We start from the raw sequence: 57,671 nt of genomic DNA, 5'->3' as shown, positions 1-57,671 counted from the left end.
CCTGGCCGACAACGACCCCGCCTTCTGCCACCGCGCGCTCCGCCACTACTACGACCACCTGGACCGGCACGGCTCGCTCGTCCCCCGGCTCTGCGCCACCGCCCTGCCCGCCTGGGTCGTCCGCGGTGAGGCCGACGACATCGGCCTCACCGACGGCGAACGCCGCGACCTGGACGCCTGCCCCAGCATCACCCTGGTCCCCGTGCCACGGGCCGGCCACGGCGTGCTCGTCGAACAGCCCGCCCGCGTCGCCGCGATCATCGCCGAGGCCGCGGCCCGCCTCGGCTGACGGCCGAACGCCGTGCGCTCCGCGGGGACCGGGGGTGCGATCGTTCCGCGCGGGTCCGCGGTGGCCGGTCGCGCAGTTCCCCGCGCCCCTTCGGGGCCCGGATCCGCACCGGGGTCCGGCTGATCCGCGAAGCGGCCGGGGAGCTGGGACACCCCGGAGAACTGGCGGACCTGGTGCGGTGGGCGGGGGAACTCGACGAGATCGAGCACGGGCGGGAGCCGTCACCGTACACACGGGACGCCGTCCACAGCGGCATCGTGCGGGACGCCGCCCGGCTGCTCGCGGGATGATCGGTCACCCGCCGGTTGCCCGCGCGTCGTTCGGCGGTCACCCGATGATGCGATCGTGCGGTAGTGACTCGCACCATGGCCCTCGGACTTGCCGGGACGGTCGCGTTGGCTGTCGGCGGAAGGGCCGCGGGGGCGCTGCCCGTCCGGGACGAATTCGCCCTGCCCCGAGGGGAGGCGGCGATCGGGCTGCTGGTGGCCTACTTCGGACTCGGGCTGCTGATCGCCGCGTGGTGGCAGCTCGGCCGGCTGGTGCGCGGTCCGCAGCCGCCGACGATACGGAGCCTGCTGACCACCTTCGCCGTCTGGGCCGCACCCCTGCTGCTCGCGCCCCCGCTGTTCAGCAGGGACGTCTACAGCTACCTGGCGCAGGGCGCGATGGTCAGCAAGGGCATCGACGCCTACACGTACGGACCGAGCGTGCTCGGCGGTGCGGCGGCGGCCGAGGTGCCGGCGATCTGGCGCGACACCCCGGCACCGTACGGTCCCGCCTTCCTCGCCCTCGCGCGGCTGAGCGCGCACGCCGGGATCACCGGGATGCGGGCGCTGGCGCTGCTCGGAGTGGCCCTGCTCGCCACGCAGTTGCCGCGGCTGGCCCGGCGCTGCGGCGCGGACCCCGCGCAGGCGGTGTGGCTGGGGGCGCTCAACCCCCTGGTGCTGCTGCACCTCGTGGCGGGCGCCCACAACGACGCGGTGATGCTGGGCCTGCTGGGCGCCGGCCTCGGTGCCGCGCTCGCGCGGCGGCAGGTGATCGCGACGGTGCTGGTGACGCTGGCCGCCCTGGTCAAGGCGCCGGCCGCGCTGGGACTGCTGGTCGTGGCCACCTTGTGGGCCGAACACATGGAAGGACGTTGGCGGTTGGCCCGCGCGGGCGGCACCACGGCGGTGGTCGCCGGGGCGACGACGGTCGGCATCACGGCGGTGACCGGCGTGGGGTACGGCTGGATAGGCGCCCTGAGCACGCCCGCCTCCGCCTCCAACTGGTCGCTGGTCAACACCATGGCCCGCTTCATCGGCACCCCGCACACCTGGCGGATGCTGAGCCTGGTCGCCGTCGCGGTGGCGATCGGCGCGGTGTGGCTGTTCCGCAGGCGGCTCGGCCCCGTCTACGCCCTCGGCCTGAGCCTGCTCGCGGTCGCGCTGCTCGGCCCCGCGATACGCCCCTGGTACCTGCTGTGGGGGCTCGTGCCGCTCGCCGTGGCCGCTCCCGACGGGCGGGTGCGCCGGGTGGCCGCCGTGGGCAGCGCGGTGCTGGCCCTGGCGGTGCTCCCGAACGGCTTCCCCGCCACCGTGCACCAAGTGGCCCTGGCGACCGCGGGCGCCGCCGCCGCCCTGCTGCCGATCGTCGTGCTCCATCTCGTGCGGCTGGTACGGCCGGCCCGCCCGGCCCCCGCCTCATGAACGTCAGGACCTTCATGCGCAGTGCTCTCCGTGCTCTCGAGTCCCTCAGATCCCTCGGGGCCCCCGGGTCTCTTCGGGCTCCCGCCACGCAACGCGTGGTGAGCGCGGTCGTGGCGGTGACCGCGACCTTCGTCTTCCTCGCGACGGTGCCGCTGCACCGGCACTGGTTCGACGTGGCCGTCTACCACGGCGCGATCAACTCCTGGGTGCACGACGGCGGCGCGCTCTACGACTACCTGCGGCCCGGCACGGTGTACGGCTTCACCTACCCGCCGTTCGCCGCGCTGTGCATGCTGCCGATGGCCTGGGTGGACTGGCCGACCACCGTGGTGCTGGCCGCCACCCTCAACATCGGCGCCGGTCTGCTGGTGCTCCAGTGGACGGCCGGGCCGGTGATCCGCCGCCAGGGCTGGCCCCAGTGGTACGCGATGGTGCTGGCCGGCTGCCTGATGTCGCTGCTCGAACCGGTCCGGGACACCTTCACCTTCGGGCAGGTGAACCTCGCGCTGCTCGCGCTGGTGCTGCTCGACGCCGAACTCCTGCGCCGCGGCAGCCGCTGGGCCGGGTACGCGACGGGCCTGGCCGCCGCGGTCAAGCTGACCCCCGCCCTGTTCATCGGGTGGCTGCTGATCGCCGGGCACCGCAGGGCCGGGCTCACGGCGGCGGCCACCGCCGCCGGGGCGACCCTGCTCGCCGTCCTGGCCGCGCCGGGCGCGTCCCGGACGTTCTGGACGCAGGCGATGTGGGACACCGACCGCGTCGGCTCGCTCTCGTACGCCGGCAACCAGTCGCTGCGCGGCACCCTCGCCCGGCTCGACGCGCCGGAGTGGGTGTGGGCGGTCGCGGTGGTGGCCGTGCTGGCGGTGTGGGCGTACAAGGTGCGGCGCGCCGACGTCACCAACGGCGTGGCGTTCACCGGTGTCGCGGCCTGCCTGATCAGCCCGGTGACCTGGGTGCACCACCTGGTGTGGATGATCCCGGCGCTGGCCGTGCTGGCCGGTGAGGCGCTGCGGGTGCGGACCCGCGCCCGGGTGGCGATCGCGGTGGGCGCGTACGTGGTGCTGTGCAGCAGCATCGTGTGGCTGTGGCTGGACGAACCGGGCCAGGGCGGCCCCGGCTCGCTCATCGGCGGCAGCGCGTACGTCTGGATCGCCTTGGGGCTGCTGCTGGGGCCCCGGCACGGATGGCGTAGCCGGGCGCGCACCGGGGCGATCTTGGCTGACAGGGTGGGAGAGCGGGCCGGCTGACGGTCCGACGGCTCACGCGGCCCCTGTCGACCGAGGAGTTCACGCATGCGTGTGTCCCTGCGCCGGACGTTGACCATGACCGCCGCGTGTGTGAGCGCCGTCTGCGCCGTGTGCGTCCTGCCCATGGCGGCCGCCGCGCCCGCGCGGACGCCGGCCCCGCTGCCCGCCCTCGCCCCGCTGCTGGGGGCGAGCGCGCCGAACGCCATCCCCGGCGAGTACATCGTGACCCTGACTCCCGGCAGCGACCCCGCGCGCGTGGCGCACGACGCCGGCGTCACCCCGCACCACCTCTACCAGGACGCGATGCTCGGCTTCTCCGCCCCGCTGACCGAGCCCCAGTTGGCGCAGGTGCGCGCGCTGCCGCAGGTCCGCAAGGTGGAGCAGGACACCAAGGTCGCCCTCCCCCCGCAGGACCGCGTCCCCTCGCCGCCCCGGCGGCTGCTGCCGCGCCCGGGCGCGGCCCCGGGCCACGACGGCGGACACGGCACGGACGGGCGGACGGGCCCCGCCGCCACGGACGCCGAGCTCTCCGCGCCCGGCATCTTCTGGGGGCTGGAGCGCATCTCCCACCGCACGCCCCACACGCACGGCTTCACCGTGAAGGCCACCGGCTCCAAGGTGACCGCGTACATCATCGACAGCGGCATCGACTTCGCGCACGACGAGTTCGGCGGCCGTGCCACGCCCGGCATCGACGAGATCGGCGACGGCCTCGACGGCGAGGACTGCGCCGGGCACGGCACGCACGTCGCGGGCACGGTCGGCGGCGCGCACGCCGGGATCGCCCGCGAGGTCCGCCTCGTCTCCGTCCGGGTCCTGGACTGCGATGCCGCGGGCCCCAACTCGGGGATCATCGCGGGCATCAACTGGCTGGCCCGGAACGCGGTCAAGCCCGCCGTCGCGAACGTGTCGCTGGGCGGCATGTACTCGCCCGCGATGAACGACGCCCTGGACGGCCTGGCCCGCGCCGGCGTCTTCCCGGTCGTCGCGGCGGGCAACGACGACATCAACTCCTGCGTCATCTCGCCCGCCAGCGCGACCGAGGCGTTCACGGTGGCGGCCACCGACCAGGCCGACCACCTGGCGTCGTTCAGCAACTTCGGCAGCTGCGTCAACCTCACCGCGCCCGGTGTGGACATCGCCTCCGCGTGGCCCGACGGTTCGTACGCCATGATGAGCGGAACGTCGATGGCCGCGCCCCATGTGACGGGGATCGCCGCGCTCTACAAGGACACGTACGGGGACGCCCCCTTCGACGTGGTGAAGAAGTGGCTCATCGCCCAGGCCACCCCGAACGCCTCGGCGGGCGCCCCCTGGGGGACGCCGACGCTGCTGGCCTTCACCGGCGATCTTTGAGGGGTGCCGTTCCCCGGGATCCGGAATCCTGGATTCCGTATGTCCGTGATAACGGGATCTGGACATGTAGCATCGAGAACATGAGGATGAACGAGGGCGTGGAGTGGGCACTCCACTGCTGCCTCAACCTGGCCTGGGCCGGTCCCGAGAGGGCCGTCACGGCGGCCCGGCTGGCCGCCTTCTACGAGCTGCCCACGGCCTACCTCAACAAACAGCTCCAAGCGCTGGCCCGCGAGGGCATCGTCTCCTCCACCCCCGGACCGCGCGGCGGCTTCCGGCTCGCCCGGCAGCCCGAGGAGATCACCGTCCTGGACGTCGTCACGGCCATCGAGGGGCGGGACCCGGCGTTCCAGTGCACCCACATCCGCAAGCGGACCCCCAACAACGGCACGCTGCTCGACGACGACTTCCGCCAGCCGTGCCTGGTGCACCAGGCCATGGCCCGCGCGGACCTCGCATGGCGCAAGGAACTGGCCGGTCAGACGCTCGCGGACCTGAAGGCGTCCATCGAGGGGGTGGCGCCGGGGGCGGCGGAGGGGACGCGGGGGTGGCTCCTGGGGACCGGGGGCTGAGGGCGCTGCGTTCGCTGTACCGGGTTTTTTCCCCGCCCTCCCGCCCTCCCCCAACCTTCGGCCGGGGGTGCCCCCAGCCGCAGGAAGTCCGGGCGACCCGACGCGCGTTGTTGGGGGCCGGGTTCGGGGCCTCCGGGGCTGCCATTCCGGACAGCACATTTAGGTGCCTCAGGTACCCGCCTTGATCGCTCCGGGTCATGCACCCAAATATGCTCCAGTGTCCAGAACGCCACCCTCCCCCAGCTACCGCTGGGAGGTGCCCCCACCTCCCCCGCCCCCTCCGTCTCGTATCGCGCCTGATCCCCGGTGGGTGGTCTGAAGCGGCACCGTGCTCGCGCAGCCGTTGGCGCCGCGCAGCACGGTGAGGCGGTCAGGAGAGGTCGCGGGTGAAGTGCAGGGCTGTGATGGCCATGCGGCAGGTGTGGTGGAAGCGGTGCGCGCCGTGGTTGGTGACACCGGAGTCCAGCTCGACGCGTTCACAGCCCGCCTTGCGCGCTCTGATCTCCAGTTCGTCCATCAGCCGGGCGCCCACCCCGGCGCGGCGTGCGTCGAGCGCCGTGACCAGGTCGTCCACGAAGAGGGTGCGGCCCCGGCTGGTGGCGAGCACCCGGTGCGTCGCGACGGCCAGGTAGCGTCCCTGGTTGTCGCGTGCGGCGGTGAAGACGAGGCCCTGCGCGTGTGCCTCGCCGGCGAAGGCGGCGAACCCGTCGGCGGTCAGGGCGGGCCTCAACGTGCGTATGAGGGGACCCACTTCCGCCGTCATGTCCGGTTCACCGGGCCGTACATCCACGAATGTCAGCTCCATGCGGAGATCTTAAGAGGGGCTGACGGGCACCCGGCGGGGCACAAACTTCTGTGCTAGGGCGTGTTTCGAAAGTAGCGCCGGCCGCCCGGAGGGCGGGTCCCGCGGCTCCCCCAGCTACCGCTGGGGGTACCCCCAGGTGCGGTGCATCGCAAGGCGGAGAGTCGTCCTCGTAGTGGGCTACTCGGACGGTTCGACAACGCAGCGAGGTGCCGTGCAAGGCGTCGTGGGACAGACGGGACTTTCGAAACACGCCCTAATGGCCGCGACTCGGCGGGGGCCGGGTCGCGGCGGGTTCAGCGGGCCTCGACGAGCATGGGGAGGCGGTCGGGGTGGGGCACGGCGGCGGCCACCTCGCGGGCGAAGTGGGCAGTGGGGCGCAGCCGCCGGTGGGACAGGAGCGTGGCCAGCGAGACGACCATCTGCATCCAGGCGAAGGAGTCGCCGATGCACTTGCGGGTGCCGCTGCCGAACGGGACGAACGCGCCTCGCGGCCGGTCCGCGCTGCGCTCGGGCAGCCATCGGTCCGGGTCGAAGCGCTCCGGGTCAGGGAACGAACGCGGGTCGCGGTGCAGCGCGTAGAGGCTGAAGGCGATCTCCGTGCCGGCGGGCAGCATCACCCCGCCGAGCTCCACCGGTTCCACGGAGCGGCGCATGAGCAGGGTGACGCCGTGCAGCCGGACGACCTCGTTGATCACCCGGGTCAGGTACTCGTACTTGGGGATGTCGTCCATGGTCACGGGGGCGCCGCCGGAGACGCGGGCGATCTCCTCCAGGAGGCGCTCCTCCACCTCGGGGTGGTGCGCGATCTCGTGGAAGGCCCAGGTCAGCGTGGTCGCGGTGTTCTCCGCACCGGCGAAGAGGATGGTGCTGAGCTCGTCCCGGACCTCCACGTCCGTGAGCGACTCCCCGGTGTCCGCGTCCCGCGCGGCGAGCAGCGTCGACAGCAGGTCGGGCCGGTCGGTGTCGTCGGCCGTGCGTGCTGCGGCCACGACGTCGTCGATGACCCGCAGCAGCTCGCCCGCCGCCGCGTCGAACCGCCGGTTGGCGGGGATCGGCACCCGGTCGAGGAACTTGGGCGAAGCGGTACGCAGCAGCAGGGTGTTGACGATGACCGGCAGGTACTGGCGGATCGCGTCGACGGCGGGCTTGCCGATGTCGGTGGAGAACATGGTCCCCGCAAGGGTGTTGGCCACGAGCGCGGCCATCTCCCGCTCGACCGCGACGGTCTCGCCCGGCCGCCACGACTCCGCGAGTGCCAGCGCCTGGGCGTTCATGACCTCGGCGTAGCCGGCGATCCGGGACCGGTGGAACATCGGCTGCATCAGCTTGCGGTGCCTGCGGTGCGTCTCGCTCCCCGCGGTGACGAGGCCGTCGCCCACCAGGATCTTCAGGCGGTCGAAGAACCGGCCCTTCTCGAAGCTGCGCCCCTTGGTGACCAGGAGTTCGTTGACCAGCCCGGGGCTGTTGACGAAGTACACCGACATGGTGCCGACGTCGACGCGCACCAGGTCACCGGTGTCGCGGAGCGACTTCACAAAGCCGAGCGTGTCGCGCGCCAGCGGCCACACATGGCCGAGCAGGGGTAGCCGCCCGGGGGCGCGCGGGACGGAGCGCAATTCAGCATTCACCCCGAAAACTCCTCTTCTTTCGTGGAATCTATGCCGTGCGCTGTGCGGTCGGGTGTAGGAAAGAGTCGAGCGATGTCGGTGCGATCCCCTGTGACGGACGGGACTCGTCCTGCTCCGGCAGCACGTCCCACCACCAGGCGATCGCCGGGATGTCCAGCGCCTCCGGGCTGTCGTCGCTCGGTGTGTCGCGGAAGGTCGAGGGGAGGTTCGCCGGATCGTCGGGTGTGGTGTAACGAATCGAGCTGACACCCCAGTCCTGGGCCCCGCGGATGAAGTGGCCGAGGCTGTCGAGGAACTGGCGCAGTTGCGGGCTGCCGTAGGTCTGCAGGTATTCCGCGGTGCGGAGGAAGAGGTTCATCACGCGGTCCCGCTGGGCGATGGCCGCCTTCAGCGCCTGGTGCCGCGGGATGTCATGCTCCACTTCCAGCACGCGGACGGCGTTGAGGTAGAAGCCGCCCGCCCGCGCCTCCTTGTGGTGGGAGAAAATGTCGTTGTCCCAGCAGATGATGAAGTACGCCATCTCGGCCGCCGCGCGTACGGCCGTGAGGTCGCGCTCATGGGGCTGGAGTTCGTAACCCTGCCCCATCTCCAGCAGCGGCATCATCACGGACGTGGCGCCGTCGTAGATCCGCATCAGGGTGTAGTCGTTGAGCTCGGGAACGGTGCCGTCGCTCCGGAAGGACGCCTCCCAGACGACCGAGGAGAAGTACTCGCGCAGGGCGTCGATCCAGCGGGCGACCTGTCCCGGTGTGCCGTACAGGTCCATCCGGTAGCGCAGGTCGCGCAGGCCCTGGGCCAGCGGGTCGTCGGCCAGCATGGGGACTTCGGGGTTCTGGGCGATGCGGAGCAGCCGGGAGAGCGCTCCCATGAGCTCGCCCGGGCGGGTGCCGAGCTCCCCCTCCTCGCAGTAGCCGTCGTCGACGCCGAAGAGCCAGATGATGAAGTCCGCCGCGATGGCGACGACTTCCTCCCTGCCCTCGGGAAGGATGCGCGCGGCGAAGGTGCCGATGTCGTGTTTCACGAGCCGGCCGCGCAACTCGTCGGAGCCGATCCGGAACTGCTCGGCCCAGGCCGCCGCCCGTGCGTCGATGGCCGCGTGGCGTGGGTGGATTGCCGGTCCGAGGGGAGAGTAGATCGGTGGAACTACCAGGTCAGGCCCCACTGACGATCACCTCTCAGTTGTCCGCGCACTGACCACCACGAAGATCCGCGCGGCACACTGCCGCACGGAACGCGAGTGGATCAGTTTCAGCGACCATTACCCCGGCATATCGCCATGGCGTCAAGCCGCGAAATCTCGCCATGCGAACGGCAGTTGGCGCACCCCCCGCTTGCGCCGGCCGTGCGCCTCGTGTGCGCCGGGCGCATGACCCCGCCACGACCAGGGGACATGGAGGTGCCGGGAGCGAACAAGCGCACGGCGGGCGCACAGGCGCATTCGCCCGTGCGCCCGCCGTGCGCGGGTCACAGAATGAGACGCCTGCCTAACGCCTCAGCCAGTCCGTGAGGATCTGCCACCACGTCCGCCGGGGCGCCTGGGGCGGAAAAGCCGGCTGCGGCGGAAGCGTCTGCTGCGGTGCCGCGACCGGAGCGGGCTGCGGCAGCGGCTGGGGCACGACGTCCTGCTGCGCCGCCGGCCTGGGAACGGCCGCCTTCTCCTCCTCGCGCTGCGGCCGGCGCGGAGTGAACTCCACGGGGAGCTCCTGCAGATGGCGGGACGTCCAGGACGGAACGCGCACCAGCGCGTCCTCCTCGACCGCCAGGTTCAGGTCCGGCAGCCGGCCCAGCAGGACGTCGATGCCCGTCTCGGCGATGGCACGGCCGATGTCCTGCCCCGGGCACTCGTGCGGACCGCCGCCGAAGGCCAGGTGGGAACGGTTGCCGTGCATGGAGGCGGCGAGGTCCGGGCGGATCGCGGGATCGGTGTTGCCGGCCGCGAGCCCGAGAAGGAGCATGTCCCCCTCCTCGATGTGCTGGCCGCCCAGCTCCATGGGGCCCGTGGCGTACCGGCCCGGCATCACCCACAGCGGAGGCTGGTCCCAGAGCACCTGCTCCAGGCCGTCCGGCAGCGTCATGTGCCCGCCGGAGAGGTTGCCGCGGAAACGGGGGTCGGTGAGCACCAGCTTGATCATGTCGGCGATCAGATTGGCCGTGGTCTCGTTGGCCGCGACGAGCACCAGCCGCAGGTGCTGCACCACCTCGTCGTCGCTGAACTCCGCCTCGTCCTCGATCAGCCAGGAGGCCAGGTCGTAGCCGGGCCTCTCGTGCTTCTCCGCCACGAGCCTGGTCAGCGCCTCCAGGATGTAGCCGTAACTGGCGAGCGAGGTCTCGGTGCCCTTCATCAGGTCACGGCACGCCTCGGCCAGTCGCGGGCCGTCCTGTTCCGGCAGGCCCAGCAGGTTCGTGAGCACGAGGACCGGCAGGAGTTCGGCGAACTGGCCGACCAGGTCCGCCTTGCCCGTCGCGCTGAACTCGTCCGCCAGCAGGTGCGTCACCCGCGTGACATGGCGCCGGATGCCGTGCCGGTTGAACCGGCCCAGGCCCCGGCTGACCGCACCGCGCAACCGCTTCTGGGCGTCGCCGTCGTTGAAGTTGACCAGCGGCTGCCACATGATCGTCGGGGCGATCGGGTGCTCCGGCGGGACCTTGCCCTCCTGGACGGCGTGCCAGCGCCGGGAGTCGGAGGAGAAGCGCGAGGGCGTGCGCAGCACCTCCAGGTTCTCCCGGTAGCCGAGCACCAGCCAGGCGGGCAGGTCCCCATGGACCAGGACCGGGGCGATCGCCCCGTGCTCGGCGCGCAGCTTCTCGTACACGCCCATCGGGTCGGCCTCGGCCTCGGCGCCGTACAGCCGCCGCGCGCCGCCGACGCCGTGCGCGGCGTGGGCCGGGCATTCGGGGGGTGGAGTGGTCACGATGCCTCCGTGGTAGCGGCAAGGGAGTGCAGATATCGCATCAAGGTCATCAGCACATCGCGGCTGGACTCCCGCTTGCGGGCGTCGCAGTCGACGATCGGCACGTGCGGGGGGAGGTCGAGCGCGGACCGCAGGTCCTCGACCGGGTGGCTGGGCGCCTCGGGGAAGGTGTTGATCGCGACGACGAAGGGCACCCCGCGCTCCTCCAGCCGGCCGATCACATCGAAACTGACCTCCAGCCGGCGGGTGTCCACGAGCACCACAGCGCCCAGGGCCCCCTCGAACAGTCCGTTCCACAGGAACCAGAAGCGCTGCTGGCCCGGTGTGCCGAAGAGGTAGAGCACCAGTTCCTGGTTGATGCTGATCCGGCCGAAGTCCATCGCGACGGTGGTCGCCGTCTTGCGTTCGACCCCGGCGATGTCGTCCACGCCGACACCTGCCTGGGTCATGGTCTCCTCGGTGGTCAGCGGACGGATCTCGCTGACCGAGCCGACCAGGGTCGTCTTGCCGACCCCGAAGCCCCCGACGATCACTATCTTGACCGCGGCGGTGGCGGATTCCGGCAGTACGTCCTCGCTGCGCGGTCCGGGGACCGCCAGCGGGTCAGAGCTTCTCAAGTCCATGTATCACCGCCTCGATAAGAGCGACATCGGGAAGTTGCGCGGGGGGAACGGGCGACCGCGCCTCGACCCGCTTCTCGGCCAGGAGGTCGAGCAGGAGCACCGTGACCACGCTCACCGGCAGGCCCAGGTACGCGGAGATCTCCGCGACCGAGAGCGGCGAGCTGCACAACCGCACGATCGCCGCCTGCTCGGGGGGCATCCCCGGCGGTGGTCCGGTCCGTGACCGGACAAGCGTGACCAGGTCGAGGACGGAGCCACCGGACGTCCCACTGCGGCCCCGGGTGATCACGTAGAGCCGTTCGGGGCTCCCTTCCTCCCATCCCTGGTCCGCTTCGCTCATCCTGCCTGCCCGTCATTGCGGGGAGGGCTGCTGAGGTGCTCGCCGATACGGGCGACGAGGTCGCGCATGCGCTGCCCCATCAGCCCGGCGTCGACGCCCTCGTCCGCCAGCACCGCGAGGTAGGCGCCCGCACCGGCGGCCATGAGGTAGAAGAACCCGCCCGACATCTCGATGACGACCAGCCGCATGCGCCCGTCACCGTGCGGGAACTCGGTGGCGACGGCCGCCGCCAGGCTCTGCAGCCCGGCACAGGCGGCGGCCAGCCGGTCCGCCGTGTCCGTGTCCGCCCCCCACTGGGCCATGCGCAAGCCGTCCGCCGAGAGAACCACCACGTGGCGGGTCTGCGGAACGCTGGTCGCCAGGTCCTTGAGCATCCAGTCCATGTTGGCCCGCTGCTGAATCACGGCTACTCACCCTTATCTAACGACTCGTCACTCTTGACGGGAGCGGCAGGCGGCGTCTCACCGGACACGCCGCTCTGGAAAGCGGCCAGCCACATGCCCGGCTGCACCGGCTCGTCGGCCGACGGCTTGGCATGGGAAGCGGTGACGGAACCGGCAGGGGACGCGGACCCCGTACGGGCGACCGGAGTCGGGGGCGTCGCACGCCGACGGCGCTGCGGCAGTCCGTTCGCGGTGCGTTCGTGCACCACGGGGATCTCGTCCGCCATCTCGGGCGACACCGTCCCGGCCGCCAGCGCCTCCGACCGGCGGGGGCCGGTGGCCGGCCGGGACTCCGCCCCGTCGCCGTCCGCGTCGCTCCCGGAACGGGGTGCGGGCACCGGACGGGGACCGGACGCGGCGCCGATGCCGTGGGCCAGGCCCGTCGCGTTGGTCATCGTCGTGATCAGTTCCTGCGGCACGACCAGCACCGCGCGGACACCGCCGTACGCCGAGGAGCGCAGGGAGACCTGGAAGCCGTAGGCCTTCGACAGGCGGCCGACGACCGCGAGGCCGAGCCGCGGGGTCTCCCCCAGGCCGTTGAGGTCGATGCCCGCCTGGGCCTCGGCGAGCATCTGCTCGGCGCGCAGCCGGGCCTCCTCGCTGAGGCTGACGCCGCCGTCCTCGATCTCGATCGCGATGCCGGACTGCACCTCGACCGCGGTGACGTGCACGCGGGTCTGGGGCGGGGAGTAGCGGGTGGCGTTGTCGAGCAGTTCCGCGGCCGCGTGGATCAGCGGCTCGACGGCGGGCCCGATGATCGCCACCTCGGAGACCGAGTGCAGTTCGATCCGCTGGTAGTCGATGATGCGCGACATGGCGCCGCGCAGCACGCTGAACAGCGGTACGGACTTGCTCCACTGGCGGCCGGGCCGGGCGCCGCCGAGGACGGCGATGCTGTCCGCGAGGCGGCCGATGAGCGCGGTGCCGTGGTCGAGCTTGAGCAGGTCGCCGAAGACCTCGGGGCTCTGCCCGTGCCGGTCCTCCATGTTGCGCAGGTCGCTGGCCTGCTGGTGGACGATGGCCTGCACACGGCGGGCGATGTTGACGAACGCGCGCTGCGAGGACTCGCGGATGTCCTCCTCCGCGGAGACCGCGCCGAGCGTGGCGCGGATCAGCGCCTGGTGCGCGCCCAGGAATTCGGGGGTGAGGCCCTCGGGCCGGGTCTCGACGGCCGCCAGCACGTCCTCCATGAACTCGCCGCGCTGCAGGCGGGCCATCGCCGCGGGCACCTGTTCACGGGCGAGCCGCAGGGTCTCGGCCTCCTGCTGGGACAGCCGGTACTGCAACTCGGCGGCTTGACGGGCGGCTTGCTCGCGCAAGTCCTCGTTGAGGGCTCCGCGGCGGGCGACTTCGACCGCCAGCACGGCGACGGCCACGGTGGCGGTCACACCGCACCAGAAGACCGCCTCCCTCGCTCCCGCCGGGACGGTCCAAACGGCGACGGCCGTGACCGCCGCGACTATGACGGCCGGCAATAACCACGCGGACGTGGCGGCAGGCCGGCGGTCTCCGGGGGACGATCCAGCACGAACCATCGGCATCCTCAGGTGAACGCGGGACAGGGACGACAACAGGAGCACGAACACGGATTCGGCGTCGGCGTCGCACACATGCCGGACACATCACCACAAGTGTCGTGACCAGCTGTAATTGCTACAACACGCTGAGCCGCACGTAGCATAGCCAACTTCCGATCGTGGCCGATGCCCCGTCATATTGCCTATGGCACATGCTGTTTGACGTATCGATACCGGCTCGGGCGCCGTCGCGCAAACCCCCCGCGATGATCACGCCACGACCGGTCACCGCCCGCGCCGGTCCCGGCGAGCCGCGGAGGCGGACGTTCCGCCGGGGCGGCGGGGCGGGGTCCCGGAGGGGTCCGGCGCGGGCGGGCGGACGTCCCGGCGGGGCGCGATCGCGCACCGCGCGACAAGCGCTTTCCCACGTCAGGCGCCCTCGGCCGCGACCGCCGGGCACGCGGGCGGACCGCCGTCCGACGGCCGCCCGGACCGTCGCGCCCGCCGCCGGGGAGGACCCCCTGCACGTGGCCGGCCGGGCGCCGCCCCCGCCGCCGGCCCGGCCGGGTCCGGGCGTCCGGGCCCCGTGGACGCCGCTCCTGCCACACCCCCGCGCCGCGACCGGGCGCGCCGCGCGGGCGACCACGTGCTTCATCCGTACGAGTGACGGGGACTTGCGCCCGGCCGAAAACAGTGGGATGCGCGTCCCCGGAGGGCCGGGGGCGACCGTCAACACCACGCGTGATCCTTACCTCGCCCAGGTGAGCCATGGGCACGGCGACCACCCGGCCTACGCCACTCCGCCCGCCCGGACCCCCTTCCGCGACCACTCCGCCGTACGCCTGCCACCGCACGCCGCGGACCCGCCGCCCCGAGGCGGCCCGGCCGGCGCCCTCCGGGGTCCCGGCAGGCCCCGCCCGCCGCGAAGACCTAGCATGAAAGTCACGTTCCCGCAGAAATGGGGCACCTCGATGGTCACCCCCAAGGAAGGTGCGCCGGACCCCTCGATGGCGCCGTTCGACATGGGCTTCGCCGCGTCGATGGTGGTCGACGCCGACGGCACCGTGGTCGCCTGGACGCCCGCGGCGGAGAACCTGCTGGGCTGGACGGCCGCGGAGGTGGTGGGCCGCCCGGCAGAGACGCTGCTGGCCTCCCCCCACCATGCGGCAAGCGCGCGCGACATCGCGGACCAGTGCCGGATCCGCGACGCCTGGGGCGGTCTGGTGGCCGCCCGGCACCGCGACGGACACCGGCTGGAACTGGGCGTACGGATGTCGGCACTGTCCGGCACGGGGGGAGGCGACCGCTGGCTGCTGTCCGGCATCGACCTGGCCCACAGCCCGTCGTGGGCGGTCAGCGGCACCGTGCTGGAGGCCTTCCTGACCCGCTCGCCGATCGGCATGGCCGTCCTCACCCCGGAACTGCGCTACGTGTGGATGAACGAGACCCTGGAGCGCTTCAGCGGCGTCCCCGGCGAGGAGCGCATCGGCGGCCGGATGGGGGACTCCCTGCCCGGCATCGACACCGACCCCATCGAGAAGGTCATGCGCAAGGTGCTGGCCACCGGCCGGCCGGTGGTCGACTACGAGTACCGGGGCTGGACCCTGGCCGCGCCGCACCAGGAGCACGTGTACTCGACCTCGTTCTTCCGCCTGGACGACGGCGACGGCCGCGTGATGGGCGTCTGCTACATGGCCATGGACGTCACCGACCGCTCCAAGGCGCGCGAACGCCTCGCCCTGCTCAATGTGGCCGGCGCCTGCGTCGGCACGACCCTCGACATCCGCCAGACCGCGCAGGAACTGGCGGATGTGGCGGTCCCCCGGCTCGCCGACTTCGTCACCGTCGACCTGCTGGAGGGGGTGCTGCGCGGCGACGAGCCGCCGCGCGGCCGCTCCCTGCGGGCCACCGCACTGCGCCGCGCCGGGCTGAGCTCGGTGCGCAAGGGCGTCCCGGAGGCGGTGGCCCGGGTCGGCGAGCCCATCCGGGCCACCGAGGACTCCCCGTACGTGTGCTGCATGGCCGAGGCCCGCTCCTTCCTGCGCTCCGACTTCGACGTGGACGAGGCGACCTGGCTGTCCGGGGACCCCGCCAGGGATGCAAAGATCCGCGAGTACGGCATGAGCACGGCGATGTGGGTGCCGCTGCGCGCCCGCGGCAATGTGCTGGGCGTGGTCACCTTCGTCCGCGGCGGGCGGCCCGATCCCTACGAACGCGACGACGTGCTGCTGGCCGAGGAACTGGCGTCGCGGGCCGCGGTGTGCGTGGACAACGCCCGCCGCTGGACCCGCGAGCACGAGGCCGCCCTCGCCCTCCAGCGCAGCCTGCTGCCGCACGCGCTGACCGGCGGCATCGCCATGGAGGTCGCCTCCCGCTACCTGCCGACCGACGTCCAGGACGGGGTCGGGGGCGACTGGTTCGACGTCATCCCGCTGTCCGGGGCGCGGGTGGCCCTCGTCGTGGGCGACGTGGTCGGGCACGGCCTCACCGCGGCCGCGACCATGGGGCGGCTGCGCACGGCCGTGCACACCCTCGCCGACATGGACCTGCCGCCCGAGGAACTCCTGGCCCACCTCGACGACCTGGTCATCCGGCTCACCGAGGAGGACGCCGCCGACGGCGCGGTGGCCACCGCCGTGCTCGGCGCGACCTGCCTGTACGCCGTCTACGACCCGGTGACCGCCCGCCTGACGGCCGCGCGCGCCGGCCACCCGCCGCCGGCAATGCTGACGCCCGACGGCACCGTCACCTTCCCCGAACTGCCCCCGGGACCGCCGCTCGGCCTGGGCGCGATGCCCTTCGAGTCGGCGGAGTTCGATCTGCCGGAGGGCACCGTCCTCGCCCTCTACACCAACGGGCTGCTGAAGGCCTTCGGCGAGGACCCCGACATCGGCCTGGACAAGCTCGCCCACGCCCTCGACCGGCCCGGACTGCCGCTGGAGGACCTGTGCGCGGCCATCACCGGCTCGCTGCTCACCGGTCCGCCCGAGGACGACGTGGCCCTGCTCCTCGCCCGGACACAGGCCCTCGGCCCCGGGGCGGTCGCCACCTGGGACCTGCCCTGCGACCCCGAAGTGGTCAGCTGCGCACGAGGCCTGGCGGTGCGTCAGCTCTCCGCGTGGGGGCTGGAGGAGGTCGCGCCGGTCACCGAGCTGGTGGTCAGCGAACTGGTCACCAACGCCATCCGGCATGCGTCCGGGCCGATCCGGCTGCGGCTCATCCGGCACGCGGTGCTGATCTGCGAGGTCTACGACGGCAGCAACACCGTGCCGCGGCTGCGCCACGCGCGCACCACCGACGAGTCCGGCCGCGGACTGTTCCTGGTCGCCCAGTTCACCCGGCGCTGGGGGACCCGCTACACCGGCGACGGCAAACTCATGTGGGCGGAGCAGGAGCTTCCCGGCGCCGCCGCGGGCTGATCCCGCAGGCCGGGGCGGGGCGCGCGACGGGCGGACGGTGCGCGGGGCGGGGCCGGATCCGCCAAGCCCGGGACCACTGTCAGTGGGGTGTGCTGAAGTGGACTCCGTGGGCGGTCCCGGACCGACGGAAGGCGGAGAAGCCCCATGAGCGATCTTGCTGCACCACCCGACGTGGCGTCCGAGCTGGAACGCCACCGCACCGAGCTGACCGGCTACTGCTACCGCATGCTCGGCTCCCTCTTCGAGGCGGAGGACGCGGTCCAGGACACCATGGTGCGGGCCTGGCGCGCGTACGACCGCTTCGAGGGCCGCTCCAGCCTGCGTTCGTGGCTGTACCGGATCGCCACCAACGTGTGCCTGGACGCGCTGGGCGGCGCGGGGCGCCGGGCCCGGCCGATGGACCTGGCCTCCCCCGGCAGCGCCGAGGGACCGCTGCCCGGCGCGCTCCCGGACACCGCCTGGATCTCGCCCGCCCCCGACGGGCGCGTCCTGCCGGAGACCGGCGACCCGGCCGAGGTCGCCGACCGGCGCGAGTCCGTGCGGCTGGCCTTCGTCGCCGCGCTCCAGCACCTCGCCCCGCGGCAGCGGGCCGTGCTCATCCTGCGGGAGGTGCTGGCCTGGAAGGCCGCGGAGGTCGCCGAACTGCTCGACACCACCGTCGCCTCCGTCAACAGCGCCCTCCAGCGCGCCCGCGCCACCCTCGCCGCGGCCGCACCCGCCGCCGGTGACGCGGCCGCGCCCCTCGACGAGGAGCAGCGCGCACTGCTCGCCCGCTACGTGGCCGCCTTCGAGTCCTACGACCTGGACGCGCTCACCTCGCTGCTGCACGAGGACGCCACGCTGTCCATGCCGCCCTACGAGCTGTGGCTGCTCGGCCCGGCGGAGATCCGGGCCTGGATGGCCGGCCACGGCCGCGGCTGCCGCGGATCGCGGCTGCTGCCCGTCTCGGCCAACGGCATGCCGGGCTTCGCGCAGTACCGGCCGAGCGCGGACGGCGGGCACGAGCCGTGGGCCCTCCAGGTCCTCGAGATCTCACAGGGCCGCATCACCGGGCTCAACTCCTTCCTCGACACCCAGCGGCTCTTCCCGCTCTTCGGACTGCCCCCGCATCTGGAGCCCGGCCGGTCCTAGGCCGTGTCGGTCCAGCGTCCCGGCGAGCCCCACCAGGGCGATCAACTCCCGCAGCGGGCGCCCGGCCCCACGCAGAACGACGCGGGCGCCCTGGCGGCGGGCGGTCAACTGCAACCGGGCCAGTGCGTCGATCAGCACGGCGTCCGGCTCGCCGGCCGGGCCGCTCACGTCGCAGACCACCGTGACGGGGGCGGCCGCGGTGGCGGTGTTGCCCCGGTGTTCCGCCAGCAGGCATCGCAGCCGCTCGCACAGCACGGGGACCGCCTCCCGGGTCACCCTCGCGGGCAGCACGAGCACGGGGGACCCGCCGTCGGAGCGGGGCACGGGCTGGACCATGGGCGACCTCCTGCGACGGGCGTTCACCAGTAGGACCGCGCACGCCCGCGGAATCCATCGGCCGCGCCCCCGTCACGGCCGCGGCAGCGCCTCGATCTCCGCCGCCGTCCAGTCGCCGTCCGTGCACGCCGCGAGGTAGGCCGCGATCCCGTGCAGGTCCCACGCCCCGGACTCGAAGAGCCCCTCGGCGATGTGCCGCAGATAGGGCCCCGACGGCCGGACGTGCGCGACGTCCCCGCGCGACCAGGGCGCGGTGAACGTGAGCACCGGAAGCCCGTCGACGTCCCCCGGGTACAGCAGCGTCTCGTACCGTCCGTCGCCCAGGCGGGCCCGGCCGGTGCCCAGCACCGGCGCCAGGTCCAGGTCCCCGCCCGGCGCGCGGTACATCTCCTGCGCCGCGATGTCCGCGAACTGGCCGGCCGTCACCAGGTGGGCCCGCGCCCGGACCACTCCGTCCGGCGCGTCCGCGTCGTAGAAGGCCCGGCCGCCCGACCACACGGGCGACTGCGTCGCGAAGTAGAGCCGCCCCGGCAGTTCCAGCGGCAGCGACCGCAGCGGCGGCCGCGCGTCCCGGCAGCCCGGGTACTCCCGGCCGCCCCCGGGCGGGGAACCGCCCGCAAGATAGCTGTTCAGGCGTGCCATGTGCGTGTTGGAGCCGTACGAGGCGTACCAGACGAGGCCCGGCGGCTCCGTCCGCGTCCCGGAGGCGCGCCGCGCGTCCACACGTCGGGGTTCGGTCACGGCACCATGATGCGACGCCGTCAGGCCGCCGGCACCGTGCCGCGGATCTGCCGCAGGAAGGCGGCGTTGTCGGGCGTCGCGCGCAGCCGGGCGAGCAGTGTCTCGAAGGAGCCGGTGCCGCCCTGCAGCGCCCGGCGCAGCCCGTGGGAGGCGGCCAACTCGGCCGGGGACAGCAGCAGTTCCTCGCGCCGCGTGCCGGACGGATGCACGTCGACCGCGGGGAAGACCCGCCGGTCGGCCAGAGCGCGGTCCAGGCGCAGTTCCATGTTGCCGGTGCCCTTCAGCTCCTCGAAGAAGTAGGCGTCCGCCCGCGAGCCGGTGTCGACCAGTGCCGTCGCCAGGATCGTCAGCGAACCCCCCTCCTCCGCCGAACGCGCCGCCCCGAACAGCCGCTTGGGACCGGTCAGCGCGGCGGCGTCCACGCCCCCGCTCAGGGTCCGCCCGCCCGACGACGCGGCGTTGTTGTGCGCCCGGCACAGCCGGGTCAGCGAGTCCAGCAGCACCACGACGTCCCGGCCCGTCTCGACCAGCCGCTTGGCCCGCTCGACCGCCAGCTCCGCCACCGCGATGTGCTGCCGGGGCGTGCGGTCGAAGGTCGAGGCGATCACCTCGCCCCGCACCGACCGCCGCATCTCGGTGACCTCCTCGGGCCGCTCGTCGAGCAGCACCACCATCAGGTGGCACTCCGGGTGGTTGTCGGCGACCGCGTCCGCGACGGCGCGCAGCAGCATGGTCTTGCCCGTCTTCGGCGGCGCCACGATCAGCCCGCGCTGTCCCTTGCCGACAGGCGCGAGCAGGTCCAGCACCCGCGTCGACAGGCCCCCCTTGGGCGACTCCAGGCGCAGCCGCTCCGACGGGTGAAGCGGCGTCAGGTCCGCGAAGTGCCGCCGCCCGCGCGCCACCTCGGCCGGCAGCCCGCCGACCCGGTCGACCGCGACGAGCGCCCGGCCCCGCCCGTTCCCGGCCGCGGCGCCCTCGACGGCGTCGCCCTTGCGCAGCCCGTACCGCCTGATCCGCTCGGACGGCACGGGAACGTCGTGCGGCCCCGGCGCGTAGCCGCCGACGCGCAGGAACCCCCGCCCTCCTTCGATGTCGATGACACCGGCGACGGGCGTCTGCCGGTCGCCGTCGGACGGCGCCGCCGCCGGGGTGGGTGTGGTGGTGGACGTGGTCATGTGGATTCCTCACGTGGAAGGGATCGCGCACGCGGCGGCACGAACCGCCGCGACAGGCGCGGAAGCAGAAGGGTCCGAAGGGCCCGGGAAGAACAGGAGCGGGAACGCGTACGCGGACGCCGTCGAAGGGCGGTCACGCGATCGTGCGGTCCAGCTGGACCAGCGGAAGAAGCACCGGCGCCGTCGAGGGGCGCACAGCCGTGCCATTCGGAGAGTAGCACTCCCGCCCGGATCCCGGGAGGATCGTTGCGCCGCGGCCCAATCGCTGCCGCGAGACCACGCAACCCGGTCCTGCCCGGATAGAATTCCTGTTCCGCACGTTCAGCTGCCGAACGCCGCGGTCGGCCATGCATTCATGGGGGGATCTGTGGCGGATGTGACAGCAGTGCGCGTCGAGACCGTGGAAATCGATCATTCCGGCACGCGGCAGATCAGCGGCAGGACTCGTCCCACCGTCCCGCTCGCGGAGCACACGCCCCAGGTCCGGGCGGCGATCAGCGCGGCGTCCGAGATCGTCCAGGACTCCCTGGAGAGCATGCGGCCGCGTGCGGGGTGGCAGGTCACCACGCTGGAGGTCACCTTCGGCGTCACGCTCGCAGCCGACACCAGCATCATCGTCTCCAAGGCCTCGGCTGCCGCGTCCTTCGAGGTCAGGCTGACCGTCGAACGCACGGAGTAGCCGGTGGACCCGGAAGAGGACTGGGTCGCGATCTCCCAGCGGGGGCGCCGCCTCGGCGGTGGGGTGCGACTGACCCGGCGTCTCGTCCTCACCGCCTCCCACTGCCTCAACGGCATGCACGAGGACAACGGTGCGGTCCCCGGTCTGACCCTGCTGCCCGCACTCGGCGGCGAAGTGCCGGGCGTGGTGCACCGGCGCCTGCCCGACGCCGATCTCGCCCTGCTGGAGATGCAGTTTCCCGGGACTCCACCGCTGCCTGGGGTTTGTTTCGACAAAGCCGCGATGGGAGACCATTGGGAGGGTACGTACCGGCCGGAGAAGAACGATCCATACCTGAACGGCGTCGTGGACCACCCGTCGCGCCCGTTCGACTCCGCCGCAACCACCGAGATCAGGGTTCTCCAGCTCCGCTGTCACCAGTTGCTCGGCGACTTCTCCGGCTACTCCGGAGGTCCGGTCACCCGGCCCACGCCGACCCGTGCCGTACTCGGCATCCTCACCGTCCAGATGATGGAGCGCATCCAGCAGCTCCTCGAACCGCGGCCCCCCGAGCACAGCACCAACGTCCTGTACGCGACAACGATCGCCGAGGCCATGAAGCGCTTCCCGGAACTCCAACTCGTCCGTCTGCTGGAACGCCTGCGCCCGGACGGCGACCGGTCCGGCGAGGGCCCCTTCGCCATCGAGGAGCGGACCCGCTGGAGCGACCTCGATGATCCCGGCGCGGCACCCGACGTCATGGATCTCCAGTACGTGACGGCCATGGGGCCGTTCCCGGCCGCCAAGGCGTTCCCGTGATCAGGAACCTCGACGAGGCACTGGCGGTGGCAGTGCGCGCGGTCGAGGACGACGGCCGCCACCGTCAGGATCACGAGGCAGCTCTGCTCGCCTACGTCACTCAGCTCCACAGCGGGGACTCCGCGGACGGGGAGACAGACGACGGATCCACCGCCGGCTTCGCGTCCCGGCTCATCCATCTGTCGGCCCTGCTCCGGCGGATCGCCCTGCACGAACCCGCGGTGTCGCTGCTCGACCTGACCCGCGACCGGTTGATGGACGCGGAGGAGCAGGGCGAGGCCGTGCGCTCCGCCGACTGGAACGCCCTGGCCGTCCTGCAGGCCGCCTACGGGCGGCTCGACGACGCGCGCGACAGCCTGGGAGCCGCGCTGGACACCGCACGCACCGGCGAACCGGCCGACGCGCAGGAGGTCAAGGCGCTGGCGAACCTGGCAGCGGTGAGCATGCGCACGGGGGACGTCCGGCAGGCCGCCCGATGGGCCGTCGAGGCCCGGGACGCGGCCGATCTCCAGGGCTCGGCCGAGGAGGCCGCCCAGGTGGAGACCCGCCTGCTGATCGCTTCGGTCATGGTCGGTGCCGCCCGGGCAGTCCGGGGCCCCGACCGGGGGGAGCGGCTGGAGGCGGCCGTGAAGGAGCTGGAACGGTGGACCCGGGTCCTGCTGAACGTCGCCGGCCCCGACCACCGGCGTTCCCTGGAGGCGATGGCCGCGCTGGCCCGCGCCGAGTTCGACGCAGCGTGTGCCGCCCGGGAGACCGCCCGTGCCGAGCGGGCGGTCGAGGTACTGGAGACCGTGACCCAGCGGACCTCGGCCGGTCTCGGAGCGGACCACCCGCAGACCCTCACGGCCCTGGCCAATCTCGCCGCCGCAGAGTTCGAGGCTGCCGGCCTGTCCGCCCCTTCCGGGGAGCGGCGCGCCAGGGCCGAGTCGATCCTGGAGACCGTCGCACAGCAGACCTCGGCCACACTGGGCCACGACCACCCCCAGACACGGGCCGTGCTCTCCAATCTGGCCCGGATGCGGGGGGACTCCACGCCGGTCGTCGAGCTCGTGGAGCGCATCGACGCCACGTACACCCCGCGGAACAACGCGCAACGCAACCAGGCCAAAACGCGGGCGATCGCCAGAGAGAAGCACCTCGTCCGGCTCATCGCCCACGCGGGCGCCTCGTACTTCCTCGAGTCGCCGCAGCGCTTCATGCCCGTGATCGTCCAAGCCCTCGAGAACCGGGTCCACTTCCATGTGATCGTCAGCAGCCCCTGGAACAATCTGGGCGTCTTCATCAAACGCGATGCGGCCTGGGAGAAGCCGACCGCGGAGAACGTCATCGAGCTGATCGAGGCGAGTGACTACTACAAGCACACGTTCCGCAAGGTCATCAAGGAGTACGAGCGACTGCGTACCCTGTACGGCGACCGGATCGAGCTGCGACTCACCCCCATGGACATCCCGGGCACCACGCTACTCACCTCCGACGTCGGCTTCTTCGAGCCGTACATGACGGCCAACCCCGAGGACCGCACGCAGCGGGGCATGGGGGCCTTCGAGATCGAGTTCGGCAAGGTCAGCCGGTACTACGCGCTCAGCGTTGACGCCTTCGAGACCCAGTGGGAACTGGCCAGCACCCTTGAGCAGTTCCGCGCGCACGAGTTCCAGCACAAGCAGCGGCTGCGCATGCTCCTGGGAACCCTCACCGACGACGCCGCCGCCAAGCCCGTCGCCCCGCCCGCGGGCGAGGCCGGCTGAGAAACCCGCGGGCAAGCCGCAGCGGCCGGGTCACGGCACGTGCAGCAGATTCAGCCCGGCAGCGCGCAGGACACCGGCCGAGCCCACGAACAGGGCCTCGGGCAGCGCCTCCAGCGGCCAGAACTCCCAGCGCTCGCAGCGGTGCGGCTCGCACACCATGGGGTCACCGCTGAAGGACATGACCTCCACACCGATCTGCATGTGGTGATTGGCCAGCGGGTCCGGGTCCGTGACGTGCGCGACACGCATCTCCTGCGCCGCGATACCCGTCTCCTCCTTCAATTCCCGCGCGGCAGCGGCGAGGAGCGTCTCACCGATCTCCACGTGACCGCCGGGCAGCCCCCACGTGCCGTGGCCGAAGGTGTTCACGCGCAGTCCCAGCAGGATCGAACCGCCGCGCCGCAGGACCGCCTGCACGCCCACCCGCACCGTCGGTTCCGCGGTTCCGGTCACGTCACGCCTCCGGGCAGGTCCGGGTAGGTCCGGGAGAAGTTGTCCGCGTTGCTGTCGGACGCCACCATGTCACCGATACCCCGTGCGACGGCTTCCCTCTCCTCGAAAAGGTGCCCGATCCGGTATTCCGCCGCGTCCTTGATCACCACGACCTGGCAGTCGGGGTCGATGAAGAGGTAGGTGCCGCTGCGGGTCTTGTTGCGGTACACCTCCAGCGTCACCCCGCGGTACGCGGCGGCCTTCTCGCACCGCGACAGTGCCTCCTCGAACTCCCACTCGGAGACCGAAAGCCAATCGCTGTTGTCGGCGCCGTAGTTGGTCTCGGACATCTGGTAGATCTTCCACACGTCCGGCAGGCAGTCGTCGTCCTGGATCAGTTGCAGCACCTCGGACGCGCCGCCCAGATTGCGCCGCGTGATCACGGTGCCGAGCTTCACCTTCACGGCCTGATGGTGCCTGCGCACCTCCTTCAGGAGGGCGAGCACCCGTTCCCTGTGGGGAGCGACGCCGGTGCGCAGAGCGGCGTGCTCACTCGCGTCAGCGGACTCCAGCGGCAGAGCGATCCACGACAGGTGCGGCAGGACGCGGCGCATGGCGGGCAGGGGCGCCAGCCCGTTGGTGGAGAGCACCACACGTGGCGCGTCCGTGCCCGAAGGATGATTCCTGTCGCCCAGCCCGGCCAGCAGATCCGCCAGGTAGGGCAGCAGCGTCGGTTCACCCCCGGACACCACCACGCCCCGCACGCCTGCCTCCCGGAGCACGTCCACGACGCGGAAGGCGTCCCGCTCGGACATCGTGGGAATCTCGTGGCGCGGCCCGAAGCAGAACGGGCAGCTCAGGTTGCACCTGCCCAAGGGGCGGAAGTCCACGTACGCCGGAAGCCTCAGGGGGGATGCTGGCATGGCTCGGCGCTCTCCTGCCCTCGGCAGACCCGGCCGATCTGCACGCCGGGCAGTGATTTCGCGGCCACTGTAACCGCAGCGGGGAGTCGCGGCGCGGCATTGACAAGGGTGTTACGTGCACTCGCACTCGCCGATACTGGGGCCATGCGCAAGGCATTCGCCCATGAGGCCGTCGTGGTCCTCGCGGCAGGTGGGGACGAGAGGGCGCCCGGGGGCGCGATCACCGTGGAGCTGTGCGGCGGCTGGGAGCACGAGGGGCCGTGCCCGCTCGCGGCACATCACACGGCGGTGTCACCCGGGGCGGACGGAGGCCTGCTGCTGCGGGTGCTGTTCGCGGCGGAGCCGGCGGACGAGGCCGCGGTGCGCGCCCGGATCGACGCGGCACTGGCGGCGGGGGCGCTGGGCAGGGAACCGGCCCCGGACACCCGGTGGGAGCTGCGGGCGAGCGGCCCGAGCCCCGTCCGGGAGGACGAGGCGGGGCACGCGGCGCGGCTCAGCGGCTGAGCCAGTCGGTGTCGCCCATGACGACGACGGGGTGCAGGGCCGGGTCGAGGGTGCGCAGCAGTGCGCGCATGTCGGGGCGGGGCAGGCTCACGCAGGCCTGGGTCGGGCCGCCGTGGTCGACGTGGAACCATATGCCGCCGCCGCGGGAGGCGCCCAGGGGGCGGGTCCAGTCGCGGGGTGTGGTGCCGGGCTGCCGGTTGTAGTTGATGGCGACCACGTAGTCGAACGAGCCGGCCAGCGACTCGCCCTTGAAGCCGGTGCCGGAGATGGAGAAACCCCGTGGCGAGTGGTCGTAGGGGAGCTTGCTGCCGGGGTCGGGGAGCAGTCCGCCGGCGTCGGTGAGTCCGTAGACGCCCACGGGGGAGCGCAGGTCGCCGACGTGGTGGTCGGTGGTCCAGCCGTCGCGGGCGTTGTGGCCGGTCCAGGTGGGGCCGTCGCTCCAGCTGCCGTCGGGCCGGCGCTGGTGGACCACGACGTGGGAGACGGAGGAGTTCTTCCCCTCGCCCGTCACGACGACGACCTGGCGGGCGCCGGCCGGGACGGCCGCGAGGGTGCGCGGTCCGACACCGGGCAGCCGGGTGTCGACCGGCGTGGCCGCCGAGCTCGATGCCGCAGGGGCGGACGCCGCGGCGGGCAGCGCGGCCGGCGAGACCGCGGTGGTCGGCGTCCCGCAGCCGGCGAGCAGTCCGGCTCCGGCCGCCACGGCCGCGAGCAGGGATATCGCGGAGCGGGCACCGCCGCGCGGCACGCGGTTGGGCATGGCAAGGCCTTTCGATGTGAACGATATGAGCGATATGAGCGATGTGCCGGACGACGGGAGCCGGGGCCGTCAGCCCTGGTGGAACTGCGCCGTCTTGAAGGCCTTGGTGACCGCCGTGATGGTGGCCTGCGACGGCTCGCGCAGGCAGACGTTGACGTTGAGCATCAGCGGACGGTCCTTCTTCGTGGTGATGCCGCCCCACGCCTGCATCTCGGCGTCGCCGCCGAGGAGCTGGCAGCCCTTGCCGGGCGCGGACGGTTGCACGACATCGAAACCGGTCTTGCCGTCCCCCTTCGTGTACAGCGTCTTGTAGATGTAGATCAGCGCCGCGCCCTTGCGCAGCCGGTCGACCGGCGGGCAGGCCGAGTACCCCAGGTCGAGCGCGGGCTTGCAGGAGGGGCCCTGGCTCAGGGGCTGCTGCGACACGAAGCCGATCATCATCGCCTTCCCGTCGAGCATGGTGAAGCCCTTCCAGCCGGTCGGCAGTCGCAGCGTCAGGCCGTAGAGGTTCTTCAGTTCGACGGTCGTGGACGTGTCACGGCCAGGGCTGGGCGACCGCATGGACGTGGGTCCGTTCGCGGGCGTGCTCGTGGCCTCGGCCGTGGCCGTGGCGGTCCCCGCGGCGGCTGGGGTCGCGACGTCCTGCCGGTGCGGGTCGGCGCCGCCGGTCAGACCGGCCATCGTGAGCACCCCGGCACCGACGGCCGCCACCGTCGCCGTGGACAGCGCCGCCATCCTGCGCCGCTGGACCCGGCGTCTGATCTGCGCCATCCGGTCGGTGGGGGCGAGGGGCTGCGGCACCGTCCGCTCCAGGAGCACGCTCAGCTCCCACTCGTCCTCGCCGCTCGGTTCGTGCTCGCGATCACGCGAAGTCCCGTTGTGCATGCCGCTCACCCCCTTCCGTCAGGCTGGGCACCGCCGCCAGTTCCTTGCGCAGCATGCCCAGCGCCTTGGCCGCCTGGCTCTTGACCGTGCCGGGCCGGCAGCCCAGCACCGCGGCGGTCTCCTCCACGCTCAGGTCCTCGAAGTAGCGGAGCACCACCACGGCCCGCTGCCGCGGCGGCAGCCGCCGTACGACAGCCGCCAGCGACTGCTCCAGGTCGACGGAGGCGAACGGGTCGCCCTCCGACGCCCCGGCGGGCACCTCGCCGTGCGGCACCTCCCCCCGCCAGCGCCGCTGCCACCACGACGAATGCGTGTTGACCAGCGCCTTGCGCACGTACGCCTCGGGGTTCTCGGAGGCTATCCCGCGCCATTTCGGCCAGACCTTCGCCAGCACCGTCTGCAGCAGGTCCTCCGCGAGGTGGGCGTCCCCCGTCAGCAGCCAGGCGACCCGGAGCAGCCTCGGCCCGCGCGCGGTGACGAACTCCTCGAAGTCCGGCGCCGCGTCCCTCACCGTGCTGTCCTCGCCATCGCATTCCTGTCCCTGAATCCGGCCTCACAACCGCCCAACCGGGTGGGGCGCCCGTTCGGTTGCCCCGGGGACGAAGATCGTTCGTTTTGCCTGGTCATTGCACTGCCCGCGACCAATCGTGGGCACTGCCCGCTTATGCGGTAGACGGTCAGGTATACGCCATGAACAAACCGGACATGTGGGTGGGCCCGCCGGACTCCGCGCCCGGCGGGGCGAGACACGCCGCCGGTTCCTGCCGCCGCCCCGGCGGCACCGGCGGCCCAACTGCCTGCCGTTCCAGGCCGCCGGAACCACCGTCCCGGAGGGGGACTCCTCGCCTCACGCAGCCGCAGCCGGGTGGGCGACCCGCCGCCCTGTGAAACACACCACACCGTCCGGCCCCACCTGCCGGTCCGCCCGGCCGGCCCCGGCAGCCGGTCGTTCGGGACCGCCGCCTGCCCTGGTCACGATGGACCGGCGGTCGCGGCCAGGCCGGGGGCCCGTACCGGAAGGCCACCGGCCCTGTGACGCAGGCCACGCCGTCCAACCCCCACGGGCCCGATCACCTGCCGGTCTGTCCGGCAGGCCCCGCCCGACCACCGTGGATGGGGGTGCTCGCCCCGTTCACCAGGGGGCTCCTCGCCTGGCGCAGCCGCGGCCGGGCCGACGGCACCGGGCGACCACCGCTCCTGTGACTCAGGCCCCGGCGCCGCTTGCCCGGTTCACCACGGGCCGGCAGTCGCACCGGAGGGCCACCGGCCCTGTGGCGCACGCCATGCTCCCCGGGGCCGCCGGCCCGCCCGAAGCGCCCCAGGAGCGGATTCGCGCCCAGGGCCCGGGCCGGGCGGCGGCACCGCGCATGCCGCCTGCCCCGGCGACCCGGGCGCGCGAGCTGACGTACCGTCAACATGCGTACGGCACAACCGAATCGCCCCCGCGCCGGAACCCCCTCGACGTCCTCACCAGGTGATCTTGTGATCCGGGGGCGTTCCGTCGGAGACTCGAACTCGGCGTCCCCGCCCGCCGATTCACCCCGCACCGACGGAGGAACACGCAGTGAGCACCCTCAACAAGGGCGTCAACAAGGTCGAGGTCCGTCTCAAGTGGGATCCCAGCCCGCTCGGCTCCCCCACCCACGACCTCGACATCGTCGCCGCCACCTACCTCGCCACGTCCCCGCACGGCAAACCGGCGTACCTCGTGCACTTCGACAGCCGCTCGCCGGACGGCACGATCACGCTCAACCGCGACAGCAAGAACGGCAAGGGACTGGGCGACGACGAGGTCATGACCCTCGAGTTCGACCGGCTCTCCCCCGCGTACGGCCGGGTCGTCGTCGGCATAGCCATCCAGCAGGGCGACGGCCGGATCACCTTCGGCGATGTCGCGGGCACCCGCGTGCGCGTCGTCGAGGGCTACGCCGACCTCGCGGCGTCCGACTTCTCCGAGGTCGCCGGCTCCACCGCGGCCGCCCTCGGCGAGTTCGTCCGGGCCGACTCGGGCGAGTGGCACTTCCACCCGGCCGTCCGCGGCTACGACACCGACCCCGGTTCCTTCGCCCGGGAGATGGGCACCTCCTGAGGTCCCGCCCTTCCCCGGACGTACGCGAAGGCCCGCCGTCACGGCGGGCCTTCGCGTCCCGGCGGAGCCTCAGACGACACCCTGCGCGGTCATCGCCTCGGCGACCCGCAGGAAGCCCTCGATGTTGGCGCCGAGCACGTAGTCGTCGCCGCTGCCGCCGTACGTCTCGGCGGTGGCCCGGCACTCGGCGTGCACGGACTGCATGACGGCGGCGAGCCGGGCCTCGGTCTGCGCGAACGTCCACACGTCGCGCGAGGCGTTCTGCTGCATCTCCAGCGCGGAGGTCGCGACTCCGCCCGCGTTGGCGGCCTTGCCCGGCCCGAAGAGCACGCCGGCCTCGCGGAAGGTCTCGATCGCCTCGGGCGTGCACGGCATGTTGGCGCCCTCGGCGACCGCCACGACACCGTTCTTGACCAGGGTGCCGGCGTCCTGCCCGGCCAGCTCGTTCTGCGTCGCGCAGGGCAGCGCCACGTCGCAGGGCACGTCGAAGACCGAACCGCGCTCCGAGTGGCGCGCCTTCGGCTTCGCCTCCGCGTACGCGGAGAGCCGGCCGCGGCGCACCTCCTTGACCTCCTTCAGCAGCTCCAGGTCGATGCCGTCCTCGTCGACGACATAGCCCGAGGAGTCCGAGCAGGCCACGACCGTGCCGCCGAGGGCGCGCACCTTCTCGATCGCGTACACCGCGACGTTGCCGGAACCGGAGACGACCACCTTGCGGCCCTCGAAGCCCTCGCCGCGCGTGGCCAGCATCTCCTTGGCGAAGAACACCGCGCCGTAGCCGGTGGCCTCGGTGCGCGCGTGCGAACCGCCCCAGCCGATGCCCTTGCCGGTCAGGACGCCCGCCTCGAAGCGGTTGGTGATCCGCTTGTACTGGCCGAAGAGGTAGCCGATCTCCCGGCCGCCGACGCCGATGTCCCCGGCGGGGACGTCGGTGTGCTCGCCCAGGTGACGGTAGAGCTCGGTCATGAACGACTGGCAGAAGCGCATGATCTCGCCCTCGGAGCGGCCCTTGGGGTCGAAGTCGGAGCCGCCCTTGCCGCCGCCGATCGCCAGGCCCGTGAGCGCGTTCTTGAAGATCTGCTCGAAGCCCAAAAACTTCACGATGCCGAGGTTCACGGTGGGGTGGAAGCGCAAGCCGCCCTTGTACGGGCCGAGCGCGCTGCTGAACTCCACCCGGAAGCCCCGGTTGACCTGCGGCCGGCCCTGGTCGTCCACCCACGGCACCCGGAAGATCACCTGCCGCTCCGGCTCGCACACCCGCTCCGCGATCCGTGCCTCCAGGTACTCCGGGTGCGCCTGCAGTGCCGGCGCCAGCGAGTGCAGCACCTCCCCCACCGCCTGATGGAACTCGGGCTCGCCGGCGTTGCGCCGGCAGACCTCCCCGTAGACGGCCTCGATGTGTGCACTGACGTTCATGCGCGCCTTCTCTCGTCTTGACTCCCGGCCGTGCCCCGCTCGTGCGGCGCGCGACCGGCCGTTGCCGTGTCAACGAGTACGGACGGACGAAGGCCATGTGTCAGCGGAGGGACAAGACCGGTCCCGGCGGCCGCGGACGGCTTCAGAGCGTGACGAGACGCACGGCCGCCAGCAGGGTGAGCACGACCGTGACGCGTTCGAAGACCTTCGGACTGATACGGCTGATCGTCGCCCGGCCCGCGGCGGCCCCCGCGAGGACGGCGGGAGCGGTGAGCGCGCCGAAGGCCAGCGTGGCGGGGGTGATCAGGCCGAGGCCGACGCTGAACGGCACCTTGAAGGCGTTCAGCAGCAGGAAGAACCACGCGCTGGTGCCGAGGAAGCCCAGCATCGGCAGCCCGACGGCCAGGAAGTACAGCGCCATGATCGGTCCCGCCGCGTTCGCCGTCATCGTGGCGAACCCGGCGAGCACCCCGGCACCCGCCGCGACGGCCCGGTGGTGCACCATCCGGTCCTCCGGCCCGCGGCGCCGGCTCCACCAGTGCACGGCGAGCATCAGCAGGAGCAGCGCCCCGATGAGCTCCCGCATCCGGGCGTCGTCGACCCGGCGCACCACCGCCGCGCCCAGCAGCACCCCCAGGACCACCCACGGGAACAGCCGCACCAGGCGGCCCCAGTCGGCGTGCCGCCGGTACGCCGCCACCGCCACCACGTCGCCGACCAGCAGCAGCGGCAGCAGCACCCCGGTCGAGAGCTTCGCCGGCAGCACGAGCGCGAACAGCGCCACGCCCACCGTCCCGGCCCCGGACACCCCGGTCTTGGAGTAGCCGACGAGAAAGAGCGCGAGCAGCGCCACCGCCCACTGGGCGGCGTCCAGTGACGGCATCAGGGCCGCCCGGTCGATATGCGGATCACCCGGTCTTCCTATCCGCCCGCCGCTGTGGCCCTCCGGGCGGGGTCCCTCCGGGGCACCTGGTGGACGCCTCGCCTTCACTGGGGCACACCAAGGTCTGGAGATGTTGTGAAACGTTGTGACCTGCCGGTAGCTTCGCCCGGACGCCGAGCACTCCCGTCAAATCGCCATCAAATACTGCACGTTACCGAGGCCAGAGCCCGCCGGGACAGGCCCGCGGACCCAACGGCCGTCCGGATCGCGGGATCGGTGCCTGTGCCAACGAAACAGTGTGCTTGAATGCTTCGCGTGCCGCCGACCGGCTCCCGCCGACCAGCACCATGACAACGGTGTCGGCCCGCGCGGCACGACAAGAACTTCGTGCGCACTCCTCCCGCCCACGCCGATGTGCCGGAATCCGCACCGGATCACGGCCGTCCCGCGGCGCAGGCGGTGAGGTCGTGGCCGCACCTGGCACGGGATCAGACACCTGCCGGTCCCCGCGCCGTGTGTGCCGCGCGCCACACAGCAGTATCGGAAGGAATGCCTTGCACAAGCGAACAAGGAAGCGCGTGCTTCCGGCCGTCGTCGCCGGCGGAGCCCTGGCCGTGGGTGCCTTCGCACTCCTGCCCTCGACCGCGCTGGCCGGCACGTCCGCCCCCGCGCAGCACCGGTCCGCCACCCAGGCGGACTTCGAGGCCGCCGCGGCCGAGTACCAGGTGCCGGTGTCCGTGCTCCTCGGCGTGGCCCGCCAGGAGTCCGGCCTCCAGTCCCACCCCGGCTACAGCAACAACGCCGGGTGGGGACTGATGAACCTCACCGACGCGACGCTGGAGATGCTGCAGAAGGGCCCGTCGGGCATACCCGCCCACTCGGACCTCACCTCGGCTGCCAAGCACCCCGAGCTGCACACCCTGCTCACCGCCGCGAAGCTGACCGGTATCCCCGCCGACGACCTGCGGCACAACCGGCGGGACAACCTCCGGGGCGGCGCCGCCCTGCTGGCGTCGTACCAGAAGCAGCTGACCGGCGGGACGTCGGACAACCCGTCCGACTGGGCCGGGGCGGTCGCCAAGTACAGCCAGATGGCCAACGAGAAGGCCGCGCAGTCCTTCGTCTCCGACGTCTTCGCCTCGATCCGCTCCGGCGTCTCGGAGGCGACCTCGGAGGGCCAGCGGGTCACCCTGGCGGCCGACCCGTCCGCCACCCCGGCCTCCGGGCAGCTGGCGAAGCTCAAGCTGGCCAAGGCAGTCGGTCCGGCCACGCCCGCCGAGTGCCCCAAGTCGATGGACTGCCAGTTCGTCCAGGCCTCGTCCACGGGTGTCCAGGTCTCCAACCGGCCCGCCAACGGCATCAAGCTCACGCAGATCGTCCTGCACACCACCGAGGGCTCCTACGACGCGGCCATCCGGACCTTCCAGGGCCCGAACGCCACCGCCGCGCACTACGTGATGCGCTCCTCGGACGGCGCGGTCACGCAGATGGTGTCGGACAAGGACGTCGCCTTCGGTGACGGCAACTACGACAGCAACCTGCACTCGATCCAGATCGAGCACGAGGGCTTCTCGGCCTTCGGCGCGCAGTGGTACACCGACGCCGTCTACCAGCAGACGGCCAAGCTGGTGAAGTACCTCGCCGAGCGGTACGACATCCCCCTGGACCGCCAGCACATCCTGGCCCACGACAACGTGCCCGGCGGCAAGACCGCCGACCTGGCCGGCATGCACTGGGACCAGGGCAACGAGTGGGACTGGACCCGCTTCATGAAGAAGCTCGGCGCCCCGTTCGACGACGGCACCAGCGGTGCCGGCCCGGTCGGCAGCGTCGTGACCATCGCCCCCACCTTCGCCAAGAACCTGCAGACGTTCACCGTCTGCCCGGCCGACGACCCCACGGGCGGCACCACCGAGTGCACCCCGAAGACGGTCCCGGCGAGCTCGCTCTTCGTGCACCAGGGCCCGAGCGAGGACTCCCCGCTCATTCTGGACGCGAACGTGCACCCCAGCGCCACCAGCGGCACGAACGACGTCAGCGACTGGAGCACCACGGTGCAGGCCGGCCAGCAGTTCGTCGTCGCCGACCAGCAGGGTGACTGGACCGCGATCTGGTTCGACGGCCAGAAGGGCTGGATCAGCAACCCCCAGGGCAGGAACACCGTCCCGACCACGGGTGTGCAGATCATCACCGCGGCCGGTGCGACCACCGCGCCGGTCTACGGCACGGCGTTCCCCGACCCGTCCGAGGTCCCGGCCGGCTGGGGCGCCGACCCGCAGAACCCGCTCACCGCGCCCAACTACGGCATCCCCGCGGGCCAGGCCTACGTCGCCGACCAGCCCCCGGTCAACGGCCAGGACTTCTTCCCGAGCCGCCAGGGCGTCGTCACCGGCGCGAAGCAGTACTACACGGTGCAGTTCAACCACCGGTACGTGTACGTGAACGCGGCCGACGTCACCGCCACCACGGCCTGACGCCCGCACCGCTGAACCACCGCTGAACCACCGCAGGGCCCCTCGCACGGCGGCCGGCCTCCCCGGCCGCCCGCCGCCGGGGGGCCCTGCCGCGTCCCGCCGCGGGACGTGCCGGCAACCACCGTCATATGACGCTCGATTGCGTCGCCGTCGCGCGCCTAGCGTGTTCTCACGTCAGGAGCTCGATGAACAGGGGATTCCCATGGCGTGGCGCGGGGCTCGTTCCGCGACGGGGCGGACGATGGTCGGCCGCCCCGCCGAACGCGAGGCGATCGGACAGCTGCTCGAAGCGGTACGCGAGGGACTCAGCGGCGTCCTGGTGCTCGTGGGCGAGGCCGGGATCGGCAAGACGCGGCTGCTGGACCACGCGGCGGCCGAGGCCACCGGTGTTGCGCTGACCCGGCTGGTGGGCGTCGAAGCCGAGAAGCCCCTCGGCTACGGCGCGCTGCACCGGCTCCTGCGGCCACACCTCCACCGCACCGACCAGCTCCCCGCCCGGCAACAGGACGCCCTGAACGGCGCGTTCGGCCTGACCGACGCGCCGCACCCGGACCGGTACCTGGTCGGTCTGGCGACCCTGACCCTGCTGTCCGGCGCGGCGTCGGAGCTGCCGATGCTGTGCCTGATCGACGACGTGCACTGGCTCGACCCCGAGTCGGCCGCGACACTCGCATTCGTCGCCCGGCGGCTGCACGCCGACTCCCTGGGCCTGATCTTCGCCGCCAGGGACGACCTCGGCGACCGGGGGCTGTTCGACGCCCTGCCCTCGCTGCGGGTCGGCGGGCTGCCCGCCACCGACGCCCGGGAGGTGCTGACCCGTGCCGTCGCCGGGCACCTGGACCCGGCCGTCGCGGACCGGATCGTGACCGGCACCGGCGGCAATCCGCTGGCCCTCGGCGAACTGGCCGCGCACCTGGGCGCCGAGCAGCTGGCCGGGGTCGCGCCCCTGCCCGAGCCGCTGCCGGTGAGCAGGCTGCTGGAGGAGCACTTCCGGCAGTCCGTCGCCGCGCTGCCACCGCACACCCGGACGCTGCTCCTCCTCATGGCGGCGGCGCCGACCGACGACCTGGCGGTGGTCCGGCACGCGGCGGGCGCGCTGGGCCTGCCGGCCAGTGCCGCGGCCGCGGCCGTCGAGGCGGGCGTGCTGGAGCACGGGCCCGGCGCCGGGTTCCGGCATCCGCTGATCCGTTCCTCGGTCTACGCGGCGGCCTCGGGGGACGACCGGCGGCGGGTCCATGCCGCCCTCGAAGCGGCCAGCGACCCGGCCCGCGTCCCCGACCGGCGCGCCTGGCACCGCGCCGAGGCGGTCCTCGGCACCGACGACGCGGCCGCCGCGGACCTGGAGGCCGCGTCGGACCGCGCCCGGGCCAGGGGCGGCTACTCCGCCCAGGCGCTGTTCCTGTCCAGGGCGGCCGAACTCACCACCGAACCGGCCAGACGCGCCGAGCGCTACCTCGGCGCGGCCCAGGCCCATCTGGCCTCCGGCGACCACGCCGCCGTGCACCCCCTGCTCGACCTCGCCCTCCCCGCCCTCGACCGGCCCTCCGCCCGCGCCCTCGCGCTGCGGATCCGGGCCTCGGCCGAGCTCTTCGACACCCGCAACGACCGCGTCCCCGCCATGATGCTCGACGCCGTGGCCGAACTCGGCGACGCGGATCCCCGTATGACCCGGGAGCTGCTCTACGAGGCCATGCACGCCGCCGTCATCGCCCAGCACACCATGCACCGCACGACCTTGGCCGAGGTGGCCAAGGCCGTGATCGGCGCCTCCCACGACCAGGACGCCCCGGACTGGAGCCCCGACCGGCTGATCGAGGGCCTGGCCCTGCGTACCGCCTACGGCTACGAGAGCAGCGTCCCGGTGATCCAGGAGGCCCTGGCGAAGCTCCGCGCGTCGGCCGAACTCCACGACATGGCCAGCCCGCTCGCCATCATCGTGGGCCTCGCGGCGGGCGACGTGTGGGACATCGACGCGTACGCCGGGATCGCCGGCCGGCTCGCCGCCGAGAACCGTACCCAGGGAGCGCTGTACAGCCTCACCCTGTCCCTGACGGTCCAGGCGTACACCGAGATCTGGAACGGGCGGCTGACCGCGGCCGACGGTCTCCTCGCCGAGGCCGACGACTACGCCGCGGCCATCGGCCTGGCGACGCAGGGCGATCTCAACAAGGCCCTGCTCTACGCGTGGATGGGCAAGGAGAGCGAGGTGCGCGCCGTCACCGCGACGATGGACGCCGTCGCCGCGGCGTACGGACTCGGCATGCTGCGCCAACTGGCGCTCCACGCCCGGTGCGTTCTCGACCTGGGGACGGCGCGCTACGACGAGGCGCTGCGCCACGCACTGCCCGCCTACGAGGAGGACTTCCCGTCGGAGGGCAACCTCATGCTGCCGCTCCTCGTCGAGGCCGCCGTCCGCGCGGGCGACCGGCCCACGGCGGTCCTGGCGCTCCAGCGGCTCGAACACCGCGCGCGGCTGGCCGGAACGCCGTGGGCGCTGGGGCTGCTGGCCCGCTGCCGGGCCCTGACCGAGGAGGACGCGGAGGCCGAGAGATGGTACCGGGAGTCGATCGAGCTCCTGGGGAGCGTCCCCCTGGCCGCGGAACACGCCCGGTCACGGCTGCTGTTCGGCGAGTGGCTGCGGCGGCGCAAGCGCCGGTCCGAGGCCCGCGACCACCTGCGGGCCGCGTACGAGTCCTTCGACGCCTCGGGCGCGGCCCTGTTCGCCGAACGGGCCCGGATCGAGCTGCTCGCCACCGGTGAGAAGGCACGCCGGCGCGTACCGGAGACCAGGTCCGATCTCACGCCCCAGGAACGGCATGTGGCGCTGCTGGCCGCATCGGGACTGACCAACGCAGAGATCGCCTCCCGGCTGTTCATCACGACCTCGACGGTCGAGTTCCACCTGAACAAGGTGTTCCGCAAGCTCGGCATCACCTCGCGCCGGCGGATCGCCGCCGCGCTCGAAGGGCCGGCGACCGGCTGATCCCCGCCCGGCCGCGGCCGGGCGCAGGTGGACATGCGGCGCTGTCGACCGCATGATCGATTATGTGAGCACGACCAACGGCCCGGCGCGGGCCGACCGGCGTCTCGTCGGGCGCGACGACGAACTGCGATCCCTGTTCGGGCACCTTGACGCGGTCGATTCCGGAGGTCGTGCGATCGGGCTCTTCGGGGAGCCCGGGGTGGGCAAGAGCGCGCTGCAGGCGGAGGTCGTGGAGCACGCGCGAGCCACCGGGTTCACCGTGCTCACCGCGCGGGGCAGCCAGTCCGAGACGCACCTGCCGTTCGCCGGCCTCCATCAACTGCTGCGGCCCCTGCTCTCCCGCGCCGACCGGCTGCCGGCCCTGCAGCGCCACGCCCTGCTCGTCTGCTTCGCCATGAGCGACGCGATCCAGGTGCACCCGTTCTTCGCCTTCCTGGCGGTCCTGGAACTGCTTGTCGACGCGGCGGCGGACAGCCCGGTCCTGGTCTGCCTCGACGACCTCCACTGGATGGACCAGCCGTCGATCGACGCCCTGGCCTTCGTCTGCCGCCGGATCACCGGTGAGCGGGTGATCGTGCTGTGCACGTCGCGGCCCGAGGCCCTGCCGTTCACCGACCCCCACACGATCGAGTGGACGGAACTCGAGGGCATCGACGACGCCGCGTCGGCCGAGTTGCTGGACGGGCGGGCGCCGCAGCTGCCGGCGGCCGTGCGCGAGCGCGTACTGCGGCAGGCGCGCGGCAATCCGCTCGCCCTGGTCGAGTTCGCGGGAGCGCTGGAGTCCGGGCGGTACGCGTGGACCGAGTTCGACGAGGACCTGCCCATGACCACCCGCCTGGAGCGGGCGTTCGCCACACGGGCCGAGCACCTCGACCCGGCCGTCCGCGCCGTCCTGACCGTCGCCGCGGTGGACGACGGCGACGACCTCGGCGACGTCCTCGCCGCGGCGGGCATCCTCCACGGTTCGCCGGTCGACCTCGGCAGGGCGCAACCGGCCTTCGAGCACGGCCTCCTGACCGTGACCGGCGAGCGGTACCGCATCGCCCACCCGCTGGTCGGTTCGGCCCTCCGGCAGGGCATGCCGCCGGCCGCGCGCCGGGAGGCGCACGCCGCGCTCGCGCGCGTCCTCACCGGTCATCCGGACCGCGCGGTGTGGCACCGGGCCTCCGCGGTGTCGGGACGTGACGAACGGATCGCCGCCGAGCTGGAACAGGCCGCCGGGAACGCCCAGCGCCGCGGTGCGATCGCCTCGGCCGCCGCGTGGCTGGAACGGGCTGCCGCCCTGAGCCCGGACCCGCGGTCGCAGGCCGCACGCCTGCTCGGCGCCGCCGAACTCGGCTTCCAGCTCGGCCGGTTCAGCCACGTCGAGCAGATCAAGGCCCAGGTCGCGGGGATGACGCTCCGGCACCGCGACCGGTCGCGGCTGGCGTGGCTCGAGGGCGTCTTCCACGACGGCTCCACGGGGGAACCCGCGGAAGTGCGCCACCTGGTGGCCCTGGCCGAACACGCCACCGGCGAGCAGGACGCCGACCTCGCCATGCAGCTGCTGGTCGGCGCGGCCCGCAGAGTGTGGTGGCGCGATCCCGGTCCGGCGGTGCGGCACGAGATCGTCCGGGCCGCGGAGCAGGTGAACCTGCCGGCCCACGACCCGCGGCTGCTGGCCCTGCACGCGCTGTGCGGCTTCCACGAACGGACGCCGATGGTGGTCGAGCAGCTCGCCCGGTGGCCGGCCGACGCCGACGGGGAGCCGGAACTCGCCGGCCTGCTGGGCATCGCCGCGTTCTGCACCGGCGATTTCCGCCACGCCGTCGGCTTCCTGTCCACCCCCGTCCGGGAACTCCGCGCCCAGGGCCGCATGAGCCTGCTCGCCGAAGCGCTCGCGATACGGGCCTGGGCCGAGGTCTACCTCGGGGTCTTCGACCCGGCGCGCTCCGCCGACGAGGCCGTGCGGCTCGCCGACGAGACCGGCCAGTCGCTGTGGGCCGCGACCGCGCGCATCGCCGTGGCCCTGATCGACGCCGTGCGCGAGGGCTGGGACACCCGCCACGCCTTGCTCTCCGAGGCCGAGCACGTGGCCCTGCGCACCCCGAACGCCGCGTCGTCCCTGCTCGCCGGCGTACAGCTGGCCCGCGGCACCGCCGAGTTGGGCGCGAACCGGCACGAGCAGGCGTACGGCGAACTGCACCGCGTCTTCGAGCCCGCCGACCCCGCGTTCCAGCGGATGCAGCAGGTGTGGACGCTCGGCTACCTGGCCGACGCCGCCGTCCGCACCGATCGGCGGGCCGAGGCGAGAACCGCGCTGGCCTCCATCGAACGGCTCGTGGGCGACGCCCCTCCCACGGGGGCGGCCATCGCCCTGGAGTACACGAGGGCGGTGCTGGCCGACCGCGCGTCGGCCGAGTCGCTGTTCCGGGCCGCCAGGGACGGCGCGGCCTCCCAACTGCCCTGGCACTGCGCCCGTATCGACCTGGCGCACGGCTCGTGGCTGCGCCGGCAGCGACGTGTCCTGGAGTCCCGCGGGCCGCTGCGGGCGGCGCGGTCGGCGTTCGACGCCGTCGGTGCCCGCACCTGGGCGAACCTCGCCGACCAGGAACTGCGGGCGACGGGCGAGCGCGGGTGGCAGCCCACGTCGGACCCGCGCGAACTGCTCTCGCCGCAGGAGACCCAGATCGCCGAGCTGGCCGCGCAGGGCCTGTCCAACCGCGAGATAGGGCAGCGGCTGTTCCTGTCGCACCGCACGGTCAGCTCGCACCTGTACCGCATCTTCCCCAAGCTCGGCATCGCCTCCCGGGGCCAGCTGGCCGCCGCGCTGACCCGCCACGGCGATCAGCCCCCGGCCGGTTGACGCCCGCCGCCCGGCGGCGGGACCGCGCGGTGCCGCGCGGTCCCGCCGTTCACCGCCCACCGGTGCCTGCCGGTCAGTCGGTGGCCCGGGCGGCCGCCTCGACGAGGTCCGCGACGGCTCCCGGGTGGGAGACCGACACGGCGTGCGAGGCGCCCCGTACCGTCACGGTGTGGGAGTGGGCGCGCTGGGCCATGGCCCGCTCGGCGGCCGGCGGGATGGCCTGGTCGGCGTCGGCGACCAGGTACCACGACGGGATGGTCCGCCAGGCTGGCGCGCTGCTGGGCGCGGCCAGCGCGCCCACGGCCACCGGGCGCTGCGCGGCCGCCATCAGGCGGGTCTCGCGGGCCGGCACGTCCGCCGCGAAGACCTTCCGGAAGGCGGCGGGGTCGATGTAGGCGTCCTGGCCGCCGCCGGGGAACGGCCGCACCACCAGGGACGACGGCAGCTGGCTGCCCGGGTACTCGCTCGTGATCCCCAGGGCGCTCTCGCCCTGGTCTGGCGCGAAGGCGGCGATGTAGACCAGGGCCTTGACGTTGGCGTGGCCCGCGGCGGCATCGGTGATGACGGCGCCGCCGTAGGAGTGCCCGACCAGGACGACCGGTCCGGGGATGCTGTCGAGGACGCTGGAGACGTAGGCCGCGTCACCGGCCAGGTCGCGCAGCGGGTTCGCCGCGGCGAGGACGGGGTAGCCCTCGCGCTCCAGCCGGGTCACGACGCCGTTCCAGCTGGAGGAGTCGGCGAAGGCTCCGTGCACCAGGACGACCGTCGGCTTGGCCGTGTGCGCGGCGACGGGTGCCGGGGCGGAGAAGTGCGGCACGGCCTCGGAGCTCGCCGGGACGGCGAGCAGGGCCGCGGCCACCAGCGCGGGGATCAGCACGCTCCGGCGTCGCAGCAGGGTGTTCTTCATGTCAACCTTCCTTGCGTACTCAGTCATTGATGGAGTGTCAGAGCGTGGGCGGCGGCCCGGTGACGCGCAGCTTGAACGCCTCGGCCGAGCCCACGATCGAGCCCAGGTCGAAGGCCGGCGGAATGTCCCGGGCGTCGGTCACCGGCACACCGTTGGACCTGAACCACTCCTCGATGCCGGCCGGGCTGAAGACGACGGCGAGCCGCGCGCCCTCGGAACGGACCAGGTAGCTGTGCGGCACACCGCGCGGGCCGAAGGCGACCTGCCCGGGGGTCAGGTCGTGGCGCTTGTCACCGACAAAGAAGGAGACCTCGCCGTCCAGCACGAACCAGAGCTCTTCCTCGTTCTCGTGCACGTGGTGCGGCGGCGCATGGCCTATCGGGTCGGAGAACTCCATCACGCTCATCGCGTCGCCGGTCGCCCGGCCCGGGAGCAGGATCCTGGCCTGCCCGCCGAGGAACCAGAACGGCTCGGTGTCGGAGGTGGCCTCGAAGCCGGGGAAACTCTTGATCACGATCACTTCTCCAGGTGCGGGGCGGGACGGCCGAGGAAGCCGAGCAGCATGGCGGTCAGTTCCTCGGGGTGTTCTTCGTAGATCCAGTGACCGGAGTTCGCGATGGTCACCCCGGTGACGTCGGAGGCGTACTTCTCCGCCTGCTTGCCCTCGGCGTCGCCGAGGCTGCCGGAGGCGCCGATGGCGAGCACGGGCATCCGCAGCGGGGTCTTCGCGAACTCCTCGTTGTCGTGGATGTCCTGCGGGAAGACGCGGAACCAGGCGAGGCTCGCCTTGAGGTGGGCGGGATCGCGCAGGTAGTGCGCGAACACCCGGATGTCGGCCGGGCTCACCGCTCCCGGGACGCCCTCGAACCCGCCGATGAAGCCGGCGGTCCAGGCGACCTCCCGGCCCCTGATCATGTTCTCCGGCAGGCCGTCGGTCAGGTTGAAGAACCCGAAGTTCCAGACGCCGGGACCCTGTTCGGTCAGCGAGGGGATCGTGTAGATGCCCTTGTCCGGGATCGGCGCCTCGCTGAGGACCAGCTTCCTCACCGTCGCCGGGTACTGCGCGGCGTAGGAGTAGGCGACCATCGTGCCGATGTCGTGACCGACGATCCGCACGTCGCCGGCCTTGCCGAGCGACACCAGCAGCGCGTGCAGCTCGGCGGCCATCGTCTTCTTGTCGTAGCCGGAGGGCGGGGCGTCGCTCTGCCCGGCGCCGGGCAGATCGGGGGCGATGACCGTGTAGTGCTGGGCGAGGGCGGGCATGATGCCGTGCCACTCGTACCAGGTCTGCGGGTAGCCGTGGAGGAGCAGCAACGTCGGCCCGTGGCCGCCGATGACGTAGTGCAGGCCGATGCCGGCGACGCGGGTCTTGTGCTCGCTGAACCCGGCGGGCATCCGCTCGCCGGCGGACGAGGCCGACGCGGGGGCCGCGTTCATGGTGAACGTGGTCACCCCCAGGGCGACGGCCACGGCGAGGGCCGCGCCGGCCAGCCGGCGGTTTCGGGGCAGGTGGAATCTCACTCGGGCTCCAGAATCATCAGAGGGTGTCCGTCATGCCGCCGTCGATGAGGAAGTCGGCGCCGGTGACGTTGCCCGACCGCCGGCCGGCCAGGAACACGACCAGGTCGGCCACTTCGGAGGGCAGCGTGAACCGCCCGGTGACCGCCTCGGCCGCGGCGGTGTCGGCGACGGCGTGCGGATCCAGGCCCAGGCTCGCTCCGACGGTCGCGGCCACCCCGTCCGCACCCCGCCACAGCGCGGTCTCGACCGGCCCCGGGCTCACCGAGTTGACCCGCACGCCCTGCGGACCCACCTGCTTCGACAGGGCCTTGCAGAAGCTGGACAGCGCGGCCTTGGCGGCGCTGTAGTCGATGACCAGCGGATCGGGCAGCCGGGCGTTGACCGAGGAGACGGTGACGATCCGGCCGTCCCCGGTGTCGACGAGATGCGGCAGCGCGCTGCGGGTGGCGCGCACCGCGGCCATGAAGTTGACCGTGAACGTCCAGTCCCAGTCGGCGTCGGTCATGGCCAGGAAGCCCTCGACCCGCGGCCGCACCGCGCCGACGTTGTTCACCAGGACGTCGAGCCCGCCGTGCAGTTCCACCGCGGCGGCCACCAGCGCGGCCGGGCCGTCGGGAGTGGCCAGGTCGACCTCGACGACGGTGAGCTCCGCCCCCTGCTTGATCAGGTCGTCGAGTTCCTCCGTGCGCTTCCTGGTCCCGGCGACGACCCGGGCCCCCGCCCTGAGCAGGCCCTGCGTGATCGCCAGGCCGATGCCCCGGCCGGCGCCGGTGACCACCGCCCGCTGCCCCTCCAGGCCGAGGTCGTGGGAAGGAGCGGTCACCGCGAGCCCTCCAGGCCCTGCCGCCGCAGCCAGGACAGCGCCTCGTCCGCGACCTCGCGCCAGCCGCTGTCGACGGTCAGCGAGTGCCCGCGGTCGGGGAAGGTCATGAAGTCGGTGACGGCCTCGGAGTGCCGGTACTGCTTGAGCGTCGCACGGGTGACGGCCTCGGGGACGGTGTGGTCCTTGCCGCCGGACATCAGCAGCAGCGGGCCGCGCCCGGAGTTCTCGGTGTCGACCTTGGCCGGCGAATGCGGGTTGAAGTTCGCCGCGGCGGCCTCGAACAGCGGCTTGCCCGGCGCGGGAATGGTCCACTGCGCGAACAGGGCGTCCGACTCCTCCTCGCTCACGGCGTTGCCGAACGCGAAGCGGAACTGCTCGGCGCTCAGGGACACCGCGCGGTGCTTGTTCGCCGGGTTCTTGAAGACCGGCAGCGTCGACCGCAGCGCCGACAGCGGCAGCGGCAGGACCCCCTTGATCTGCGCCGCGTCGATCGCCACCGCGGCCGCGGCCAGCTCCTGGCCGAGCAGCTTCTGCGCGATCATGCCGCCGAAGGAGTGCCCGATGAGGATGGGCAGCGTGTCCAGGCCGCGGATGATCGACGCGTAGTGCTCGACGACGTCGTCGATGCCGTGGTCGGCGATGCTCTCGGGGTTCTGCCGCGCCTCCTCCACGGTCTCGGGGTCGCCGGGCCAGCCGGGCGCGGACGGGGCGTAGCCCTCGGCGCCGAACAGGTCGATCCACGGCTGCCAGGACGTGCTGTGCAGCCACAGGCCGTGGATGAAGAGGACGGGTGTGGGGCTGGTCATGGCCGTAGGGCCTTTCTCGCGAGCGGAAACGATGGGTGGGCGGCCCGGTCGGGACCGGGCGGAGGATCAGGAGCGAGGGTCACAGCCGGAGTCGGGGGCCGGCGCCAGGGGCCGGCGCCAGGGGCCGGAGGCAGGGGCCGGCGTTCAGGGGCGGGTGCCGAACGGGCCCAGCGTCCCGGCGTCGATGCGGAAGGACTCGACCAGGGCCGCCGCGTTGTCGAGCGTGAACACGTCCGCGGCCGCGAGGACCCCGGTGTACTTCGCGGCGACCGGTGCGGCGGCCTGCGCCGCCACCGCGTCGAGATAGGTCTTGAAGATCGCCCACGAGTTGCCCAGCGGGCCGTACTTGTCGAAGTAGGGCGTGGGGTCCAGGTTCATGGCGGCCCGGGTGGAGGCTTCGAGGTCGGCCATGTAGGCGCGCTGGAGGTCGCCGTCCGCGCGTACGCCGAGCCGGCCGAGGTGGCCGCCGACCAGGGTCCGCCACGGGTACCCCATGGCGATGTCCTGCGCCCGCAGCCAGGCCGGGATGTCCTGGGAGACCGCGAGGTTCTTGAACGGCACCCAGCCCGGGTACAGGATGTCGACGACCATCAGCGTCCGGTGCTCTGGCGCGTGGATGAAGATGTTGTCCGGGGAGTGGTTCGGGCCGTGGTAGGCCAACTCCAGCCGCTCCCCGCCGACATGCAGCGTGTAGCGGTCCTCGAAGGTGACGGTCGGCGCCGGGCGGTTCGGGTCGGCGGCGCGCAGCAGCAGGCGCCGGCACTCGGCGTGTCCGATGCGCACGACGTCCTTGCCGAAGATCGACGAGGCACCCACGTGGTCGGCGTGCGAGTGCGAGTGGACGAGGTGGGTCACCTTCGCCGGACGGCCGTTGGCCCGGGTCACGTCCGCGATCGCCCGCAGCAGGTTGTGGCCGATGGTCGGAGGGGCGTCGACCAGGACGACGCCGTCCCGGGTACTGAGGAACATCGCCTGGTAGAAGCCGTCGGTCACCCAGTAGAGGTTTCCGTCGATCCGGCCCACGAAGTAGCCCGCGTCGTTGAGTTCCGGCCCGGTCGCGGCGGGCGGGACGGGCGCGAAATCAGGAAGCCCGGGGGTCTCGGCCGCGACGGCGGCCGCGCTCCCCAGAACCCCGCCGGCCAGGGCGGCGGCGGCGGGCAGCGCGGCCGCCGTGCGCAGCAGGGACCGGCGGTTCGCCGCGGCATCCCAGATTGTCGTCTTCAAGACCGGCCTTTCAGGATCAGGCGATCGCGGCGGACGTCTCCCCGGCCGGGCCTGGGCTCGGCCTGGACATCGATGTCAGCGGAGTTCCTCGCGATCATGGGCACGACCTTCAGGACACCACCGGGCCCGGTCTGTTCGAACCGGGGAAAGACCCCTGTCCCGGAACACCCCGGCCGCCCGGCACGGCCTGGGGACCGGCCCCGGTGCGAAGCCGGGGTGCGCCGTGCTGAAGTCCCCTCCGTGGCGCACCCGGAGCGACGGGAGACGGGCGACAACCGGACCGGGTCCCGGGGCCCCACCCCGAGGAGGAGACCAGACCATGCCGCCCACCGGCTCCGCCCTGACGGACCACCGAGGTGAACCGCTGGCGCACGGCCGCACGTCGGTCAACGGCGTCACCCTGCACCATGCGACCGGCGGGACCGGAGAACCGGTGATCCTCCTGCACGGCGTCCCCAAGACGATGTTCTACTGGCGCCGCCTCGTCCCGCTCCTGACACCCCAACACACGGTCGTGGCCGTCGACATCCGCGGCTTCGGCGACTCCGACCGGCCCGTCGGGGGGTACGACACCCGGACGATGGCCGACGACGTCGCCGCGCTCGCGAGCGACTTCGGCTTCGACACGTTCCGCGTGGTGGGCGAGGACTGGGGAGCCAACATCGCCTACGCGACGGCCGCGTTCCACCGCGCACGGGTCACGCAGCTGGTCTTCCAGGAGACCCGCCTCCCGGGCCTCCCGGTCGCGGCGTCCGACCTGCCGGAACAGCCCGACGACCCCCGGAACAACTGGCACCGCGCCTTCTTCGGCCTGCCGCACTACCCGGAGTTCCTGCTCGCCGGGAAGGAACGCGCCTTCTGGACGTACTTCATGAAGCGCACGATGGGGAACCCCGCGGCCGTGTCCGATGCCGACCTGGAAGAACTGATCGGCTGGGTCACGCAGCCCGGCGCGACCCACGCGATCCTCGCGCTGTACCGGTCCACGCAGCTCGACGCGGCGCAGAACCAGCCCCACTACGACGACCCGATCACCTGCCCGGTGCTCGCCGTCGGCGCGCAGTCCTACTTCGGCGACGAGGTCGGACGGCAGATGGGCCAGGTCGCGACGGACGTGCGCAGCGTGGTGATCGGCGGCGCGGGCCACAACATCGCCCTGGAGCAGCCCGCGCGCCTGGCGGACGCGTACCTGGAGTTCTTCGGCACGCGATGACCCGCCGCCGGACCCGGTACCCGGGCGCGATCGCCCCGAGGGGGCAAACGGCCTGGTCCCGGGAGCCGTGCCGCATCCGCTCTCGGGACCGAACCCGAGACCTACGCATGACGAGACCGTGAGGGATCGCGTTACGTGGTGCCGGGCCGTGCTGCCTGGTGCCGTTCTACCTGATCAGAGCACCTGCGGCAGTTTGGCATGCGCTGCCCTGTGTTGCACTGTCCACAGGCATCTGTCCCAAAGGCATCTGTCCACCGGCTGTCCACCGACAAGGCCGCTTAGCCGCCTGCCTCCCACCACCCCATCGCACAGGGGCGGAGCCCGGCATGAGGACGGCTGTCCATTTCCCACAAGGGGCGACCGCGCGGTACGTCACCGTGAGCGCCACAGCCTCCATCCATGACAGAAGCTCCGACAGAAACGATATCTTTCATCGTCGACGACTGGTATCATTTCGCTGGAAGAAGCACCTCCGAGAGGATCACCACATGGCCAGGACCGTCATCGACCTCGATGAAGACATGGTCACCGAGGCCATGCGCATCTTCGGGACCAAAACGAAAGCCAAAGCCGTCCGCCTCGCCATGGAAGACGCCGTCAAGAGACACCTGCGGCAGGAGGGCTTCGACGCCATGGAGGCCGGCGAGTTCGACTTCAGCGAGATCATCGAGAACACCGGGCCCCGTAACGCAGACGGCTCCCTCAAGCACAACGGCGACCGCGACGGAGGCCGGGCCGCCTGATGCAGGATCGCTACCTGATCGACAAGTCCGCCCTCGCCCGCTGGACGAAGCCGAGCGTCAAGGAGGTACTCAAGCCTCTGCACGAGCGCTACCTCCTCGCCGTATGCCAGCCCACCGAGTTCGAGATGATCCACTCCGCCCGGGACAGCTCGGAAGCAACACGGATCAGCACCTGGCTTCACGCCTTCGACTACCTCCGCGCCGACGACCACACCTTCGCCCGCGCCCTCGAGATCCAGCGCCATGCCCTCAACTCAGGCTTCCACCGCGCTCTGTCCCTCCCCGATCTGCTGATCGCCGCCACAGCGGAACTGAACCGGCGAACAGTCCTCCACTACGACGGAGACTTCGACATGATCGCCTCCCTCACCGGCCAGCCCGCCGAATGGGTCGTCCCGCCCGGCAGCGCCGACGGATGACCACCTCGGCCTTCCCCACCCCCGACGATCTGCTGGTATCCCTCATCGAGCAGCCGCTGGAGGCTGGCAGCCGGCCTGCGTCGGCGCGCTTGGCGCCCTGTGCGGCCTGGCTCTGCTCGGATCCCTGCGGGTTCTTGGGCGGGCCCGCCGGGGCAACCTCGTCGAACTGACCCCCGCCGCCTTCTTCTGCGGCCGGTGGATTTCGCCTTCGCCTCCGGGGCAGCAGAAGCCATCTGACGGAGAGTCATGCACATCTGTCCACCGGTCGTCCACCAGAGGTGTTCACGCCGACGCCACCCCTTGCCGGCAGCTGAAAGACCAGGTCAGCGATCCAGGGCGGCTTCGCCGACAGCCGCCAGGCGGGTAGATGGGCCGCCTCACGCCAATCCCGCGGGCAATAGCCGTTGCGGTGGTCGACGCGTTCGTCGCTGACCTGCCCGGATTCGGCGTTGCAGAGGGCATCGGCCTCCGCGGACATGAGCGCGTCGGCGAAGGGTCTTGACCATCGCGCGCAGCAGATCGGGACTCGCCGCAGCGAGGTTCTCCTCGGTCAGGACGTGCCGGACGGCCTGTCACGGAGACCCTAAAGCCGCGGGCGGTCCTTGTTCCCGGGCTGATCTGCGGCACGGCGCGGCCATTCTGATGCTGGCAGCCGACATCGACATCAAGATCGTGTCGGACACCCTCGGGCACAGCGACACCCGGGCCACTCGGGACATCTACCAGAGCGTCCTGCCCCAGGTCGGCAAGAGCGCCGCCGAGGCCACGGGGAAACTGGTCCTCTCCGCCGAAAGTCCGAGGCCGAGGAGGTGGCGTGCAAGGCCGCGGAGAAGGAGAAGGCCAAGCAGGCCCGGCGAGGGCAAGAAGAAGGCCACGCGTCGAACGCCCAAGAAGTAGGCCCTTGAGCCCCTCCGCTCACGCATCGCTCAGCCAAGCAAGCTCACGGCATCCTGCCCGCGCATCCAGCCACGCCCGAGCAACAGCAAACCCCAGGTCAGAGGCAAATGTGACCTGGGGTTTCATGATGAGCCGCCTTCGGGATTCGAACCCGAGACCTACGCATTACGAGCTCGCCAGTGCGTGCCCCTGGACTTCCCTCGCGATCCCCGTCTTACATGTCTATGCAGGTCAGGGGCAGTAAGGCTTGGGCAGCGACGAAGATCATTCACGGGGTTTCACCCTCCTTCCGGCCACACCTGGGCCACACCGAGGGCCGTTTGTGAGCTCCGCCGGCCACACCTGGGCGAGACTCCAGCTCAGTGCCGGGCAGGAAAGGCTCTCCAGCGCATCGCCTTTTCGACGGCAAGAGGCCCTACCCCGCCTGGGGGTAGGGCCTCTTGGCCGTCTGTGCAGGCCGCTGTCGGCCGCTGGCTCACAGGCTAGCCGTTCGGGCTGAGCTGCGGGACCAGTCCGTACAGGACGCTAGGGCGGATCTCCGGCCAGCCGACGTAGCCGCAGTTACGCCGGGCAAAGCACCTACTTGCAGGCTGGGCTTACGGACTCACAGGAGCCAGGGGCTGCCGGGGTCGTCGGCGGTGCAGCGGCGCTGGACGCGGCACCGCGGGAGGCCGCAGCCAGCACAGACCGAAGGCGTCTCGGTACGGACTCAGCGTTCACACTCGACGGCGGCGCTCTCAAGCGACAGAACTGTGTGCTCTGGGCGCAACGGTCATGGAGGGTCACGTTCGGTTTGTCGTTCCGGTGGACCACGGCCCGGTTCGCGTCGTCATTATCGGCAGGAAAGTAGTGGTCACGCTGGTCAAGCGTTGCAGCCGTGCAACCTGATCACTAGGACGCCCTCTGGTCCGCAGATCGCGAGATCACCGTTGACGCCGACAAGGTCGCGCACTTCGAAATTCAAGGGGATGACCGATGTGGCGCCTATATCCAAATCCCAAGCCCGCACTGTGCGATCGTTGCCAACGGTGGCAAGGAGGGTACGGCCGTCCGGCGCGACGAACGCCGCCACCGCAAGCACCCGGCCAACGTGGCCGGTCAGGGGCTTTCCGACTGCGGTACCGGCCAACGGGTCCCACACCCGCACAGCGCCGTTGCCTGCGGTGGCCAGCAGGGGCCGGCCATCGGGCGCGACGAACGCCGCCATCGCCCACACCCAGTCCGTGGGGACGTCCAAGGGCTGGCCTACTGCAGTACCGGCCAACGGGTCCCACACCCGCACCGTACGATCGTTGCCTGCGGTGGCAAGCAAGGTACGGCCATCGGGCGCGACGAACGCCGCCATCGCCCACACTCGGCCGGTGTGGCCGGTCAGGGACTTTCCGACTGCGGTACCGACCAACGGGTCCCACACCCGCACCGCGTGGCCGTCGTCGGCAGTGGCAAGCAGGGTACGGCCATCCGACGCGACGAACGCCGCCACCGCAAGTATCCGGCCGGTGTGGCCGGTCAGGGGCTTTCCGACTGCGGTACCGGCCAACGGGTCCCACACCCGCACCGCGTGGCCGTCGTCGGCAGTGGCAAGCAGGGTACGGCGATCGGGCGCGAGGAACGTGGCCATAGCCCGCACCGACCCGGTGTGGCCGGTCGGGAGCTCACCGGCAGGCCTGCCGGCCAGCGGATCCCATACCCGCACCGTCTCGTCGCTGCTGGCGGTGGCAAGCAGGGTACGGCCATCGGGCGCGACAAACGTGGTTAGGGCTCGCATCTGGTCGGTGTGGCCGGTCAGGGGATCGCCGACGGGAGTGCCAGCCAGCGGGTCCCACACCCGCACCGTGCGGTCGCTGCCGACGGTGGCCAGCAGGGGCCGGCCGTTCCGCGCGGCAAACGCTGCCACCGCTTGGACTGCCCCGGTGTGGCCGGTGAGGGGTTGGCCGATCGCGTTACCGACCAACGGGTCCCACACCCGCACCGTGCGGCGCTCGCCGGCCGTGGCAAGCAAGGTACTGCCGTCCAACGCAACGAACGCCGCCACCGCGAGCATCCGGCCGACGTGGCCGGTTGGCACCTCACCCACCCCGGTACCGGCCAACGGGTCCCACACCCGCACCGTGCGGCCGTCGCCAACGGTGGCCAGCAGGGGCCGGCCGTCCCGCGCGGCAAACGCTGCCACCGCCCGGACCGCCCCGGTGTGGCCCGCGAGGGGCTGGCCGACCGCGGTACCGACCAACGGGTCCCACACCCGCACCGTCTCATCGTTGCCGGCGGTGGCGAGCAAGGTACGGCCGTCCGGCGCGACGAACGCCGTCACCGCAAAGACCCGGCCGGTGTGGCCGGCGAGAGGCCAACCGACCGCGGTACCGGCCAACGGGTCCCACACCCGCACCGTCTCATCGTCACCGCCAGTCGCAAGCAAGGTACGACCGTCCGGCGCGACGAACGCCGTCACCGCCCGGACCGGCCGAGTGTGGCCGGTCAGGGGCTGCCCGACCGCCGTACCGGCCAACGGGTCCCACACCCGCACCGTCTCATCGTCACCGCCAGTCGCAAGCAAGGTACGACCGTCCGGCGCGACGAACGCCGTCACAGCGCTGACCGGGCCGGTGTGCCCGCGCAGCGTCAGATGCGTCGGCTTGGTCCTGAGTGATGCCCATGTGACCGACCAGGCGGGAAGGCTGTCCTGTGACGCCGCCTGTGGTCGATGGAAAGCTCCTGCGACTTGTGCGGTGGCGACTTCCCTCAAGCCGCGGCGTTCGCTGGGGCGGCTCGTGGCGGCCAAGTGCTGTGAGGCCACTGCGCCCGCGATGGCTTGGGGAAGTGTGATGCGCCCAAAGGCGTGTGTCATGACCTGGCTGGTGATGCTCGTGGAGTCAAGGCGGTCCAGTACACGAGGGTGCTGTGCAAGGTCTTGCCACGCGGGGAGTCGACCTTGACCCGCGTGGGCGGGGAGGTGCTGGACGATGTACGGATTGAGGTCGGTTTCGGGTAGACGGAGGTCTGCGTCCGCGGTCAAGGCTGCGGTGATCTGCTGGTGGAGGCGTTTGTGCTCCTGCCCGCCCTGTGCGAAGTGTTCGGTGAAAGTGCGGTGGGCGAGGCGGTAGACGGTCTGCTCGGTTTCGGTGTCGAGCATCAGATAGGGCGCGGCCTCTGCAGTCAGGTCGCTGATCGCCTTGTCCGTGATGGCCATGTCCTGGCCAGCAAGGGCTACGGCGATCGTCGACCAGATCCCATCTCGGACCGGAAGTCCGCGTCCTTGCGTGAGTGCCAGGGCGTGGAGCAGTGGCCGGAAGGCCGGATTGCGCGCTGAGAGCCGCTGGACTGCGCGGGCGAAGAGCTGCTGGTGGCTGCTGTTGCGCAGCGGGGTCGGGTCCTGGAGAAACCGCAGGTCGTGGATGATCTCGTGCACGGCGAGGCGCGCATGGAGAAACTCGTGGCCGCTGTGGCCAAGGTCGGCTGCGGCCTCCTCGATCTGTGTGGGTGACGCCGTGAGCTTGCCGAGTTGGACAGCACGCTGCAGTCTGCGTCGGATGTAACGGACCATTGCGTGCGCGTCCCGTTCGACGCTCACCACTGCGTGTGGGGGCTCAGTGGCGGTGCGGTTCACAACCAGGGTGTCGAGCAGATCGCTGTCGGCAGGTTGTGGAAGGTCAGGGCCTTCCTTGGTGGAGCGGCGCGTTCCGACCACCACGCGCGTACTGGGGAGTTCGGCGAGGCGGCGGATGATCTGGTCGCCGATCACGAGCGGGGTGTGGGCCTCGTCGAGTGCGTCGAGCAGCACAGTGAAGGGCTGAGCTTGCTGACGCAGTTCGCCCAGCAGCCAGTCGATCTGCTCGTTCAGTGGCCGGTCGCGCGGTGTGTCGTGGAGTTGGGCTGCTTGCGCTAGTCGTGCGATCAGCTCCTGGGCCGTGGTGCCGGTCAGGTGAATGACGGCGTCGAAGGGGTCGCTTGGGCTAGGGGTGCCGATTGGTAGTGGGCTGAGGTGGCCGCTGCGGAGCAGGACGCTGCTCAGGTCGGGACGGGTGTGGAGCAGGATGTGTCCCAGGAGTGCGGATTTACCGGAGCCTGCGGCCCCGGTGACCACAAGCATTCCGCCGGTGGTGGTGTCGAGCCAGCGGAGGACGGTGTCTCGCTCTTGCTCGCGGCCCTCGAAGTACCAGGCGAGTTCCCCAAGCTCGGCACCGGTTGCCTTGGGGAGGAAGTGGTTTTGCTCGTCGGGGGGGAGTTGGTCGATGACTGCTTGGATTTCGGCGAGCATGTCGAGCGTGGTGGTGACCGCTCCGGCCGCTGCTGGGACGGCCCGGTGGAGCAGGGCCCGTCCGGTGTCGGTGTGGGGCAGAACTGGACAGCCGTGGAGGTTGCGGTTGAGCTCGTCGCCCAGGGCCCGCAGGTCGATGGTGATGTCCGCGGCGAAGGTGGTCCCCAAGACGGTGTGCAGGGCACGCCGGAAGACGCCGAGGTTCGCGTTTCCGTCCTGGGAGGTGGCGACGAGCAAGAAGTTGCGCGGGCCGTTGGTCTTCAAGTGGGCGTGGGCGCTAAGGAGTTCGATGAAGCGTCCTGACTTGCACGCGTCGATGACGACGATGGCCCAGGTGTCTTCTGCGTCCGGGTGGTTCTGCCGGGCCGTAAGGAAGGTGAGGAATTCCTGAGGGGAGATGCCGCTGTGGACCAGTGGGCGGGGGCTGCCGGTGTGGGCGAGGAGGGCGGTCTCACCGTCGCTCTCGCCGTGACCGACCCAGTACAGGAAGGTGTTGCCGGTGCTGGAGGGATGGGCCCATTCGCCCAATCGTTGCTGAACGGCGTCGGCTGTACGTTCACTGCCTGCCACCTGCCATGGCCGTTGGCTGGGGGCGAAGGGGGCGAGTACGGCGGCGACTGCCTCGACTTCTTCGGCGGTGGGTAGGGGTGGGTGGTGCCGGTAGTCGCCGATGTCGACGGGAAAAAATTCCAGCGACGGTGGTGGGGATGTCGGCGGCATCGGTCGGCCTCAGTCAACGTCCTCTGGCGCGATGGCCAGGACGAGCTGGGTGACTGCCGCGCTGCCGCCGCTTTCCAGGCCCACCCGGTACAGGCCTGCGTCCGGGAGAGTGACCTGGGCGGCCAGTCCGCCGTCGCGGCCCGATAGGCGTGGCCGGGCGATTGCCCTTCCGGTCGCGGCGTCCACCACGTGGCAGATCACGCCGGCCGGTGAGGTGGTGCCGGTCACGTGCAGGGTCCATGCCTGCCCTGCCGGCACTCCTTCTTCGGGCAGGACCAGGCCTAGCTCGCCGGCTCCCATCGGGGGGCCGAGGTGTTCGTCGTGCTCGGTCAGTACCGCGTGCACGTACCGCAGTGCCGTGCTGTGCTTGGCGAGGGCCCCGTGCTGGACGGGCAGGTAGGTCATGGAGGCGGGTGTGCCGATGGAGGCTGAGTCGCGGTAGACAGTCCCGTCACCTGCCCGGTCGTGCCTCTCCGGCACGCCGTCGGCATTCCGCCTGAGCTCTCCGTCGGCGTACGCGCGGAACGCCTCGTAGCGGGCTCGGACGATGCCGTTCTCGATGCGCAGGCTTTGGACGGTGGGCTGGGCCACGCCTACAACGGCCCGGTGTCCGGGAAGTGCGGGGGCGGTTGTACGCATCCGCGTCTGGAACTCTTGGGCCCGCGCGGCAAGTTCCTTGCTGCCGCCGATCGCCCCGACGGTCTCGGGCGAGAGCCGCGCGACTTCCAGGCCTTCGTCGAGACAGCGGTAATCGGGAAGTAGGTCGTGGACGCCCGGCAGTGTCGCTGCCAGGGCCTGCATCCGGCGCGGTGGCAGAGTCGGCGTGGGATTGGCGCGGTCGCCGTTCAGAATGATCGCCGTCTTGGCGGCCCCGAGAAATGGCGTGCCCAAGGTGACGACCGCGCGCGTGTCGGGGATGAGGTCTTGTTCGCCTGCGAGGGCCGCACGGGTGACCAGGCCGCCCATGGAGTGCGCGACGAAGACCAGGCGCGGCGCGCGGTCCTCGCACAGGGCCCTCAGGTCGGCGTTTTCCTCGACCTGGGCACGCCATTGCTCCAGATGCTGTCGGGCTGCTGCGGCCAGCAGGGCTCCGTTGTGCTCGACCGGCAGGCGCCAGTCGTAGGGGAAGGCGCGTACCGCTTCCGGGGCCGCGGCGGCCTCCTCGACGGTCCACACTAGGTCCGCGTACGGCTCGATGCCCAGGAGGAAGGGCGCCCAGGCAGGCTTGGCCAGCAGGCAGGTGGCGCGAACCCGGTCGGTGTGGCCGTCCAGCTCCTCAGGTGTGACGTGAAGGTGTTTTAGACCGTCTCCCCGCCGCCACGCCCGCTCCAGCAATCGGACGCTCAGTCCCCACAACAGGTCGCCGGTCTCTGCGTCGCGCAGCTCACTACCCATGATGCCGGGCACGACAACGACCGCGTCCTGGGTCACATCTGGCCTCACCGACGGCTGCGGACGCCACACGCGTCCCGCCTCCGATTGCGCGTTTCCGCTCCCCCAAGTACCCATGAACAACGACAATATCGGCCATGAGTATGACGGGGGAGGCTAATGCCGCGACTCGAAACGGCGCCGAGCCGGTCGATGACACAGCGGAGCCGCATGCTAACGGTGACGAGATCCGCCGGCGGCTGCTGACACTGGCGGTGCAGGACTACGACGACGGCGACCTGGACTTCCGTAACGGGGTCGAGGAGCAGCTGAACGTGTTGCGCGACTGGTGGTGCGATCCCGCCCTGGCCGAACGGCGCTTCACAACCGAGCACGCGTCGTCCGTCATGGACCGCCGTGACGTGGAGGACTTCTTGCACGCGAGCGGACTGCGCGAAGCATCGGAGTCCGACGCGGTGATCCTCTACGTCGCAGGGCATGGCCTGAGCGGCCGCGCCGGGAGCCATTTCCTGGAACTGCCGAGAACCGACCCCGCACGTCCGCTCGCTACCGGGTACCGCACCTCAGACCTGATCGCAGCGGCTCTGGACTCGCACGCCCGCCACGTCCTGGTCATCGTCAACACCTGCTACTCAAGCGGTGTCGACATCGAGCTCGCCGAACTCGCTCGGGACCTTCATCCCGACCGGCTCCGGGGCGGCACACTGGCCGTCTTGGCCACCACGGATGTCCACGAGACCGTAGGCGTCAGGGAGCTGAGCGTCTTGCTACAGCGGGTGTACACGCAACTGCGTACCACCGCAGGCATCACCAGCGCCCACCTGAGCATCGAGGAGTTCCTGGAAGAGCTCCACCGCGCCACTGCCCCGCACTCCCGATCCCCACTGCGCGCCCCGAAGCAGTTGCTACCTGTCACCGGGGCCGGGCAACCGCATCTGTGCCTGCCTAATCCTGGCTATCGGCCACCTGACAGCCTGGTCGCCCGCCAGCGCCGTCAGGTCGCGGTGTCGCGACAGGAGATGGATTACTGGATCTCTCGGGCTAGCGGCAGAACCGGGCGTTCGGACAGCGGCTGGTACTTCTCCGGCAGGCAGCCGCTCACGCGCGCTGTCGCATCGTTCCTGAATGACGGCCCACCGCGCGGGCACAGCCCCTCCCTGATCGTGACTGGTACGGCTGGCAGCGGGAAGTCTGCCGTCATCGCCCGTGCCGTCACTCTCAGCGACCCGTCCTTTCGGGCCGACCCCAACTACGCTGCCGCATTCGACACTGCTCCTCTCGAAACGGTCCCACGGCCGGGCTCCGTCGACGTCGCAGTCTTGGGCCGCCAGCGCGGGCCCGAGGAGATCCTCGCCCTTCTCCTCGAAGGAATCGGACACGCACCGCTGCCCGCGACCCCGGGCGAGGACCGCACAGCTGTCCTGCGCACCGCTTTGCTCACCGCCATCGACGAACGCGAACAACCTGCCACCCTTGTCATCGACGGGCTCGACGAGGCCGAAGCCCCCTACGTGCTGGTCAACCAGGTCATCGCCCCACTGGCACAGTCGTCAGCGGCTGCGAACGTCCGTCTCCTCATCGGCGTCCGCAGCCCTCTCCACACACCCGGCACTTCCACCGATACACCCGGAGCCCACTACGACAACGAGACGGATGCAGGCCTGCTCAACTACCTCCAGCGCGCTCTGACGAGCCGGACAGGCCCGCCCCTCCAGCTGCGCACCGACGGGCCCGAGACGCTCGCAGACATCACCGCCTACCTGGAAGCACTCCTGAGCGGCGCAGCTGACGAAAGTCTCGTCCCTCTCAAAGTTGCTCAGTTCATCACCGACCGCATCCCGGCGATCTCCTTCCTTGATGCCCGCATCGCTGGCCAGCAGGTGCGCGACTCCGACTTCCCCCAGCACCTGCTCGACGATCCGCTATGGCAGAAGTCCCTGGGACAGGGCCTGATCGGACTGCTCGGCCAGGACCTGCGGGGACTGCGGTCACCCAACCTGCCCCCGCACGTCGCCTTGGCACTGCTGCGCGCCGCAGCCTTCGCCCAAGGCGCCGGAATCCCCTGGGGCGGCATCTGGCCCGCCATCGCGGAAGCGGTGCTCGACCAGCCGATCGCTAACGCGGACCGGGCGATCCACAGCCTGCTCACCGGCCGCCTGGCCGGTTACCTGGCCCAAGATTCCGAAGACGGACGAACGGTTTACCGGCCGGTCCACGAACGCCTTGCCGAGGTCCTACGCGACCAGCCCCACCGCCTACGCACCTCGCACGGAGGGCAGCAATGACCCAGCCGATTCCTCCGAGCGACGAGCAGACCGAAGTCCACCGACGGATCGCCGCCCGCCTCGCCAAACTGGCCAGCAGTGATCCCGACGTCCCACCGCACTCCTACGTCCGACGCCACCTCACTCGACACGCTGAACTGGGGGCAGTACTGAACGACCATCACGTACCGACCGCCTTTCTCCCCTGGGAGACCAGCGGCAGCGTACGGGGACGACTCGGCCTCCCCGTCATCGATCAGCCGGAACAACGTGGGCTGGCAGCCTGGGCCCGCATCGAACCGTTCTTGGGCGACGCTGACCTTCCCTCGCGCGCCTCGAGCCACCAACTCGCACTGGCAGCTGGCACAGCTTCGGCAGATCAGCCCGTCGAGGCCGTGTCGAATTCCCGACTCCGGCCCCGGCTCACCCGTTGGCAGAGTCCGGGGAACGTCGTAGGCGATGCGCAGTCGCTCCAATTCGCCATGGCGGTCTTCCCCGGCCCTGGCGGCCGCACGCTGCTCGCCAGCGCTGGCGACGACTGCACGGTGCGGGTGTGGGATCCACTGGCCGGCACCCCGATCGGCGAACCCCTGACCGGCCACGCCGACTGGGTGTGGGCGGTGGCGGCATTCACCGCACCCGACGGACGCACCCTCCTCGCCACCGCCAGCAGCGACTGCACGGTGAGACTGTGGGATCCGCTGGCCGGGGCCCCAGTCGGCGAACCCCTGACGGGCCACATCGGCGGGGTGCTTGCGGTGGCGACATTCACCGCACCCGACGGACGCACCCTCCTCGCCACCGGCGGCGACGACCGCACGGTGCGGATCTGGGATCCACTGGCCGGCT

47 protein-coding genes (1 of these 47 only partly in view) are annotated in these 57,671 nt (G+C 71.8%); 21 read left to right on the top strand and 26 right to left on the bottom strand.

The genetic code is table 11. The annotated features are described in order from the left end of the window. The 5 genes from ACIP64_RS28350 to ACIP64_RS28330 form a co-directional block, all read left to right on the top strand. Window positions 1-289 carry the end of an alpha/beta fold hydrolase gene (locus ACIP64_RS28350; protein WP_401592087.1) on the top strand. Its footprint begins 518 nt before the window's first position, so the window shows 289 of its 807 coding nt (coding positions 519-807); its start codon lies beyond the left edge, outside the window; its stop codon occupies window positions 287-289. A 365-nt stretch (window positions 290-654) separates the two neighbouring features. Beyond that, entirely contained in the window at window positions 655-1,977 is a 1,323-nt protein-coding gene (gene mptB, locus ACIP64_RS28345; protein ID WP_401592105.1) for a polyprenol phosphomannose-dependent alpha 1,6 mannosyltransferase MptB, read from the top strand. Between the two features lie 98 nt (window positions 1,978-2,075). Beyond that, entirely contained in the window at window positions 2,076-3,224 is a 1,149-nt protein-coding gene (locus ACIP64_RS28340) for a glycosyltransferase 87 family protein (RefSeq protein ID WP_401592085.1), read from the top strand. Between the two features lie 45 nt (window positions 3,225-3,269). After that, window positions 3,270-4,580 carry a S8 family serine peptidase gene (locus ACIP64_RS28335; protein WP_401592083.1) on the top strand — a complete coding sequence of 437 codons (1,311 nt, stop codon included), beginning with the start codon at window positions 3,270-3,272 and terminating at the stop codon, window positions 4,578-4,580. 80 nt (window positions 4,581-4,660) lie between these two features. Then, window positions 4,661-5,152: an RrF2 family transcriptional regulator gene (locus ACIP64_RS28330; RefSeq protein WP_401592081.1), complete on the top strand. Its 492-nt coding sequence runs from the start codon at window positions 4,661-4,663 to the stop codon at window positions 5,150-5,152. A 370-nt stretch (window positions 5,153-5,522) separates the two neighbouring features. Here the strand turns inward: ACIP64_RS28330 and ACIP64_RS28325 are convergent, their stop codons facing one another. The 8 genes from ACIP64_RS28325 to ACIP64_RS28290 form a co-directional block, all read right to left on the bottom strand. After that, window positions 5,523-5,957, bottom strand: a complete 435-nt coding sequence (locus ACIP64_RS28325) for a GNAT family N-acetyltransferase (protein ID WP_401592079.1) — start codon at window positions 5,955-5,957, stop codon at window positions 5,523-5,525. 293 nt (window positions 5,958-6,250) lie between these two features. Continuing rightward, a complete protein-coding gene (locus ACIP64_RS28320) occupies window positions 6,251-7,585 on the bottom strand; it encodes a cytochrome P450 (protein ID WP_401592077.1) in 1,335 nt (444 codons plus the stop codon). 28 nt (window positions 7,586-7,613) lie between these two features. Further along, window positions 7,614-8,747 carry a selina-4(15),7(11)-diene synthase gene (locus ACIP64_RS28315; RefSeq protein ID WP_401592075.1) on the bottom strand — a complete coding sequence of 378 codons (1,134 nt, stop codon included), beginning with the start codon at window positions 8,745-8,747 and terminating at the stop codon, window positions 7,614-7,616. Window positions 8,748-9,069: 322 nt separating this feature from the next. Further along, complete coding sequence (locus tag ACIP64_RS28310) at window positions 9,070-10,497, bottom strand: cytochrome P450 (protein ID WP_401592073.1); 1,428 nt, start codon at window positions 10,495-10,497, stop codon at window positions 9,070-9,072. Then, complete coding sequence (locus ACIP64_RS28305; protein WP_401592071.1) at window positions 10,494-11,120, bottom strand: GTP-binding protein; 627 nt, start codon at window positions 11,118-11,120, stop codon at window positions 10,494-10,496. Before ACIP64_RS28305 ends, ACIP64_RS28310 begins: the two co-directional genes overlap by 4 nt. Next, entirely contained in the window at window positions 11,101-11,460 is a 360-nt protein-coding gene (locus ACIP64_RS28300; protein ID WP_360900759.1) for a DUF742 domain-containing protein, read from the bottom strand. The genes ACIP64_RS28305 and ACIP64_RS28300 overlap by 20 nt, the downstream gene beginning before the upstream one ends. Next, a complete protein-coding gene (locus ACIP64_RS28295; protein WP_360901624.1) occupies window positions 11,457-11,843 on the bottom strand; it encodes a roadblock/LC7 domain-containing protein in 387 nt (128 codons plus the stop codon). Before ACIP64_RS28295 ends, ACIP64_RS28300 begins: the two co-directional genes overlap by 4 nt. 23 nt (window positions 11,844-11,866) lie before the next feature. After that, the gene (locus ACIP64_RS28290; protein ID WP_401592103.1) at window positions 11,867-13,438 is read right to left on the bottom strand and encodes a sensor histidine kinase; all 1,572 of its coding nucleotides are present in this window, start codon (window positions 13,436-13,438) and stop codon (window positions 11,867-11,869) included. 953 nt (window positions 13,439-14,391) lie between these two features. Here ACIP64_RS28290 and ACIP64_RS28285 point away from each other — a divergent pair. Further along, on the top strand, window positions 14,392-16,839 hold the full coding sequence (locus ACIP64_RS28285; RefSeq protein ID WP_401592101.1) for a SpoIIE family protein phosphatase: 2,448 nt from the start codon (window positions 14,392-14,394) through the stop codon (window positions 16,837-16,839). A gap of 144 nt (window positions 16,840-16,983) precedes the next feature. Beyond that, a complete protein-coding gene (locus ACIP64_RS28280) occupies window positions 16,984-17,970 on the top strand; it encodes a sigma-70 family RNA polymerase sigma factor (protein ID WP_401592069.1) in 987 nt (328 codons plus the stop codon). Here ACIP64_RS28280 and ACIP64_RS28275 read toward each other — a convergent pair. The 3 genes from ACIP64_RS28275 to rho form a co-directional block, all read right to left on the bottom strand. Continuing rightward, on the bottom strand, window positions 17,872-18,306 hold the full coding sequence (locus ACIP64_RS28275; RefSeq protein WP_401592067.1) for an STAS domain-containing protein: 435 nt from the start codon (window positions 18,304-18,306) through the stop codon (window positions 17,872-17,874). The two genes, ACIP64_RS28280 and ACIP64_RS28275, sit on opposite strands and share 99 nt — an antisense overlap. Window positions 18,307-18,378: 72 nt before the next feature. Continuing rightward, window positions 18,379-19,047, bottom strand: coding sequence for a histone deacetylase (locus tag ACIP64_RS28270; RefSeq protein WP_401592065.1), 669 nt, complete (start codon window positions 19,045-19,047; stop codon window positions 18,379-18,381). Between the two features lie 20 nt (window positions 19,048-19,067). After that, window positions 19,068-20,222: a transcription termination factor Rho gene (gene rho / locus ACIP64_RS28265; RefSeq protein ID WP_401592063.1), complete on the bottom strand. Its 1,155-nt coding sequence runs from the start codon at window positions 20,220-20,222 to the stop codon at window positions 19,068-19,070. 376 nt (window positions 20,223-20,598) lie between these two features. On the opposite strand from rho, the gene ACIP64_RS28260 reads away from it, so the two are divergent. From ACIP64_RS28260 to ACIP64_RS28250, 3 genes are read left to right on the top strand one after another with little or no spacing between them, the layout of a single operon-like run. Further along, window positions 20,599-20,901 carry a CU044_2847 family protein gene (locus ACIP64_RS28260; protein ID WP_401592061.1) on the top strand — a complete coding sequence of 101 codons (303 nt, stop codon included), beginning with the start codon at window positions 20,599-20,601 and terminating at the stop codon, window positions 20,899-20,901. 3 nt (window positions 20,902-20,904) lie between these two features. Next, window positions 20,905-21,699: a serine protease gene (locus tag ACIP64_RS28255; protein WP_401592059.1), complete on the top strand. Its 795-nt coding sequence runs from the start codon at window positions 20,905-20,907 to the stop codon at window positions 21,697-21,699. Further along, window positions 21,696-23,444 carry a hypothetical protein gene (locus tag ACIP64_RS28250; RefSeq protein ID WP_401592057.1) on the top strand — a complete coding sequence of 583 codons (1,749 nt, stop codon included), beginning with the start codon at window positions 21,696-21,698 and terminating at the stop codon, window positions 23,442-23,444. The genes ACIP64_RS28255 and ACIP64_RS28250 overlap by 4 nt, the downstream gene beginning before the upstream one ends. A 30-nt stretch (window positions 23,445-23,474) precedes the next feature. Here the strand turns inward: ACIP64_RS28250 and ACIP64_RS28245 are convergent, their stop codons facing one another. Together ACIP64_RS28245 and ACIP64_RS28240 are read right to left on the bottom strand one after the other, a co-directional pair. Then, window positions 23,475-23,897 (bottom strand): NUDIX hydrolase, encoded by a 423-nt coding sequence (locus ACIP64_RS28245; protein WP_401592055.1) that lies wholly within the window; start codon window positions 23,895-23,897, stop codon window positions 23,475-23,477. Further along, window positions 23,894-24,799, bottom strand: a complete 906-nt coding sequence (locus tag ACIP64_RS28240; RefSeq protein WP_401592053.1) for a radical SAM protein — start codon at window positions 24,797-24,799, stop codon at window positions 23,894-23,896. Before ACIP64_RS28240 ends, ACIP64_RS28245 begins: the two co-directional genes overlap by 4 nt. A 144-nt stretch (window positions 24,800-24,943) precedes the next feature. On the opposite strand from ACIP64_RS28240, the gene ACIP64_RS28235 reads away from it, so the two are divergent. Then, a complete protein-coding gene (locus ACIP64_RS28235; protein ID WP_401592051.1) occupies window positions 24,944-25,303 on the top strand; it encodes a hypothetical protein in 360 nt (119 codons plus the stop codon). Here ACIP64_RS28235 and ACIP64_RS28230 read toward each other — a convergent pair. The 3 genes from ACIP64_RS28230 to ACIP64_RS28220 form a co-directional block, all read right to left on the bottom strand. Further along, entirely contained in the window at window positions 25,293-26,063 is a 771-nt protein-coding gene (locus ACIP64_RS28230; protein WP_401592049.1) for a hypothetical protein, read from the bottom strand. The genes ACIP64_RS28235 and ACIP64_RS28230 overlap by 11 nt on opposite strands. A 69-nt stretch (window positions 26,064-26,132) precedes the next feature. Then, on the bottom strand, window positions 26,133-26,948 hold the full coding sequence (locus ACIP64_RS28225) for a hypothetical protein (protein WP_401592047.1): 816 nt from the start codon (window positions 26,946-26,948) through the stop codon (window positions 26,133-26,135). After that, window positions 26,926-27,459, bottom strand: a complete 534-nt coding sequence (locus ACIP64_RS28220; RefSeq protein WP_401592045.1) for a SigE family RNA polymerase sigma factor — start codon at window positions 27,457-27,459, stop codon at window positions 26,926-26,928. Before ACIP64_RS28220 ends, ACIP64_RS28225 begins: the two co-directional genes overlap by 23 nt. Window positions 27,460-28,512: 1,053 nt before the next feature. On the opposite strand from ACIP64_RS28220, the gene ACIP64_RS28215 reads away from it, so the two are divergent. Continuing rightward, window positions 28,513-29,037, top strand: coding sequence for a TerD family protein (locus ACIP64_RS28215; protein ID WP_401592043.1), 525 nt, complete (start codon window positions 28,513-28,515; stop codon window positions 29,035-29,037). A 69-nt stretch (window positions 29,038-29,106) separates the two neighbouring features. Here ACIP64_RS28215 and gdhA read toward each other — a convergent pair whose 3' ends face one another. Then, window positions 29,107-30,453 (bottom strand): NADP-specific glutamate dehydrogenase, encoded by a 1,347-nt coding sequence (gdhA, locus tag ACIP64_RS28210; RefSeq protein ID WP_401592041.1) that lies wholly within the window; start codon window positions 30,451-30,453, stop codon window positions 29,107-29,109. Between the two features lie 142 nt (window positions 30,454-30,595). Beyond that, window positions 30,596-31,336, bottom strand: a complete 741-nt coding sequence (locus ACIP64_RS28205) for a sulfite exporter TauE/SafE family protein (protein WP_401592039.1) — start codon at window positions 31,334-31,336, stop codon at window positions 30,596-30,598. 578 nt (window positions 31,337-31,914) lie between these two features. On the opposite strand from ACIP64_RS28205, the gene ACIP64_RS28200 reads away from it, so the two are divergent. The 3 genes from ACIP64_RS28200 to ACIP64_RS28190 all read left to right on the top strand — a co-directional run bounded on the left by ACIP64_RS28200 (window position 31,915) and on the right by ACIP64_RS28190 (window position 39,638). Continuing rightward, complete coding sequence (locus tag ACIP64_RS28200; RefSeq protein ID WP_401592037.1) at window positions 31,915-33,810, top strand: N-acetylmuramoyl-L-alanine amidase; 1,896 nt, start codon at window positions 31,915-31,917, stop codon at window positions 33,808-33,810. Between the two features lie 202 nt (window positions 33,811-34,012). Next, window positions 34,013-36,793, top strand: a complete 2,781-nt coding sequence (locus ACIP64_RS28195; protein WP_401592035.1) for an AAA family ATPase — start codon at window positions 34,013-34,015, stop codon at window positions 36,791-36,793. 64 nt (window positions 36,794-36,857) lie between these two features. After that, a complete protein-coding gene (locus ACIP64_RS28190) occupies window positions 36,858-39,638 on the top strand; it encodes an ATP-binding protein (RefSeq protein ID WP_401592033.1) in 2,781 nt (926 codons plus the stop codon). A 73-nt stretch (window positions 39,639-39,711) separates the two neighbouring features. Here the strand turns inward: ACIP64_RS28190 and ACIP64_RS28185 are convergent, their stop codons facing one another. The 6 genes from ACIP64_RS28185 to ACIP64_RS28160 all read right to left on the bottom strand — a co-directional run bounded on the left by ACIP64_RS28185 (window position 39,712) and on the right by ACIP64_RS28160 (window position 44,919). Further along, window positions 39,712-40,545 (bottom strand): alpha/beta fold hydrolase, encoded by an 834-nt coding sequence (locus ACIP64_RS28185; RefSeq protein WP_401592031.1) that lies wholly within the window; start codon window positions 40,543-40,545, stop codon window positions 39,712-39,714. Window positions 40,546-40,582: 37 nt separating this feature from the next. Further along, window positions 40,583-41,059, bottom strand: coding sequence for a cupin domain-containing protein (locus ACIP64_RS28180; RefSeq protein ID WP_401592029.1), 477 nt, complete (start codon window positions 41,057-41,059; stop codon window positions 40,583-40,585). Window positions 41,060-41,061: 2 nt separating this feature from the next. After that, a complete protein-coding gene (locus ACIP64_RS28175) occupies window positions 41,062-42,066 on the bottom strand; it encodes an alpha/beta fold hydrolase (RefSeq protein WP_401592027.1) in 1,005 nt (334 codons plus the stop codon). A 16-nt stretch (window positions 42,067-42,082) separates the two neighbouring features. Further along, on the bottom strand, window positions 42,083-42,889 hold the full coding sequence (locus ACIP64_RS28170) for an SDR family NAD(P)-dependent oxidoreductase (RefSeq protein WP_401592025.1): 807 nt from the start codon (window positions 42,887-42,889) through the stop codon (window positions 42,083-42,085). Beyond that, window positions 42,886-43,695, bottom strand: a complete 810-nt coding sequence (locus tag ACIP64_RS28165; protein WP_401592023.1) for an alpha/beta hydrolase — start codon at window positions 43,693-43,695, stop codon at window positions 42,886-42,888. Before ACIP64_RS28165 ends, ACIP64_RS28170 begins: the two co-directional genes overlap by 4 nt. A 144-nt stretch (window positions 43,696-43,839) precedes the next feature. Next, complete coding sequence (locus ACIP64_RS28160) at window positions 43,840-44,919, bottom strand: MBL fold metallo-hydrolase (RefSeq protein WP_401592021.1); 1,080 nt, start codon at window positions 44,917-44,919, stop codon at window positions 43,840-43,842. A gap of 319 nt (window positions 44,920-45,238) precedes the next feature. Here ACIP64_RS28160 and ACIP64_RS28155 point away from each other — a divergent pair, with 319 nt between their 5' ends. The 4 genes from ACIP64_RS28155 to ACIP64_RS28140 all read left to right on the top strand — a co-directional run bounded on the left by ACIP64_RS28155 (window position 45,239) and on the right by ACIP64_RS28140 (window position 48,191). After that, window positions 45,239-46,132, top strand: coding sequence for an alpha/beta fold hydrolase (locus ACIP64_RS28155; RefSeq protein WP_401592019.1), 894 nt, complete (start codon window positions 45,239-45,241; stop codon window positions 46,130-46,132). Between the two features lie 488 nt (window positions 46,133-46,620). Continuing rightward, window positions 46,621-46,875, top strand: a complete 255-nt coding sequence (locus ACIP64_RS28150) for a type II toxin-antitoxin system VapB family antitoxin (RefSeq protein ID WP_360900680.1) — start codon at window positions 46,621-46,623, stop codon at window positions 46,873-46,875. After that, the gene (locus tag ACIP64_RS28145; RefSeq protein WP_360900677.1) at window positions 46,875-47,294 is read left to right on the top strand and encodes a PIN domain nuclease; all 420 of its coding nucleotides are present in this window, start codon (window positions 46,875-46,877) and stop codon (window positions 47,292-47,294) included. The genes ACIP64_RS28150 and ACIP64_RS28145 overlap by 1 nt, the downstream gene beginning before the upstream one ends. Before the next feature lie 642 nt (window positions 47,295-47,936). Further along, complete coding sequence (locus ACIP64_RS28140) at window positions 47,937-48,191, top strand: integrase (RefSeq protein ID WP_401592017.1); 255 nt, start codon at window positions 47,937-47,939, stop codon at window positions 48,189-48,191. A gap of 862 nt (window positions 48,192-49,053) precedes the next feature. Here ACIP64_RS28140 and ACIP64_RS28135 read toward each other — a convergent pair. Further along, the gene (locus tag ACIP64_RS28135) at window positions 49,054-53,166 is read right to left on the bottom strand and encodes an NACHT and WD repeat domain-containing protein (RefSeq protein WP_401592015.1); all 4,113 of its coding nucleotides are present in this window, start codon (window positions 53,164-53,166) and stop codon (window positions 49,054-49,056) included. A gap of 9 nt (window positions 53,167-53,175) precedes the next feature. Further along, window positions 53,176-54,597 (bottom strand): hypothetical protein, encoded by a 1,422-nt coding sequence (locus ACIP64_RS28130; RefSeq protein WP_401592013.1) that lies wholly within the window; start codon window positions 54,595-54,597, stop codon window positions 53,176-53,178. 98 nt (window positions 54,598-54,695) lie between these two features. Between ACIP64_RS28130 and ACIP64_RS28125 the strand changes: the two genes are divergently transcribed. Next, window positions 54,696-56,843: an AAA family ATPase gene (locus ACIP64_RS28125; RefSeq protein ID WP_401592011.1), complete on the top strand. Its 2,148-nt coding sequence runs from the start codon at window positions 54,696-54,698 to the stop codon at window positions 56,841-56,843. Then, window positions 56,840-57,671, top strand: an 832-nt coding sequence (locus ACIP64_RS28120) for a WD40 repeat domain-containing protein (protein ID WP_401592009.1), incomplete at its 3' end; no start/stop codon positions are given. The genes ACIP64_RS28125 and ACIP64_RS28120, both read left to right, overlap by 4 nt.

It is taken from the genome of Streptomyces sp. NPDC088733 (assembly GCF_044751185.1).
Lineage (GTDB): Bacteria > Actinomycetota > Actinomycetes > Streptomycetales > Streptomycetaceae > Actinacidiphila.
Note: the sequence above shows the minus strand (reverse complement) of the source record. Positions and strands in the feature narration are given on the sequence as shown.

What these genes read in the sequence shown, in the direction of transcription:
- mptB (WP_401592105.1), top strand. Translation starts at nt 655, where the DNA reads ATGGCCCTCGGACTTGCCGGGACGGTCGCGTTGGCTGTCGGCGGAAGG.
- ACIP64_RS28335 (WP_401592083.1), top strand. Translation starts at nt 3,270, where the DNA reads ATGCGTGTGTCCCTGCGCCGGACGTTGACCATGACCGCCGCGTGTGTG.
- ACIP64_RS28330 (WP_401592081.1), top strand. Translation starts at nt 4,661, where the DNA reads ATGAGGATGAACGAGGGCGTGGAGTGGGCACTCCACTGCTGCCTCAAC.
- ACIP64_RS28325 (WP_401592079.1), bottom strand. Translation starts at nt 5,957, where the DNA reads ATGGAGCTGACATTCGTGGATGTACGGCCCGGTGAACCGGACATGACG.
- ACIP64_RS28305 (WP_401592071.1), bottom strand. Translation starts at nt 11,120, where the DNA reads ATGGACTTGAGAAGCTCTGACCCGCTGGCGGTCCCCGGACCGCGCAGC.
- ACIP64_RS28300 (WP_360900759.1), bottom strand. Translation starts at nt 11,460, where the DNA reads ATGAGCGAAGCGGACCAGGGATGGGAGGAAGGGAGCCCCGAACGGCTC.
- ACIP64_RS28295 (WP_360901624.1), bottom strand. Translation starts at nt 11,843, where the DNA reads ATGGACTGGATGCTCAAGGACCTGGCGACCAGCGTTCCGCAGACCCGC.
- ACIP64_RS28290 (WP_401592103.1), bottom strand. Translation starts at nt 13,438, where the DNA reads ATGGTTCGTGCTGGATCGTCCCCCGGAGACCGCCGGCCTGCCGCCACG.
- ACIP64_RS28285 (WP_401592101.1), top strand. Translation starts at nt 14,392, where the DNA reads ATGGTCACCCCCAAGGAAGGTGCGCCGGACCCCTCGATGGCGCCGTTC.
- ACIP64_RS28280 (WP_401592069.1), top strand. Translation starts at nt 16,984, where the DNA reads ATGAGCGATCTTGCTGCACCACCCGACGTGGCGTCCGAGCTGGAACGC.
- ACIP64_RS28275 (WP_401592067.1), bottom strand. Translation starts at nt 18,306, where the DNA reads ATGGTCCAGCCCGTGCCCCGCTCCGACGGCGGGTCCCCCGTGCTCGTG.
- rho (WP_401592063.1), bottom strand. Translation starts at nt 20,222, where the DNA reads ATGACCACGTCCACCACCACACCCACCCCGGCGGCGGCGCCGTCCGAC.
- ACIP64_RS28240 (WP_401592053.1), bottom strand. Translation starts at nt 24,799, where the DNA reads ATGCCAGCATCCCCCCTGAGGCTTCCGGCGTACGTGGACTTCCGCCCC.
- ACIP64_RS28235 (WP_401592051.1), top strand. Translation starts at nt 24,944, where the DNA reads ATGCGCAAGGCATTCGCCCATGAGGCCGTCGTGGTCCTCGCGGCAGGT.
- ACIP64_RS28230 (WP_401592049.1), bottom strand. Translation starts at nt 26,063, where the DNA reads ATGCCCAACCGCGTGCCGCGCGGCGGTGCCCGCTCCGCGATATCCCTG.
- ACIP64_RS28225 (WP_401592047.1), bottom strand. Translation starts at nt 26,948, where the DNA reads ATGCACAACGGGACTTCGCGTGATCGCGAGCACGAACCGAGCGGCGAG.
- gdhA (WP_401592041.1), bottom strand. Translation starts at nt 30,453, where the DNA reads ATGAACGTCAGTGCACACATCGAGGCCGTCTACGGGGAGGTCTGCCGG.
- ACIP64_RS28205 (WP_401592039.1), bottom strand. Translation starts at nt 31,336, where the DNA reads ATGCCGTCACTGGACGCCGCCCAGTGGGCGGTGGCGCTGCTCGCGCTC.
- ACIP64_RS28195 (WP_401592035.1), top strand. Translation starts at nt 34,013, where the DNA reads ATGGCGTGGCGCGGGGCTCGTTCCGCGACGGGGCGGACGATGGTCGGC.
- ACIP64_RS28185 (WP_401592031.1), bottom strand. Translation starts at nt 40,545, where the DNA reads ATGAAGAACACCCTGCTGCGACGCCGGAGCGTGCTGATCCCCGCGCTG.
- ACIP64_RS28165 (WP_401592023.1), bottom strand. Translation starts at nt 43,695, where the DNA reads ATGACCAGCCCCACACCCGTCCTCTTCATCCACGGCCTGTGGCTGCAC.
- ACIP64_RS28155 (WP_401592019.1), top strand. Translation starts at nt 45,239, where the DNA reads ATGCCGCCCACCGGCTCCGCCCTGACGGACCACCGAGGTGAACCGCTG.
- ACIP64_RS28150 (WP_360900680.1), top strand. Translation starts at nt 46,621, where the DNA reads ATGGCCAGGACCGTCATCGACCTCGATGAAGACATGGTCACCGAGGCC.
- ACIP64_RS28145 (WP_360900677.1), top strand. Translation starts at nt 46,875, where the DNA reads ATGCAGGATCGCTACCTGATCGACAAGTCCGCCCTCGCCCGCTGGACG.
- ACIP64_RS28140 (WP_401592017.1), top strand. Translation starts at nt 47,937, where the DNA reads ATGCTGGCAGCCGACATCGACATCAAGATCGTGTCGGACACCCTCGGG.
- ACIP64_RS28135 (WP_401592015.1), bottom strand. Translation starts at nt 53,166, where the DNA reads ATGCCGCCGACATCCCCACCACCGTCGCTGGAATTTTTTCCCGTCGAC.
- ACIP64_RS28125 (WP_401592011.1), top strand. Translation starts at nt 54,696, where the DNA reads ATGAGTATGACGGGGGAGGCTAATGCCGCGACTCGAAACGGCGCCGAG.